This is a genomic window from Mucilaginibacter dorajii (assembly GCF_024808255.1).
Lineage (GTDB): Bacteria > Bacteroidota > Bacteroidia > Sphingobacteriales > Sphingobacteriaceae > Mucilaginibacter > Mucilaginibacter dorajii.
On record NZ_JANTYS010000006.1, the window covers coordinates 115,344 to 173,014 of the forward strand.

Below are 57,671 nucleotides of genomic sequence, written 5' to 3' on the forward strand. Positions count from 1 at the left end.
GCTCCACGGGCATACTTAGCTGTGGTAGTATCTGTGGCTGAAAGATCATTAACAATCAATTGCGCCTTTGAAGAGCTTAGGTTAATAGGCGCGGTGTCATGATTTTTAGTAAGGGAATTAAGAAATGCGTTAGCATTTTGATCAAAAAGTTCCTCATTGGCTGTAAACTCCGAAAAGTAAAGTAAATCGCCATTGTTGATGTAAATACGGTTCCTCTTTTTTTGATCCGAATCCTTTTTCTTCGATAAAAATTCCCTGCCGCTTATACCATTTGTGTTGACACTATCTGTTTTTAATAGCGTATCGCTATATCCAACAAATTTATGGATCATATGCTTATACAATGAATCGACATTTTTTGTCCTGTAGTATTTACTTACGTACGCGTGCTCAAAATTGAAGGAGCCCCCTGATACCGGATTGAGTAAAAAAACAGTAGAAGCTGACGTTAAAAATGAGTTATAGGTATCTACGGTATCTTTAATTGTTTTTATCTCGGGGAATACCATGCACTTGAAAGTTCCGTCATCAATTGTATAAGGGATGAGTTTAGCAGGCAAATAAGGGGTAAATGTAAACGAATCAAAGAAATCATCTGTCGATTTTTCGGTAGAGCCTTCCTGTAGGTCTTGTGCTAATAGCATTACAGACCGGTTACCCCTTGCAAATATTTGAATGGTACAATTGTATTTGCCGGCCAGCATAATCTTTAATTCCCGTCCTTCATAACCATCTTTAAATATTTTCCTCGGCTCTTCCACTATTTTACCTCTCGATTTAAATTCGTTTACAGCCGCTGTAAATCCTTTTTCTTTATCTGCAAGATAGTTCTGAATCGGAAAATCGTTATACCTTACCAGGTAGTTTCGCATGTTGAGGCTATCTATGGCCATGTAGATCTTAATTTTGATCGTTCCGGTTTTAGTGCCCGCCGGGTTTGCCAATTCTTTTTCTATCAATTTGGGCTGTGTTGGTAAATGCACCGAAAATGCGCCGGTATCGTTCTTAAATGTTATCCAGTTTGAAGCCGGTTTTTCCGCAACTTTGAAACTTTTAAATGAATCAAAAAAACGGTTGGCGTAGGCAGAGTTAACGCTTTCTAAATCATTACCGGCGTAAAGACAATACAGAAAATTGTTGCTGATGATTAGCCTGATCCGGAAAAGTTCGGCGTCGGTTTTCATGGTAATATCCGTTCCCTTAAATCCATTTACGATGATGGGCTTTTTACTCAAAATATGGTTTCGTTCGTTCGCTTTAAAATTATTGATGGTTTTTTGAATGATATCGTCGTCTGTTACCGGCCGGGTAGTTGACCCTTCCCTAATAGCGTAGGCCCCAAAGAAAACGTCATTGGCAATATCGGGGTAAATGATACTGCTTAAGCCGTAAAGCAGGTCTGTTTTCATCGGCATAAATGGCAAATCAAGTGAATATCCCTGCTCATTATCCGTAAAAGTTTGCCACTTTAATTTGCTTACATCGGTAGTGTATTTTGCTGCGATACCGGTAAAGTTGGCCGTAACAGGTGTTACAGTATAGCCTGCGTTTCTTAACAGCGAGATCAGTCCATTATCGCCGGGGAGATGAGCAACGCCCACTGCCGAAAATATAGGCGCTGTTGCCAGGTGTGATAAAATGCTGTTAAACATTACTTTATTGCGGGCTACCATAATATCGCTATTGAGTTCGTCGTCGCCCAATAAACTTAAAATATGTTCAAGATTGGCCTTGCTATAGGCATCTATCAGTTTTTCCCGGTTATCCAGTTTGTTGTTATCTTTTTCGCCGTCCTCATCTACAAGGTCTGCAATCCGCCTTTTCAACTGCTCGGATTTTGATCCGAAATATTCATCGAACTGCTCAGAAGCATTTTCCAAGCCATAAACGTTTTTGTTTAAGGTACGGGCTATACCAAACAGGTAAGCATCAACAAAAGATTTTTTATCGTCGGGCCTTTTCTTTTCGGGCTCCATCATCGATTCTACCCGTAACGGATCAAGGTTACCCATTGGATATCCGTTTTTTTCTTTAAATCGTTTGGCCAGTTTTTGATATTCTGCATCTGTAAGCCATTTGCGCAAACTGCGTGTACTATCGCGTTCGCGGGCTGTAATGAACATTTTTTTCATCAGCGTATCCGGGTGTACTTCAAGCGCGAATGATGGGCAGCTTTGAATAGCCAGCATCACTGAATCGCTGAACCCAAAGGCTCGCTTGTCTTTAACATGCATAGTGCCAAACAGGTACGATGGCCTGGTTAGGCCTTTACCAGATATTTTCCAAAGTAAATTATAAGGAAGCTTTTGCTGGGCAACGGTTGTTAACGGGATTAAACTACATAGGATAAGTAAAACGGTTGCGTTAAAATAATTTACAAACGATTTTAAAGGGTGGAATTGTGACAAATAAGGTTTGGTCATAAAAAGTATTGCAGGTGGTAAAAATAAAATCCCACTAATATAAAGGATATTATGTTGCCTGCGATGGTGCTAAGGAGATATTTTGCCCGCAAAGCCTGCTTATTACAAAACGAAGGAGCGTAATTGCTTCAACATAATATTATTATGCTACATTGGTAAACCAGTTGACACTTTTGTTGTTACACCTTAACAAGTACGTAACATCAATTATAAATGAAGCAAATAGCAAGCTTTTTATTGGGTTTAATTACCCTTATTTCGGTTCAATCGTGCCAGAGTAACAAACGCGCCAATAATTATAATGATAAAGCCCTGGTGGACGATAGCGGCCTGATGTTTCTTAAAAACGGGATGGAAGGCAGCCTAATCACTATAAAAGCTTCAGGCCTGGCTATTTCAAATTCCAAAAATCAGCAGGTTATCCAGTTTGCTAAGGCGATGATAGATGATCATACTTTGCTGGCGGATAATCTTAAAAAATTGGAAACCGATAATTTCGTAAGTGCCGAGGATACTATTAGCCCGGCAAATTTGCAGCTAATTACCGATCTTGAGCAAAAAAAAGCTGCCGAGTTTGATAAGGCTTATATGGGGATGGTGGTAAGCCAGCATGAGCAGGATTTAACCCTTTTTAAAGCTGCCGCACAGAATAAAAGCCCTAACCTGTCTGATTTTGCCCGAAAAGCAATGCCATCGTTACAGGCCCACCTTGATTCGGCCAGGATGATCAGTACTACTTTATATAAAGTCTATTAAATAATTTCACACAAAACTCCTGAATGAGTATTGCAAATCAGAATCTTAGCTTTAAGCTTTGTGCATTTTGCTTTTAGCTTCTATTTAAAATAACTTTAATTGTTGTTGCGTTGGCGGCATTGCTTTGCCCACTACCGTACGACCGCCATATTTCCAGGAATCTTCACGCTCTTTAGCTATTACCTTATCGAAATTTGCGTTGGGGGTAAAGTCCTTTTCGGCATTCTCGGCTATTTTATGCAGCCGTTTGATGGCTTCATTCTTTTCCGATTCGCCAATTTGGGCTTTGTGTAAAGCGTTTTGTAAGGTGTTGATGGTTTCGTCATAAACTTTGGTAGGCACAGGGAAAGGGTGCCCATCCTTACCACCATGGGCAAATGAAAACCGCGCCGGATCTTTAAACCGGGAGGGAGTACCATGAATCACCTCGCTTACCAGGGCCAGCGATTGCAATGTGCGCGGACCTAAGCCCTGTAACATCAGCAGACCCTCAAAATCGGCGGGTTGCTTTTCATGGGCCAGCCACAAAACCGCGCCAAGACGTTTAAGGTCGATATCTTTTGCCTTTACCTCGTGGTGGTTGGGCATCACCAGCTTGCTGATCTCCCTGGTCATAATTTCTGGGTTTTCACTGGCTATTTGCATCACGCCGTCTCTTGAGGTTTGGGCCTGACTATCTGCCATATTCAGGATCAATCCGTTGTTTTGCCCGTAGATGGAGGTATGCGGATCATTCACAAAAGAACTTAGCTGCTCTGAATGCCAGTGATAGCGCCGGGCGGTGCTGCTTGCATCACTCATGCCTTGCTGCACCACGGCCCATTTACCGGTATCGCTTAAAATAAAGTTGTGGGTATATAGTTGAAAGCCGTCCTGTATAGCGGTATTATCTACCTTGGCACTTAGCTTGCTGCATTTTACCAGGTAATCGCCATCAAGACCGGTAAGCTCGCCAATCTTCATCAACTCGGCCGGGGTTTGCTTAGAGTGTCTGCCTTTGCCACCGCAAATGTAAATGCCCAATTCGCGACTGCGCGGATTAACAGATCGTTTTAATGCACCCATTACAGAGGTTGTAATGCCCGAGGAATGCCAATCCATGCCCATCACAGCCCCAAGGCTCTGAAACCAAAACGGATCGCTCAGGCGGCGTAAAACTTCGTCTTTACCATAATCTAACACAATGTTTTCAACCACGGCAAGCCCCAGCTTAGCCATCCGCTCGGCAAGCCAGGTGGGTACGTAGCCATAATGTAAGGGTAAGTCAGCACTGCCAGATCGCTTCATGCTAACAAAGTTAGTAAAATTGATTGTTGATTGGAGGATTATGCCGATTTTTTCTGAACCGGGATTATGCCGATTTATCAGATTTGACTTGCATGGGTAAACCTATCCTGATAATCCTTTAATCCTATAAATCGTGGTTCAGGCAAAATCATTTTCAAATTCTCAAATCTTCAAATCAAAAATTAGTCCGCTTCCACTTCGCCCACGTACATTTCGTCAATATCGGCGGCGTATTTCTTTTCAATTACCTTCCGTTTAGCTTTCATGGTTGGGGTTATTTCGCCTTCTTCCATGCTGAAGGGGTTACGCTTTACTTTGAATGCTTTGATACGCTCAAACTTGGCCAGCTCATTGCTGAATTTGCGGATATCCTGGCTAATCCAGTCTACAATCTCTTTATCGTCAATAAATATTTCGGGCTTTTCAAAAAACTCGTTATTCAAGCCGAATGTTTCCTGCAAACCTTCTTTGCCTGGTACTATAATAGCGGTTATGTATTCCCGTTTATCGCCCAATAAAAATACCTGTTCAATTTTAGGGCTTTTAAGGTAGGTGTTCTCAACAGGGGTAGGGTAAATATTTTTACCGTAAGCATTAACCAGCATGTTTTTAAGCCTGTCGGTAATTTGCAGGTTACCACGGAAAAATCTGCCTATATCGCCGGTATGGAACCATCCATCGGCATCAATAACAGTAGCGGTTTCCTCGGGTTTGTGCCAGTAGCCCTTCATTACGCAATGGCCACGCACAATGATCTCGCCTTCTTCGGTCTCCGTATTTTCTTTAAAGTTATCGTGAGTTTGTATCGAGTAGATCTCTTTAGTTTCTACATTTTGAATGGCCACTTCAATGCCAGGTATAATACGGCCTACAGTACCGTAAATTACCCGGTGGCGTTCGGTAACAGCCATAACTGGTGATGTTTCTGTCAATCCAAAACCTTCTAATATCACAATACCCAGGTCGCCGAAAAATTCACCGATATTTTTAGGTAACGCGCCACCGCCCGATACCATGAACTGTAGCTTACCACCTGTTTTTTCTTTGATCTTACTGAATACCAGTTTTTCGGCTATGCTATGTTTGGCTTTTAATATCACTCCCGGGGATTTACCCACCTCTTGTGCATGACGTACTTTTTTACCTACCTCAAACGCCCATAAAAAGATCTTTGTTTTGATGCCGCCCGCTGATGTGCCACTTTTAATAGCCTTATCATGAATGCGTTCTAACAAACGTGGCACACAACACAGGATGGTAGGCTGAGTTTCGGCCATATTTTTGGCTAATAACTCCAGGCTTTGGGCAAAGGCTATTTGTGAGCCTTTTAAAATAGCAATATGGTAAATGGTACGCTCAAAAACATGTGATAATGGCAGGAATGACAAAAAACGGTCGTTTTTGGTTACGTACGGAATCTGGATTACACTATTGTGGGCATTTTCGGTAAGGTTATGATGGGTAAGCATTACACCTTTAGGGATGCCGGTAGTGCCAGACGTATAGATAAGGCACGATAGATCTGTTGGCAAAATGGCCTCCCTTGCGGCATTGATGGCCGGGCGGTATTGGTCAATAACGTGCAGGCCTTCTTTAATCACCTGGTCAAAGCCCACTACACCAGCGTTAAGTGAAATCTTATCGCTAAATTTTTCAAAATCGTCAAATGCCGGGATAATGCGGATGAGGTCCGGGCAGTTATTGGCAATCTTCAATACCTTGCGAAACAGGAACGGGTTACCGGCAATGATGGTTTTGGCACCGGAGTCATTGAGGATATACTCTATCTCGTTTTCGGTAAGGGTGGGATATATAGATGTATTGATGGCTCCGATCTGTTGCAGGGCCTGATCGTAATAAACATAATTGGGCCCGTTCTCAATGATCAGCGAAAGCCTGTCGCCCTTTTGGATGCCCAATTCAAGCAGCCAGGCCGATATGGCATCTATTTTGGTCAAAGCCTCGGCATAGCTAATTTCCAACCAGGTATCCTTAACCTTGTGGATCATGAAAGTATGACTTTCGGGATGGATATGGGTTACCGCATTGCGTATAAATGATGGTACGGTTGAAAGTGCTTTTGCCTTGCTCATTAAGTGTATCAATTGGTTTTTACAGCATCAAACTTATGTTTTTTAACCTAAAAACTAAAATGAAATAATGAAGTGCAGGTATTGTTACTTAATAGATCCCCTAAGGGCTATTTAACACCGGGTATTGGGGCTGCCAGGTATTCGTTAAGCATCGCCACAAATAGTTCTGGTATTTTACTATTTGGGTTTGGTGCCATAATTTCCCCTATAAACTCGCCGTGGGTGCCGGGCATAATAGCCAACCGGCCGTGTGGCAATAAACGCGACATTTCAATAGCGTGCTCAGGCGTTACCACATCCTGGTCACTCACAATCACCAGGGTAGGGGCCTGTATTGATTTGATCTGCTCGTCTGGCCAATCCTTAAAACTCACCATTCTTTGCGCGTCTTTATCATGCATGTTTTGTAAACCGGCCTGGGTATTGCCCGGAATAGCTAAATAAACATCTTTATAAATTTGAGGCATATTTGCCAATGTCGGATTTTTCATCATATCCCAAAGCCAGGGGAACATACCGTTTCTTTTATATACAGCCGAAATAGCGATCAGCTTATGCACCAATTCGGGATGCCTGATCCCTAATTGCAGCGTGGTACTGCCGCCATTGCTAAAGCCAACAACATTGGCACCGGTAATATTTAATTGGGTAAGCAATGTGGCCACATCGTCGGCATCCTCTTCAAAAGTTTCAGGGATATCCCTGGCCGATGTACGCCCATGGTTTTGCAGATCAATACCGATCACCATATGGGTTTTGGCTAATTCGGGCATAATTTTATCAAATGATGTATGCATGGTTGAACCACCACCATGAATGAGTACTAAGGGGTGCCCGGTACCATGAATTTCATAATACATTTTAATGCCGTTTACTTGTGCATATTTACCGGGCGACTGCGCATGGCTTTTAATGGTTGTGCTCATAATTGATAAAGTAAAAATACCTGTTTTGATGATCTGCCTAAACAAACTTTGCATATAACAAATTTAAGCCGATCCTTCATACTTGCAAATGGCTGTATCCGACATTTAAAATTCTGTTTGCGACAACAAATAAATCGATTTAAAATACCCCGTAACAATTCGCTTACAAAACAAACAGACGGTAAAATAAGTGTGTATTTATTACACAATCAATGCCTAAAACGCTAATATTGTTTAACCAATTAATTGTCCTGTACTTTTTTGTCTTAACCTGATATGTTTTTATCACCATTGATTTGCCCTCATTTTTATGGGCGATTTTTTGGCGGCATGGTGCAAAAAATACCGGATGTGTTAACAGGAACATCAACTAAATCTCTCAACTCATGTCATTAAAATTAAAACTCACCTGTATTTTATTGATCGGGCTCAGCTTTGGGCTTTACTCTTTTAAAAAGCCCGTGACTGCGCAGCATGTACTGGTATTTTCCAAAACCTTGGGCTGGCACCATTCCTGTATCCCCTTTGGTGTGGCGGCTATTCAAAAGCTGGGTAAAGAAAATAATTTTGAGGCAGATACAACTACCAATGCCGAGGCCTTTACCGATGAGAATTTAAAAAAATACGATGCTGTCATATTTATGTGTACCACAGGAAATGTGCTCAACGCGGTTCAACAGGCTGCTTTTGAACGGTATATACAGGCCGGCGGCGGTTATGCGGGTTTCCACTCCGCTGCCGATACCGAGTATGATTGGCCGTGGTACGGCAAACTGGTTGGGGCTTATTTTTCAAGCCATCCTAATAACTCCAATATTCGTAAGGCTACTATTGATGTAACCGATAGAACCAATCCCATCACCGCCGGTTTGCCTGCCCGGTGGGAGCGTACCGACGAATGGTATAACTATAAATCAATTTACAGCGGCATCCATGTTTTGGCCAGTTTAGATGAAAATACTTATGACGGCGGTACCAACGGCGCAAACCATCCCATAACCTGGTTTCATGAGTTTGATGGCGGCCGCTCGTTTTATACCGGTTGCGGCCATACTGATGAAAGTTATAGCGATCCCTTATTTTTAGGACAGATGCTTGGCGGTATCAAATATGCCATGGGCAATGGCAAATCATTGGATTACAGTAAAGCCTACTCTAAGGTAGCGCCAGATCAAACCCGGTTTTTAAAAACGGTATTGGTAAGCAACATCGCATCGCCTATGGAGCTGGCTTGCGCTAAAGATGGCAGGGTGTTTTTTACGCAACTGATGGGCAACTTTTCGGTTTATAATACCAAAACAAAGCAGTTTAAGGTGATCCATAAATTCCCTATCACCTATGAAGGTGGCACGGGAGTAATAGGCTTAACACTCGATCCTAAGTTTGAAAGCAACCAGTTTGTTTACATTTATTACATGCCGGCCGGGCAAACTACCGAGCCGCTAAACTTTCAGCTATCGAGGTTTAAGTTAAGTACCGATAACGTGCTCGACCTGAAATCGGAAAAAGTATTTTTTAAAGTACCGGTACAAAAGGTAAGCGGCGCGCACCATGGTGGCTCCCTGGCCTGGGATAAAGATGGTAACTTGTACCTTTCTACAGGCGATAGTTCAAGTCCCTTCCCATCTGATGGTTATGCGCCCTTAGATGAGCGCCCAGGTCAGGAACATTACAGTCTGGATGCACAACGCAGCGCGGGCAATACCAATGATTTGAAAGGTAAAATATTAAGGATTCACCCCGAGGCTGATGGTACTTACACCATCCCCGAAGGAAACTTGTTCCCTAAAGGCACTGCCAAAACCAGGCCCGAAATTTATGTGATGGGCTGCCGTAATCCATACCGGATAGCGGTAAATCCTAAAACTTCCGTATTGTATTGGGGCGAAATAGGCCCTGATGCGGGTAACGATTCACCCCGTGGCCCGCGTGGGTACGATGAGTTTAACCAGGCCCGTAAGGCCGGTAATTTTGGCTGGCCGTATTTTGTGGGTAATAACTATCCATACTCGCACTGGGATTTTGTGAATGCTGCACCTGGGCCAATGTTTGACCCTAAAAGGCCGGTAAATAATTCGCCCAATAATACCGGCTTAAATGTATTGCCTCCGGCTATGCCCGCCATGATCTGGTATCCGTACGCGGCATCTGATGAGTTTCCTGAATTGGGTTTGGGGGGCAGATGCGCAATTGGCGGCGATTTTTACGAGTACGACGCCAATGTTAAAAATCCAAACAAATTCCCCGAATACTATGACGGAACACTGTTTGTTGCCGATTGGATGCGTAACTGGGTTATCGGGTTGAAATTCGATCAAAATGAAAATTACCTGCGCAACGAAGCCTTCATGCCTGCCAATGGCGATTTCAGGCGGCCGATTGATATGCAGTTTGGTCCCGATGGTGCTTTGTATATGCTGGAGTATGGATCTGTTTACGGTGCCCAAAATGAAGATGCCCGCCTGGTAAAAATAGAATACAATACCGGTAACCGCGCGCCTATAGCCAAAGCGTCGATAATTGATACGGCTATACAATCCTACTATCAGCATACCAAATTTTTAACTGCCGAATTGAAAGAACAACCTGCCAAAAAAGAAATAAGCGGACAGGCACCATTAGTTGTTAGCTTTAGCAGCCAAAACAGTAAGGATCTTGATGATGATGACAAGATAACATATCAGTGGTTGTTTGATGGCAAAACAATTGGCGCAACCACTGCATCAGCAAGTTATACATTTACCAAGCCCGGCGTTTATAAAACCATATTAAAGGTTACCGATAAAGGCGGCCTTATTGGCCGGGATACGGCGATGGTACACGTGGGTAACACCCGGCCGATAGTAACCATCGCCAGTGTTGATAATGAGTCGTTTATATGGAAAGGCAAGCCTTTTAAATACCGTGTGGTGGTTAAAGACCAGGAAGATAAAGTAATCACCCCTGCTAAAGTGAAGCTGTTTTATATTTATAATCCGCAGCCATCTACGGATGGTAAAGCGGTGCAAAGTTTGGCTGCTTTATCTGCAAATGAGATCAGTTACCCTGGTAAGGCATTAATGGCGGCCAGCGATTGCAAATCGTGCCATACCGTTAATAAATTAGCTGTTGGACCAAGCTTTATAGCGATAGCCAACCGTTACAAAACACAAAAAGGATCGGTTGATAAATTATCAAAAAAGATCATAGCAGGCGGTGCGGGCAGTTGGGGAACCGAGCATGTGATGAGCGCTCATCCGCAACTTTCGACCGCCGATACCAAAGAGATTGTTAAATACATTTTCTCCTTAACCGATGCCAAAAGCAAGGTCACACCGTTACCATCAAAAGGCAACTTAAACCTTAAATTCAGCGATGCCGAACCGCGTGGGCAATACACATTGTTGGCCTCTTATACAGATAAAGGCGGTAAATTGGTTGGTCCGCTTACAGGTACCGATGTAGTTACCTTACGCAATGCAGATGTTAAAGCCGTTTATGCCGATGAATTGAATGGTTTCAATCGTTTTAAGGATGATTTGTCGCTTGGTAACCATAAATCTTTTATCCTGTACCGCGATCTTGATTTAACTAATATTAAAAAACTGAGTTTTCAATACGCTTCAAAAGGTATTGATGGTGAGATAGAGGTAAGGATGGATTCGCAGGCAGGCCCCGTAATTTGCTCAACTGTTTACGGTGATACCGGTAGCTGGGATAAACTGGCCTGGCTAAGCGGCGATGTACAAAAGCCCATTACCGGCAAACATAATGTATTCATTTTTGCTATTAAACGTACCAAACCAAACGATGGTATCCTCAAATTAAGCGGTATTCGTTTTGAAGAATAATTAAACATCAATAATAACATACAAATGAAAAGATCAATCATATTAACAACCGCGTTAACCGGCTTATTGGCAGGCCAAAGTTTTGCCCAAAGCGGCAAACCGGTTTTTGTTGCGCCTGTTGGCGTACAGGCTTATACTTTTCGCAGCAGTATGCCCAAAGCAACTATCGCGGTATTGGATACCATTAAATCATTCGGCATCACCGAAATTGAGGGACAGGAACCTAAAGGTATGCCGCCCGAAGAATTCAGGAAGCTGTGTAACGAAAGAGGCATCAGCATTCCTTCTATTGGCGCGGGTTATGATGATATTGTGAAAAGCCCCGGCGATGTGATTAAACAAGCAAAAATATTGGGTGCTAAATATGTGATGGTAGCATGGATTCCGCATGGTAAGGAATTTACTTTGGATGATGCTAAAAAAGCGGTGACCGATTTTAACCGGGTAGGGCAGATCCTGGCCGAAGCCGGGCTTACTTTCTGCTACCATAACCATGGCTATGAGTTTGGTAAGTATGAGGATGGTACCCTGTTTGATTATATCGCCAAAAATACCAACCCCAAATATGTTTCTTTTGAGATTGATCTGCTTTGGTCGTTCCATGGCGGGCAGGATCCGGCGGCGCTGATCAACAAATATCCAACCCGGATAAAACTGATGCATTTAAAAGACATCCGCAAAGGAGTAGCTAATGACCTTACCGGTGGCACTGATACAAAAAATGACGTGGCCTTAGGAACCGGGCAGATCAATATTCCTGAGGTATTGAAAGCAGCCCGTAAAGCTGGGGTAAAACATTATTTTATTGAAGATGAAAGTCCGTCATATGCCACCCAGATTCCGGTGACCATCGCTTACATTAAAGGTTTAAAATACTAAGCTATGGTAGGGGATTTTAACAGGAGACAAATGCTCAAAACTACGGCTATTGCTGCCGGTACTGCTGTTTTAGGTGGCCCGGCAGCAGTGGCGGCTATTAAGGTAGATAAAAAGGATTCCGGTTTTGTTTATTCGCTTAATATGAGCACCATTCGTGGGCAAAACCTGGGTTTTATAAAGGAGTTGGAAGTAGCAGCCAAAGCGGGCTTTACATCGGTAGAGATTTGGCTGGATACTTTGCAAACCTACCTGCAAAGCGGTGGTTCGTTAACTGAGGCCAAAAAGATCATCAATGGCCTGGGATTAAAAGTTGAAAACGCCATCGGTTTTGCTCAATGGATTGTGGATGATGATGCCACCCGTCAAAAAGCGCTTACGCAACTACAGGGCGAAATGGATATGCTGGCCAAAATTGATTGCCACCGGATAGCCGCTCCGCCGGCAGGCGCTATCAAATTACCGCTGATAGGTTTAAATACTATTGCCGAACGATACAGCACTATTTTTAAAATGGGTAAACAAAGTGGTGTGATACCTCAATTGGAAATGTGGGGCGGATCGGTAAATCTGAAACAGGTGAGCCAGGTGCTTTATGTAGTCGCGGCCTGCGGTGATGCTGATGCCCGTATTTTGCTGGATGTATTCCATGTGTACAAAGGCCAGTCGCCGGTTGAAGGTTTGGCTTTTGTGGGCGATGGCGCTTTGGAGATCTTCCACGTAAATGATTACCCGGCAGGTATCAGTCCCGAAAAGATCTCGGAACCTGATCGGGTTTATCCCGGCGATGGGATAGCTCCTATAAAACAGATTTTGAAACGGGCAAAGCATCCAGATAAGCCATTGATCATCTCATGCGAGGTGTTTAATAAGGGTTACTATGCGCAGGATGCCTTGGTTGTGGCTAAAACGGCCTTGGCGAAAATGAAGGCTGTTGCGGGTTAAGGTTATTGTAATTTGGTTACCGAGATCGTCGGTTACCTAAACGCGGGCCACAAGGCGGAGCCCTGCGGCAGCGAATAACACTGAAAAATTACCATACGAACCGCAAGCCTCTGGCTTGTGGTTCGTATGGTAATAAAGTAGTAATATTTAATCGCCGGCGTATTCCCAGGCGCTTTGGTAGCCGCCAAGCTGTTCGGTATAATCAATAAAATCGGTATAAAATTTTAAGCGGGTTAGGGTAGCGCTATCGCCAATAACCACCAGCTTTTTACGGGCACGGGTCATGGCTACGTTCATACGGCGGATATCTGCTAAAAAGCCTATGTCGCCATCGGCATTGCTGCGGGCAAGACTTATGTATACCACATCCCGTTCCTGTCCCTGGAAACTATCTATCGTGTTTACGGTGATATCAGCTGCATGGGCCATTAACGTTTCATTGGCCAATAACAATTCGTTCAGCGTTCTGATCTGTTCTTTATAGGGCGATATTACCGCGATGGAGGGGAACTTGGTTGTAGGATCTATTTCGCTTATCCGTCGGTTCAAATGTTTAAATAGCAACACTGCTTCATCTGGATTGTAGGTACTGGTGCCTGCCTGCTGCTCTTCAAAGCCGCAGCCTGCGGTGTCAATAAAGCTTACCGGGATATCGCCATTAAACAGCAGTCGGTTTGCTACGGATGTATGCGCCTTTAATTTGCTGCCATAAAACTCGCGCGATGAAAAGCCCATGATAGCCTCGTTCATCCGGTATTGTTCTTCTAATAAAACTACCGCTTCGGGATGCAGGGCCACGCATTTTTCGAGCAGGGTAGTACTCAAGCCGGCACGGGCAGCTTCGTTTGATTTAATGGTAGGTGGCAGTTGAAGGTGATCGCCTGCCAGGATCACTTTTTGTGCTTTCAGTATCGGGATCCAACAGGCGGGTTCTAAAGCCTGGCCGGCTTCGTCAATTACTACGGTATCAAATAGTACCTCGCGAATGGTGTAGTGGTTTGAACCTACCAAGGTTGCGGTCACTACCTGCGCTTTGCTCACCAGGTCGTCAATAATGTGCTGCTCGGTTAGGGCAACATCCTTCATGATCTTGTGGGCCTCGTTAAATAGGGCCTTACGCTGGTCGCGTTCCGATTTGCCGAAGCTGCGCTTATACTTATGCGCCATATCCTTGTAAGCACTCGCCTGCTTTTTTAAGGTGCGGATAAGTTTATTATCCGCGTGCTCGGCCATTTTGCTATCCAGTGTAAGCGACACCAGTTTGTCTGATACCCGGTTAGGGTTGCCTATGCGCAACACATTAAGACCCTCGTCCGTTAATTTTTCGCTTAATAAGTCAACAGCGGTATTGCTGGGTGCAACCACCAGGATCTGTTTACGGGTTTGTTTGGCCAATAAACAAATGGCCTGTACCAGCGTAGTGGTTTTACCCGTTCCCGGTGGCCCATGCACTATAGCAAGGTCCTGCGCTAATACAATTTTATTTACCGCCGCCAGTTGCGAAGTGTTTAAACGTGAGATAGGTAAAGGGGTAATACTTTCAGCAAATGCAGGCGATGTTTTGCCGGTGAGGATATTGATAAGCCGACCTTCTTTCGGTTTTTCGCTTAATGCTGATGCCTGTTTAATGGCTTTCAGCATTTCGTCATAGCTGTTGTTATCAAACAGCAAGTCGATGCCTAATTTGCCGTCACGTGCCCAATCGGGTAGCTCATCGGTATATAAGGTGATCTTTAGGCGGTTGCCGCCCTGGTAGGTGATAATGCCTTCTACACGGTCCTTTTTAGGATTGTGGTTGCTGAATAATGCTGCAGGCACACCAAACCTAAGCTGATGCGATAAGTCCTGGTGTGTGGTACGCTCAACCTCCACATTGATATAATCGCCACGGCCCGGTTCGGTATTGCGGATAGCAATAGGATACCAGCTAAGGCCCTGTGCCCGCCTGTCGGCGGCGGATGTGTTTTCTGTTTGTTTAAGATATGCGCTGCGATCTTCTTCTTTTTCCTGATTAAGCAGATCAAGCAGCTTTTTGAAATAAGTCATTTGTTGGAGTAAGGATTTTTGGACAAAGGAGCAAGGATTTTTTGGAGTAAGGATTGTTGGATTAAAGAATAAGGACTGGAATTTTTTTATTTGACAATCGTGTTAATCCTTCAATCTTATAAATCCCGGTTCAGATAAATTGCGTTAGTGATGGCAGTGGATACCGGCCCGTGATTAAGGCCATGTGCGCGTATGAACGAACAGCACGGCCCAAAGGGAACGCTCCAAAAACAAACCTGCTATTCAAAAAACTCCCCCTTCAGGGGGCTGGGGGGCTCTGCTCTCTACAACTCCCTCCTTAACCTTGCTACCGGGATGTTCATTTGTTCGCGGTATTTGGCTACGGTGCGGCGGGCTATGTTATAGCCGGCATCTTTAAGGATATCGGTCAGTTTTTCATCGGCCAGCGGATGGTGTTTGTCTTCTTTGCCAATGTGTTCTTCCAATATCTTTTTAACCTCTTTGTTTGATACTTCTTCACCACTTTCGGTTTGGATAGCTTCAGAGAAGAAGGACTTTAACAGGAAGGTACCAAATTCGGTTTGTACATATTTAGAGTTGGCCACGCGCGATACGGTACTGATATCCATACCAATCCTGTCGGCTATGTCCTTCAGGATCATTGGCTTCAGGTTTTTGTCATCGCCGGTAAGGAAAAACTCGTACTGGTACTGCATAATGGCATTCATGGTTTTAAGCAGCGTTTGCTGGCGCTGTTTAATAGCATCAATAAACCATTTTGCCGAATCGAGTTTTTGTTTTACAAATTGTACCGCCTCTTTTAATTTTTTATCCTTTTGTGCCGCCTTATCATAATGCTGAAACATTTCCTGGTAAGAGCGGCTTACTTTTAACTCCGGTGCATTCTTGGAGTTTAAAGTAAGGATAAGCGCACCATCATTATTGGAAATATGAAAATCGGGGATCACCTGCATTTGCTTGGTGTTGATCTCGTTACTATCGCCCGGTTTGGGGTTAAGCTTCAGGATCTCATTAACAACACCACGCAACTCATTTGAATCCATGTTGAGTTGTTTTTCAAGCTTATCGTAATGTTTACGGGTAAACTCGTCAAGATATTGCTCAACAACAACAATGGCTTTCTTTATAATAGGATCGTTAGGGTCTTTTTTGCGTAATTGGATGAGCAGGCATTCCTGCAAACTGCGGGCGCCCACCCCGGCCGGATCAAAGCTTTGAATTACCTTCAGCATATCTTCAACCTCTTCGTCTTCGGCCATTACGTTTTGTGAAAAGGCCAGATCGTCGGTAAGTGACATAATAGGTCTACGCAAGTAACCATCATCATCTAAACTGCCTATAATCTGTTTACCAATCCTGAAATCTTTATCGCTTAGCGGTAGCAGATCGAGCTGTAGCTGCAGGCTTTCAAAAAATGAACTTTGTACGGCAATAGGGATCTCCTTGCGCTCGTCCTCATCGTCGCCGTTTTGGTCATAGCGCGATCCGTAATCATTTACGCTATCATCCTGCAGGTAATCATCAATATTAAATTCATCCATCTCGCCCTTTTCTTCGTCGCCGTTATAGGTATCCTCATCAGGGTCGCGGTCTGGGTATTCTTCAACAGGCTCATTTAAGTTAGTTAAACTCAGGTCTTCAAGTGCCGGATTTTCTTCCAGTTCCTCTTTAATGCGGGTGTCAAGAGATACGGTAGGTACCTGCAGCAGTTTTATAAACTGTATTTGCTGCGGCGAGAGCTTTTGTAAAAGTTTTTGTTGAAGATTTTGTTTAAGCATAATAAGATGTGTCAAAAATACATCAATTACTTTTAACTTTAAAATAACTTATAGTAAATGGAATAATGACTATAAAGGCCAGTTTGAAATTTTTGTTTGGATAGCCCGGAAATTTATTCGTTAATTAGATAAACTAAAAATCTATACTATGGCTGTAATAAAAGAGTTTAAGGAATTTGCCATGCGCGGCAACGTTGTTGACCTTGCCGTGGGCGTTATTATTGGTGCCGCTTTTGGTAAAATAGTTACCTCATTAGTGGCTGATATTATTATGCCGCCAATAGGCATGCTTACCGGGGGGATTGATTTTAAGGACCTCAAGTATGTGCTTAAACCGGGAGTAGGCAAAACACCGGAAACGGCTATCAACTACGGTTTATTTATTAATAATGTGATCGACTTTCTGATCGTAGCGTTCTGTATCTTCCTGATTGTTAAAGGAATAAATACCCTTAAAAAGAAAGAAGAAGCTGCTCCTGCTGCCCCGGCAGAACCAACAAAAGAAGAAGTTTTATTGACCGAGATAAGGGATTTATTGGCTAAGAAAGCATAATGTTCATAGTTGATGGTTCATAGATCATGGCCGGAAGTTAAAGGAATCTGCGATATACCGCACTACATTACCATGATCTATGAACTAAAAACTCCTCGGTAATTTCGGATCTGTTATAATAACATAATCGGCCAGTTGGGTAAATTTGCTCCAGTCGGGGTTGTCAAAGCTGTCATCGGCATAGGCGGCAACGGTGAGTACTTTAACGTTGGGCGCGTACTTTTTAAGCTGGGCGACTGCGCCCAGCTTTTCTTCGCTGTGAAAACCACCGTTTAGTTGCATGATCTTATATTCGGTGTGGTTTTTATAAAATTTGGCTATCGACCATCCCATGGTTGCATCCCAAAGGTTTTGCGACTGGTAAATTTGCATGCCAGCCATGGCGCTATGTCCTCCCATAATCTTTACAAATTTATCGTAATAAGCGCCTGTAGCCGTATCAATGGGTAGGGGAGCAAGGTATGCTTTAGCTTCGGCATCTAAAGCCTGTAAGCTGCCCAAACCGCCACGGGTAACCATGTTGGTATAGCGCGATGGTGCATTAGCCGCAATGACAGGTGTTTGATTTTGTCTGGCTAACTCAACCAGCGGACGGTAATCTTTATAGTTGGGCCAGGTACGGGCATCGCTGATCAGGTTTTTTTCGCGGATGAGGCTGGCAAGGTATTCGTTGAGCACCAATTGACAATCGGTGGTGAACATTTCCATAGAAAGCGCCGTTTTATGCGGATATTTTTGATCGAGTTGTTTAAAAATTTCCAACTCCAGTAAATGCCCGGTGGAGTCGTTATGCTCTTCGCCAAAGAATAACACGTCGGCTTTGGCCATATTATTCACAATATCTGTAACAGCAGCAACTTTTTTAGTGCTGGTGTTATATATTTTATAATGAGGGGCTTCGGTGTTTTGGGCCAACGTTATAAAAGGTAAACAAGTGAAAAGCAATAGGATAGATAATTTCATTTTATGGTTTTAAAACGCTTAATTTACACCAACAAAAATAGAATGACAAATAAGAAAAATAGTGTTTGAAAAGTTTCAAAATATTACTACATTTGCGCTCTTGTTTTTAAAACGACGAATAGAATAAAATAGCCATGAAAAGAACGTTTCAGCCTTCTCAAAGAAAAAGAAGAAATAAACACGGATTCCGTGAACGCATGTCAACTGCTAACGGTAGGAGAATATTAGCAGCCAGAAGAGCAAAAGGCAGAAAAAGATTATCAGTTTCTGACGAGGGTCGTCACAAAGCATAAACCGGTTGCTATGGTATGCCTTTAGGGGTATACTGATGGATACCGTATCTGCTAATATCCCGGTTCCAATTAGACAACTATGTATACTTTTAAAAAAGAAGAACGGTTATGTAATAAAAGGCTTATTGATAAGCTTTTTCATAGCGGCTCTTCTTTTTTGTGTTACCCCTTTAAAGCCTCGTGGTTGTATCATACAGAACCACAGCAATACCCTGCCCAAATATTATTTTCGGTTTCCAAGAAGCGTTATAAACATGCTGTTGACCGTAATTTAATAAAACGCTGTATGCGTGAAAGCTACAGGTTACACAAACAACAACATTTATACAGTTTGCTGCAAAATGCCGATAAAACTATTGTATTATCGGTAGGTTACATTGGTAAGGAGATTGCGCGGTACAGCCTGATAGAAAAGAAAATGCTGAAGATGCTTTCGCAACTTGGGGAGCAATTAACAGCAGGTAGTAATGTAAAGATATGAATGCGCTGATAAACCTGTTTAAAACAGTTATTGGCGGCGTGTTTATCTTGCTGATCAGGATATACCAGTACTTTATATCACCGATGACGGGTGCTTCATGCAGGTATACGCCAACATGTTCGCAATACGGGGTAGAGGCTATAAAAAAGCATGGTGCCTTTAAAGGTGGATGGCTTACAATAAAGCGCATAGCCAGCTGTAACCCCTGGGGGGGCCATGGGCACGATCCTGTACCTTGATATTAGTTTTAAGTTTTGAGTGATGGGTTTTGAGTTTTGCTTGCTGCCTGCTACTTAAAAGGTTTGATTTTTTGTATTGTAAGTGATGAATGTGCTTTTGAATTTTCAAACTCACAACTCACAACTCACAACTCACAACTCACAAATGAGCCTCATTTTACAAATAGAAACCGCGACTACATCCTGCTCGGTAGCTTTGGCTGCCGATGGAAAGGTTTTGGCCTTTAAACAGGTAAATGAGCGCAATAAACACGCCGAGGTGATCACCCTGTTCACCGAAGAGTTGATAACAGGTAACGGTTATACTTACCAGGATCTGGATGCTATAGCTGTAAGCTGTGGCCCTGGTTCATATACAGGTTTACGGATAGGCGTATCTACCGCTAAAGGGCTTTGTTTTGCCTTGGATAAGCCGCTTATCGCCATTGAAACCCTGGAAGCAATGGCCTATGGTGTCATTAACAATAATGCTATTAAAATAGAAGAAGGCACGCTTTTGTGCCCCATGATTGACGCCCGCCGCATGGAGGTTTACTGCGCCGTTTTTAATAGCAACGGAGAAAAACTAAGAGCAACATCTGCTGATATCATTGATGAAAATGGCTTTGCCAATTTATTAAAAGATCATAAAATACTGTTTTTTGGCGATGGCGCCGACAAATGTGAAGCTGTTTTAGGATCAAACGCCAACGCGTCATTTTTACTTAATTTCGAAAATTCAGCCACCTATCTTACCCAAAAAGCCATAGAAAAATTTTCCGAAAAAGATTTTGAAGATGTGGCTTACTTTGAGCCATATTATTTAAAGGACTTTATAGCAGGAGTTTCTAAAAAGAGCTAAGAGTCAAGAATCAAGAGTTAAGACTTTTTTGCCTGGTTGTATTTGGCATCCCGAAAGGCCTCGTATCTGGAATTTTATAGGTAGGTGGGAGGGTAATTCGACCGTAAGAGTCCAGTAAATAAATCCGAAATCGAAATTCCCAAATCCGAAATCAAAAGGTCTTAATTCCTGACTCTAATCTCCTGACTCTTTTACCCCGCTATTTGTCTGTTTTAAACAAGCGGTTCCATAAGCGACCGAAAAAGCCTTTTTCGCCCATTGGAATAAAGCTCGCGTTCATAGGGTGTTCTACTGGTCCTCCAAATTTTAAGGAAAATCCCATATATAAGTCCATGCCGGTGTATGTGCCAACATGATCAATTTGTGTTTGATTACCCAGGGCCGCAAACGCTAAGCGCCCGGTGTTGATCAGTCTGTCGGTACCCATAAAAAACTCAATATTGGGTGTTTTATACATGAACTGTAAACCGGCATTAAACAGTTTTAAGTCGTCGTAAGTGAAGGTAACTGTTCCGGTATAGTTTTTATATTGTATATGGTTAACCAGACCAGCGGTAAAGCCCGTATACCATATCTCTTTTGATCCAATAAGTGTTGGAATATATTTAATATCGTTATCGTAATCCAGCCAGTATGTTTTAGATGCGCTCAATTCGGCCCTGGCGTTGGTTTTAGTGGTAAACGATCTGGGGGCTCCGCCTCCAGATCGAAATACTTGTATGGCACTATTATATATGCTGTCTTCGCGATGTGTACCAGAAATATCCTTAATAGTCGCTACCCCGTCAAAGTTGCCGACCAACGAGCGGCTGCTCCAATGAATAAAACCCAGATCTTTAATATTAGCTTGCAGGGTTATTTTGTCGTTAGTTAAATAAGATGTACCTAAGTTTATCGAAGCACCGGGGTTACGAAAAGTTGGTAAGTAGTCATGACTTGTAAAGTGGCCGGGTACATAGCTTGAATAATATTTACCACGCATGGCAAGTGTAGCCTCGTCATTCACATTATCAAAAGCTATGTGTGATTCGTCGATGTTGAATTTAGAATATTTTATACCCAACAAAGCACTTAATTTAAAACCGATGGCAAACTGCTTATTAATGCGCTCGCGGTAAGAGAAGCCTATCTGGTTATAAAGTTGCATCTGAAAACTGTTGTTGAAAATATTATCATAAGCACCGTTAGGGAAGTTTTTGGGCGCGTTTCCGTCAAATAGCAACAAAGTTTCGTCTGTTACCAACCCTCGCGATTCGCCCCTGATCTGGTAGGATAAACCCATTTCCACATCGCCATTAAGGCTGGTAAATGCCTTCAACATTAACAAATAGGTATTAACATTGGCATTAAGATGATTAAGCTTATTGAAACCCGTTTTTAACGCGTCAGACTGATATGAAGGACTTTTAGCAAATAACCTGTTTTTTAAACTGCCCTGTATATCGCCGGTAATATAAGCGTTAGCGTTAAAATTGGGTATCAAAAAGTTAAAAGAGTACTCTCTGCTTGAATCGGGGATAAACGACCGCACTGAGGTATTTTCAAAAGATTCGTATGTTGTACCGGTATTATATTGAGAGAATTGCTGCGCAGAAACTGAGAAAGAAATGAGTAGAAAGCAAATAACAATGTAAATCTTATTCATAAATATAAACCTCACCGGCACTTAGTTATTCCGTTTGGAGTTTTTAAATAAAAAATCAAAAACGATCATCCTTATAAAAAGTATAAGGTTAATTGTTGTTTTAAACGTATTTTGAGGTTTAGGGTTGTGTATTGGGGGCAAATAATTTACTTTTTTGCCGTTAGGGTATCAACGTTATTTAAACGCATGCAAAAATTGGTATAAAAATTTTTATCAGACGCGGTAAATTGGTAGGCCGCTCCGTAAAAGTTTCGCCAACCGGGCTGGTTGTTTTCAAAAGCATCGTAAAATGAATCTTTAAGGTCGCGTTTTAATATTTGCTGCGAATTTTTAAAGTTGATGAAGTAGGCCACGTTGCTGCGTTCGGCCAACAGCCCATCAAACTGGTTGTATTGATCCGTTTTGCTGATGAATTTGCGGTTGATATAGGTATCTGTGTAGCTTTTAAGTTCAGATGTGGTAGCTGCCAGTACCAGGTAGTTATCAATGATCATAAAATAAGGCTTTCTGAAAATGCTAAAAGCATCGCCCAATAAAAGGAACGGCAGTTTTTCGTAGTTAAATTGCCCAATGTTGTCAGCAGTCATCGTGCTGATATTGGTCATTAACGGTAGTAACTTTGAGCCATCCTTAACAGAAACAATAGCAAATTTTTCCTGGTAGCGGGTGGTTACAACGGCAAACTCGTTGCTTAACAAATGCTCAAACTCCGTTTTCAAAAACATGCCCGTTTCCTGCCTTATTTTGGCGAATAGCGCGTCTTTTTCTTTATTGATGCCGGCTTTAATATGCCATTGAGCCAGATCGGTAAAGAATTTCTGCGGATCAGATACCGCGAAATTAATACTGTAAGCTGTTGTGGCCGGGAAAATATCTTTCAGGTGATTAACTACCGGCTGTTGATTTGCAAACAGGTTTAAATAGCTGTACGTATGACTGTTTAAGGTGGTAAGTCCGTTAAACATCAGCGCATCATTCTTGAAATTCAAACTAAGTGCCGCAACGGCAGGCAGCAGCCTGAAGCTTTTAAAAATATCGGTGTTTTTATTTTTGAACAATTGCTCAAACATGGGCGATAGCTGCCCGTAGTTGATGTACAAATTAGCCAGGGAGTTGGAGTTTTGCTGATCGGGCAGGGGGACAAATACATTTTTGCCTCTATCGCTTTTGTAAAGTATAGTTTGATCTATCAATGCTTTTGAAAAACTGCCTTCAAAAATATTGTCCTCTTTTTTAATGATGTAAAAGTGTTTGTTTATGGCTTTTACTAAAATATCGTATACCGTGCCAACCGCGTTGTGAACAGTAGCCACGCTAAGAGCCCCTTGTGATTGTGTCGCTATTTTGGCAAATGCATCCGGCTCAAAACCTTTGCTTGCTGTGGTAGTCACCAATAAACTTAAATTATCAGCATCGGTAGGATGAACGGAGATAAACACATTTTGGCCAGAGAAAAACAAATCAGACAGGGAAGAGGATAGCAGCAGCTTGCGTAAGGTATCCAGGTCGTTCAGCTTTTCCTGGCCGGCAACCGCTTTTAACAGCGTATTTCCTTTGAAAATATCATAAAACCCTTTCTCGTTATTGTACTCAAATACAGCCACGGCATTATCGGGGATGCTATGCATCACCTGGTTATTACGTACGCCGGGCGGGCTCAAATTTTTAAAATACAAAACCGTTATGGATACGGTAGCAGCCAGTAAAATTAAGGTAATAACTATCAGTCGTTTCATAGCGGGTTGCTTTACAAAGATAGAATTTTACCCTGCGGCATTAAAGTAATACTTTCATTTGGTTAACTTAGCTTTTTATATCTGCATGAACAAACAAATAATCATCACGGCTTCGGTTTTAGGCATGCTTGCGGTTATTACCGGTGCGTTTGGCGCACACGGCCTGAAAGCGGTATTACCCGCTACCCAGCTTGACGTATGGCACACCGCAGTGCAATACAACTTTTATCATGTATTTGCTTTGCTTTTTCTTTCAACAATTAAGAATGCAAAAAGTAAACTGATCAGCGCTGCGTACTATCTTTTTACCTTCGGCATCCTGTTTTTCTCTGGCTCGTTATACCTGTTAAGCTGCCGGAGCATTATAGGCTGGGATTGGCTTATTTATATGGGGCCGATAACACCGTTGGGTGGCCTCTTGTTTATTTTAGGCTGGCTGATGCTGGCTATATGGGCTTTTAGGGATAAAGGATTTTTGGATTAGGGGACTTTGGGACTATTAGACTGTTGGACAAAAGATAAAGGACTTTTTGGATGAAGGACTTTTGGATAAAGGATAAAAGACTTTACCCTTTGGGTATGTCATTAATACGATAATCATAAAATGAAAATAGAAGCTGCGTTAATTTTTGTCTTGCCTCTTGATTCTTAACTCTTGATTCTACACCACCATGTTTGAGTTTACCGAAAATGAGTTTGCCGATCGTAAAACACTTTTTGTTGAGGTGATTTTACCTTTGGCTATCTCAAAAAATTATACTTACCGTGTTCCTTTTGAAATGAATGATGCCGTGGCTATTGGCAAAAGGGTGGTGGTGCAATTTGGTAAAAGCAAACTCTATACAGCCATTATAAGGGAAATTAGTCAGCTGGCCCCCGAAAAATACGAGGCCAAATATATCATCGAGGTTTTAGATGATCGGCCGGTGGTTGTCCCGCATCAATTGCACTTTTGGCAATGGATAGCCGATTATTACATGTGTACCATCGGCGAGGTGATGAATGCATCGTTACCTGCCGCCCTTAAACTGGCCAGCGAAACGCGTATTGTTTTAAATACCGATTACGAGATAAATAAAGCAAGCCTGCATGATAAAGAATTTTTAATTGTAGAGGCGCTTGAAATTCAGCCGGAACTCACCATAAGTGATATTGCCAAACTGCTTGGGCAAAAAACGGTGATGCCAATTTTAAAGCTGATGTTTGAGAAGAACATCATCCACATCAGCGAAGAAGTAAGCGAACGGTATAAGCCCCGCAAACGTACTTTTATTACGCTTAACCCGGTTTATAATAATCCTGAAAACTTACGGGAGCTATTTCCCATCCTGGAAAAACGTGCCCCTAAACAAGCCGACGCGCTTTTGGCTTATATCAAACTTTCAAGGACTCAAACCAAGATCTCCAAAAATGAACTGATAGAAGAAAGCGGAGCGGGGGAATCGAGTATTAAATCGCTCATAGAAAAAGAGATTTTATTTGCCGAAGAAAAGAATGTTAGTCGCCTGCAGTTTGAGGAAGATGTAAATGCAATTACCAATTTTGAGTTAAGCGAACAGCAAACCGAGGTGTTGCAAAGCATCCGCAGCCAGTTTAAAGAGAAAGATGTAACGTTATTGCATGGTGTAACGTCATCAGGCAAAACGCAGTTGTACATCAGGCTGATAGAAGAAATGATGCGCAACGATAGGCAAGTGCTTTATTTGCTGCCCGAGATTGCGCTTACTACTCATATTATTGAACGCCTGCGCATTTATTTTGGTGCTGATATCGGCATTTATCATTCCCGCTTTAATGATAACGAAAGGGTGGAGGTTTGGCAAAAGGTACTTAATAACGACTATAAAGTAATTCTGGGCGCGCGCTCATCGGTGTTTCTTCCTTTTAATGATTTAGGGTTGATCATTGTTGATGAGGAACACGAAACTTCCTATAAACAATATGATCCCGCTCCACGCTACAATGCGCGTGATGCCGCTATCTTTTTAGCCAATATGCACCAGGGAAAGGTTTTGCTGGGTTCTGCCACACCATCTTTTGAGAGTTATTATAATGCCCAAATGCATAAATATGGCTTTGCCGAGTTAACCGAACGTTTTGGCGGTGTGCAACTGCCCGAGGTGGAGGTGATTAGCATCGCCACGGAAATTAAGCAGAAAACTATCCAATCGCATTTTACCAGTGTGCTGATGACCGGGATAGCCGAGGCGCTGGCCAATAAAGAGCAGGTGATCCTGTTTCAAAACCGGCGCGGTTACGCGCCAATTTTGATGTGTAAAATTTGCGCTTATACGCCCAAATGTATCAATTGCGATGTAAGCCTTACTTACCATAAAAGCAGCGGCAAACTACATTGCCATTATTGTGGTTATAAAGAGGATTCGCCATCTATTTGTCCGGCTTGTGGTTCAACTCATTTAGAATATAAAGGTTTTGGTACCGAGAAGATTGAGGATGAACTAAGCCTGCTGTTACCCGGAGCCCGCATAGCCCGGATGGATCTGGATACTACCCGATCCCGTAATTCGCTGCAAACCATATTGAATAACCTGGAGGAAAAGAAAATAGATATACTGGTTGGTACGCAAATGGTAGCCAAGGGTCTTGATTTTAGCGATGTTACCCTCATAGGTATCATCAATGCCGACAGCCTGCTTAAATTCCCGGATTACCGTGCCAATGAGCGCAGTTTTCAAATGTTGGCCCAGGTAAGCGGCAGGGCTGGGCGCAGGGGGAAACAGGGCAAGGTGGTGATCCAAACTTATGACCCGTTTCACCGGGTGATAAAGCAGGTAATTGCAAATGATTATAATGATCTGTACAGCACAGAAATGGCAGAGCGTAAAAACTTTAAATATCCGCCGTTCTATCGCATTATTAACCTGGATATTAAACACCAAAACCCTGAGGTGTTATATAATCAAGCGGTTTATCTCGGTAACGAGCTCCGTAAACATTTCGGTGATAGGGTTATCGGTCCCGAAACACCACTCATCAGCAGGATCAGGAATTATTATATCAAATCTATCATGCTTAAGTTTGAAAAGGATGGCATTTCTATCGTAAAAGCTAAAGCGATATTGAAAGATGTAATTGTGCAGTTTCAGACTACCAAGCTGAGTAAGGGGAGTATTGTGGTGCCCGATGTAGATCCTTATTAAACACGATTTAAGGATTTTGCAGGATTTACAGGATTGTCTTGTCTAAGAAAAATCACCTCAATAAAATATAAGTACCGCAATAAACACGCAATCAAAAAATCCTGTAAATTTTGCTAAATCCCTAAATCCTGTTAATAAAATACCAACCTAACCCTTAACCAATTACCTAAACCTATCAAATCCGGCTGTTCAAATCCCCTAAATCCTGCTAACTTTACGTTGTAATGGCTCAGAAGTATATAGATAATTATCGCGAAAAAGGTGCACGTAAAAGATTGGTTGACCTGTTGGAGAAAAAGGGAATACAGGATAAGGAAGTGTTAAAAGCAATAGGTACCGTGCCCCGTCATTATTTTTTTGCCGAAACTTTCTGGAATCAGGCCTACAAAGACATCGCTTTCCCGATAGGCGAGGGACAAACCATTTCGCAGCCTTACACTGTAGCTTATCAAACGGAGTTGCTGCACATCCGCAAAGGCGATAAAGTATTGGAGATAGGTACCGGTTCCGGCTACCAAACCTGTGTATTGCTTGAAATGGGTGCAACTGTTTACACCATTGAACGCCAGGAAAAGCTTTACGAAAAAACAAAATATGTACTGCCCGAAAAAATGGGTTATAAAGCCCACTTCTTTTGCGGCGATGGCTCTATCGGCATAGCCCAACACGCGCCGTACGACAAGATCATTGTAACAGCCGGCGCGCCAACCGTTCCCGAAATACTGTTGAAACAACTGCGCATTGGCGGCATTTTAGTGATCCCTGTAGGCGATGAAGAAACCCAAAAGATGGTTACCATCCTTAAAGTTGCCGAGCATGATTATGAAAAGATTGTGTTGGATACCTTCAGGTTTGTGCCGTTGGTAGGGGATAAGGCTTGGTAGATGTGCCCCCTAACCCCCTGAAGGGGGAACTTTTTGATTTGCCAGGTTATAAAAAAAGAGGAATGAGTTTAATTAAACCCATTCCTCTTTTTTTATATTATTTTTTTTCACTCCCCCTTTAGGGGGCCCGGGGGGCTTACCTTTTCATCACCCTATCCATCTCAATTTTTGTATCTCTTTCCTTCATGGTTTCGCGTTTGTCAAAAGTCTTTTTACCCTGGGCTAAGCCTATTTCAAGTTTGGCAAAGCCGCGTTCGCTGATGAACAGGGCAAGGGGAATAATGGTCAATCCTTTTTCTTCACCGCGGGTGAGGAGTTTTTTGAGTTCCTTTTTGTTAAGTAACAGCACGCGGTCGCGTTTGGCTTCGTGGTTGTAGAACGATCCGTACGAGTATTCGGATATGTGCAGGTTACGCACATAAAGCTGGTTGCTGATGAATGTGCAGAAGGCATCATTAATATTGGCCTTCCCTTCACGTATGGATTTAATTTCGGTGCCCAGCAATTTGATGCCGGCCGTGTATTTATCCAGTACGTGGTATTCAAAGTAAGCTTTTTTATTTTTGATGTATATTTTATCCTCGGCCATTTTATCCTGATGTAAAGCTTGCAAACTTACGGAAAATTCTTTTCAGGCGGATCATTACACAACGCCCAGGTGACCTATATCACCATGTCATTGCGAGGAACGAAGCAATCGCACGCTTTACAAAGCGGATTTGCATAGTTCGCGATTGCTTCGTTCCTCGCAATGACATGAGGTTTATTGTCAATAATCACATTTTTTAGGTGAAGCTTCTACCCCCTTTGCGGTTTCACAATCAACACCGGCACATTAACCATATGCCTCACTGAGTTTACCGTAGTGCCGAAAATCAAATCTTTTAAAGCCCGGTGGCCGTGCGATCCCATTACAATAAAGTCTACCCCGTTTTTATTTACAATCTCGGCAATGGCAGCCGCGGGGCTGCCGTAACCAATTTCGGCTTCGGCTTTGTAACCCAGTTTTTGCATGGCTTGTACGTATTTATCCAGGTTATCGGCATCGCTTTGGGTTTCGCTGTCCATTACCTGGCCGCCGTAGTAACGGGCGCCGGCGGTTTCAACCACGTGGATCAGTGTATAATGGGCATGTTTACCGCCCTGCATAATGGCGTGCCGAAGGCAGTCATTATCATTCTTTGAAAAATCGATGGTAATGGCCAGGTGCTTGTAGGTAACGGCATCTAACTCGGTAATGGCGCCTGCTATACCGTGTGGTACATATGCTTTCTGGTCGGCATGTTTAAAGAGCCATGGCCTGAATAATACGTACAACAGGAGTAGAGCTATACCAATCACTATCGGCACAACAAAAATGTAAATGTATACATCGGCATGCCGGCTCTCTTTTAGCCAGTCGCCAATCTGGTCGTACACCAGTTTGGCATTCAGGCCTACAATAAGTATTGCGCTTGCCCAGGCCAATATTTTTACTTTTAAGCTAATGGCAAAATTTCCCATCCGCTTTTTATCAGATGTAAAATGGATGAGCGGAATCACCGCGAAGCCTAACTGCAGGCTCAACACTACCTGGCTTAATATAATGAGGCTGCCTAAAGCGTCTTCGCCAAAGTAAATAATGGTGAATACGGCCGGAACGATAGCCAGCACCCTTGTTAGTAACCGCCTTAGCCACGGCTCAATACGCAGGTTAATGTGGCCTTCCATAATAATTTGCCCGGCAAGCGTGCCTGTAATGGTTGAGCTTTGGCCCGATGCGATCAAAGCGATAGCAAACAACGCCGGCGCTATTTTGCCAAAGATGTGTTCCAGTAATTTATAAGCATCCTGGATTTCGGCAACTTTAAAATAGCCATTCTTAAAAAAAGCGGTGGCAGCCAATATCAGGATGGCTGCGTTTACAAAAAATGCAAGATTGAGTGCGATTACTGTATCAAACAAATTGAATTTAATGGCCGATTTAAGGCCTTCATCGGTACGGGTAATTTTTCGGGTTTGCACCAGCGATGAATGCAGGTAAAGGTTATGCGGCATTACTGTTGCACCTATAATGCCTATGGCGATGTATAGCATTTGCTGGCTTATCGCATCGCTTTTAAAAAGGTTGCTGGGGATAAATCCTTTGGCTACGTCCATTACATCGGGCCCAACAATAAACATCTCGACCAGGAATGAAACGCCGATGATAAAAATCATAGATATAATGAAGCCTTCCAGCTTACGCATGCCTCTGTTCATTAACCAAAGCATCAATACGGTATCGGTTATAGTGAGCGATACACCCCAGATGAGTGGCAGGTGGAATAGCAGCTTTAAACCAATGGCCATGCCAATGATCTCGGCAAGGTCACAGGCTATGATCGCTATCTGTGCCAATATGTACAGCCAAAAGTTCACAAAACGGGGGTAGGCGTTTTTAGAGGCCTGTGCCAGATCGAGCCCGCGAACGATGCCAAGCCTTGCGGCTAATGATTGCAATAGTAAGGCGATAAGGTTTGATGCAAACAGGATCCAGATCAGTTTATAACCAAATGCACTGCCGCCCGCAATATCTGTTGCCCAATTGCCAGGATCCATATAGCCCACGCTAATGAGGTAGGCCGGACCCAAAAATGCCATTAGTTTTTTCCACCCTGTAAGATTCTCGGGATTTACAGAGCCATGTACGTTACCTAAAGAATGGTTATCGTTTGCTTGGGTTTTGCTCATAGGGCTATCAGTAAGTTGTTGGCAACCTCGCGGCTGATGTGTATTTCTTTATCTGTTTCAATTTTTAGGGCTACTGAGTGATCGTACTCAATAATATCGGTAATGGTGATCTTTTTGCCAATGGTGAGCTGCTGTTTTTCGAGGTATTGTAAAAATGGTGAAGTATGGTCACGCACCCCCGAAATTACGCCGCACTGATTAACAACCAATGTTGATAGTGGGATTAGCTCTGGTGTTTTAAAGCGGCCGTTACAATCGGGGATGGGATCGCCATGTGGGTCGTGTTTTGGGAAGCCCATAAACTCGTCCAGGCGGTCAACCAATTCCTGCGATGAGATGTGCTCCATTTCTTCGGCCATGTCATGTACCTGGTCCCATTTAAAGTTTAGCTTCTCTACCAAAAAATATTCCCACAGGCGGTGCTTGCGAATGATGCCTACGGCAATCTTTTCGCCGGCCTGGGTAAGCGTTACGCCTTGGTAACGGGTGTAGTTTATTAAAGCCTTATCAGCCAGTTTTTTAAGCATATCGGTAACCGATGATGCCTTGGTGTTTAATGATGCTGCTATCTGATTGGTGCTCACTATTGCTGCATCAATCCCCAGGTGATAAATGCATTTTAAATAGTTTTCCTCGGCTAATGTATTCATTTATACAAATCTAATAAAAAATTTAGACTTATCTAAAATATGAAGACTTGTGAAATATATTTTTGTTTTAGTCGTTTTAGGTGAAATTTAATTTCGTGAAATGCGGAAAATATTATATTTGCACATACTATGGGAGCCGAATTAGATAAAATAGACCTACAGATACTCAAGATTTTACAGGAAAACGGAAGGATAACCAACCTTCAGTTATCAAACGAAATAGGGCTTTCGCCTGCGCCAACACTTGAACGTGTGCGCAAATTGGAGAACGCAGAATACATAAAAAGCTACCACGCCCTGGTAGACGAAGAGAAGCTGGGATTGGGTATCAAAACCTTCATCCAGATCTCGCTGGATTTTCATCAGAAGAACACAATTCAAACTTTTTTGGATGAAATTAAAAACATCAAAGAGGTTACCGAGTGCCATCACGTAACCGGGCAGTGCGACTTTTTACTAAAATGCTACGTGCGCGATATTAAATCATACGAGCAACTGATCATGGAAAAGATTAGCCGTATTACGGTAGTAAAAACCTTCCAAACCATGATGATCATGTCCACCAGTAAAAAGGAGCCGATAGTGCCGCTGGAATATTGAGCCCCCCGGCCCCCTAAAGGGGGAGTGAAAATAAAAAAGCGGATGAAGTTTATATAACTCATTCGCTTTTTTATAATCTGGTAAATCAAAAAGTTCCCCCTTTAGGGGGTTAGGGGGCTATCTGCCAATCAATCTCTTCCTTTCCTTCTTTCCTCAAAATTTCATTTGTTTTTGAAAACGGTTTGCTGCCGAAGAAACCCCTATCGGCAGAAAATGGTGAGGGATGGGGCGATTTGATGATGAAGTGTTTCTTATCGTCTATCAGCGCCGCTTTTGATTGTGCAAAGGCTCCCCAAAGGATAAATACAATGCCTTCTTTTTTATCGGATATGGTTTTGATCACCTCGTCTGTAAATTCTTCCCAACCGCGTTTCTGGTGCGATCCGGGTGTGCTGGCCCTAACGGTTAGTGTAGCGTTTAGCAGTAGTACGCCTTGTTTGGCCCAATCTTCCAGGTTACCATGTGTTGGTGTTTTAAAGCCAGGTATATCGGTGGAGAGTTCTTTATAGATGTTACTGAGCGATCGGGGAATGGCGATGCCCTTTTGTACCGAAAATGACAATCCATGAGCCTGGTGGGCTCCGTGGTAAGGATCCTGCCCCAGGATCACCACTTTAACATCATCAAAATGCGTGGTGTTAAAGGCGTTAAAAATATCGGCATTTTTGGGGTAAACTATTTGACCCGCTTCTTTCTCCTGTAATAAAAATTGTTTAAGTTTTACCATGTAGGGTTTGCCAAATTCGTCCTGTAAAACTGCCTGCCATGATGGGTGTAATGCGTTAGCCATAAATATTTATATAGATGTTGGTTTACCGTACAAATAAACAGATATTTGCGGTATATATAGTATCGTAAATTATGTCAAATATTGTTCGCTTAGTTGTAGCGTGTGTATTCTTTGGTGCAGCTGTTGCACTTTCTGCTTTTGGCTTTTGGGGCTGGGGTATTTTAGTACTGTTGTTGGGCGGCATTTTATTGCTTAGCTTCTTTTTTAATGAAAACATGATCTTAGCGCAATACTTTTTGCGCAAAGAAAACTCAGAGAAAGCCGAAGAGTGGTTGATGAAGATAACCGATTACGAAAAACAATTACACAAAAATCAGCATGGTTATTACAACCTGCTAATCGGTTTGATTGAATCGCGCAAGGCACCAATGAAATCTGAAAAATATTTTAAGAAAGCTTTACAGTTGGGTATGAAAATGTCGCACAATACGGCTTTGGCTAAATTGAGCCTTGCAGGTATCTCTATGGCAAAACGTAACAAACGCGAAGCACAAATGTATTTGTCTGAAGCGTCAAAAGATGACAAGAATAAATTACTTACCGACCAGATTAAAATGATGAAAGGCCAGCTGGCCCAAATGGATAAGCAGGTAGTAAGGGGGGGATATCGCCAGTTTTAAGGAGCAAAGACTTTTGGATAAAGGAACAAGGACTTTGCTTTGTGATAAAGAATAAAAGGCTTGCGGACAAAGGTCTTTTGGACAAGAGAATACCTTTACAGAAATGAGAAAAGAAAATAAGAAATAAAAAAATAAAAGGGACCCAAAGCGGGTCCCTTTTATTTTTCGTCGATGGCGCTAAAGTAATCGGCAGTTGCAGAGTGATTTTGGTAGGGGTGTACTACCTGGCGGTCGCTATAAGTATAATCGCTTTCTTCACTTGGGTTGGCCACTTCAACCATCTTTAATAAACTCCTGATAAACGACAGGTTAAAGTTGCTCCTGTTTAGTTTTATCAGGTATTCGCTTTCGGTGATCTCCAGAATTGAATTGGTCATGATATTTGTATATTATTGTTTATTGCAATTATACCCAACAAAACTATAACCAAAGTTTTTTTTGCTTTAAGCTTTCATTAACAAATTGTTATGGTCAGGTATGATCAAATTGCGGCCAAATAGTAAATAACTATTATAGGTATCATAAAAAAACAGCCCGGGGGTTACTCCCCGGGCTGTTTCAGATCTACTTAAGTGACCGTTTTATTTCTTCATCACCTTGTTTACAATATCGTTTCCAAAAACAAATACCATCAGTGTAACTAAAATTACAAAGCCAACAATCTGGGCACGTTCCAGGAATTTATCGCTTAGCGGTTTACCTTTAATCATTTCAATGATCAGGAATACCGCATGGCCGCCATCAAGGGCGGGGATGGGTAACAGGTTCATCAGCGCCAATACCATTGATAAAAAGCCTACCAGGGTCCAAAAATGTATCCAATCAATGGTGCCGCCAAAAAGGTTGGCAATCGCCACGGGGCCGCTTACCGCTTTGTTAAACTTAACATCGCCTTTGGCAATTTTACCAAGGCCTTTGGCATTATCGGTAAAGGTGCTTATAGCTCTTGACGCTCCAATTGGTAAAGACGCAAAGAAACCGTATTTGATGGTTTTAATCTCCGGAAAATCTTTTTTAGAGCGGGCAAAGCCGATGGTGCCATCTGCATTTACCTGTGTTTTTAAGGGTATTGTGGCGGTATCGCGTTTGATACTTAAAACAACCTGTTTGCTTTTGTTGGCTAACAATTGTGTTTGCAGCTCATCCCAAAAAGCAACAGGGGCGCCGTTTACAGCTACCACACTATCTCCCTTTTTTAAACCGGCTTTTTGCGCATTGCCATAAACCGAATCGACCATGAATTTGGTGCGCGGTACACGGCTTATAAAGCTTTCAATATCATGGTCAGATATGTCGTTCAGGATGGTACGGGGTACCGGGATCTTTAAAGTTTCGGCCCCACGGTGAACAGTGAAAACGGTATTTTCAAGTAATACTTTAGGGCTTGTCAAATCGTCAAAACGCTTAAAGGATTTACCATTAATGGCGGTGATTTTATCGCCTGCCAGCAAGCCAATCTTTTTACCTACCGCACCGGGTACAATGCCGTATTTAGCGCTTGCATTAGGGATATAGCTTTCGCCCATTTTAATGGTTAAAACCCAAAATATCAGGATACCCAGGATGATATTCACCGTAACACCACCAAGCATTACAATTAAGCGCTGCCAGGCTGGTTTTGAACGAAATTCCCATGGTTGCGGCGGACCGGCCATTTGATCGGTATCCATTGATTCGTCTATCATGCCGGCAATTTTTACATAGCCACCCAGGGGTAACCAACCGATGCCATATTCAACACCTTTAAAATTAAATTTAAACAGGCTTATATTCCATGCATCAAAAAACAGGTAAAATTTTTCTACTTTGATCCCAAAAGCCCTGGCTGCCAAAAAGTGACCCAGCTCATGCAGGATTATTAAAATTGAAAGGCCCAGTACCAACTGGCCCACCATTATCACTATACTCATTCGTTATTTTGTCTATTAATAGTGTATCGCCTTTGACGGCAGTTTTTGTATAAAATTTTGCGCAAAGATGCGTGTTTCTTTGTCAGTATTCAAATAGTCGTTCAGCGAGGGCTGCTCAATGAAATTTATATGTTGCATGCACTCCTCTATCAGGTTGCTCATGGCTAAAAAGCCAATGCTGTTATTTAAAAAACCGGCCACCGCTATTTCATTCGCGGCATTTATAATGCAGGGCATGTTACCTCCCTGCTTTAATGCAACGTATGCCAAATTAAGATTACGGAAAGTATCCAGATCTGGTTTTTCAAATGTTAGGTTAGGGTAGGCTGCAAAATTAAATCGTTTAAAATCGTTTTGGATCCTATTGGGATAGGTAAGCGCGTATTGAATGGGCAACTTCATATCCGGCAGGCCCATCTGCGCTTTGATAGATCCATCCCGGAATTGTACCATAGAATGAATAATAGATTGTGGATGAACAATTACCTCAATCTGATCGGCATCTACATCAAATAGCCATTTGGCTTCTATTACTTCCAACCCCTTGTTCATCAACGAGGCCGAATCAATAGTGATTTTGGCACCCATTATCCAGTTGGGATGCTTAAGCGCGTCCCGGGGGGTTACATTGGCTAAAAAAGCCACATTACGACCGCGGAATGGTCCGCCGGATGCGGTAATGATCAGTTTCTCTATCGGGTTGTTTTCCTCGCCGGCAAGGCACTGAAATATTGCTGAATGTTCCGAATCGACAGGGAGGATCGTCACACCATGTTGTTTGGCCAAAGCAGTAACTATTTCGCCTGCAACAACCAGGGTTTCCTTGTTTGCTAACGCAATGTCCTTACCTGCTTTAATGGCAGCAATGGTAGGCTCCAAACCTGCAAAACCAACCATAGCAGTAAGCACAACTGCAATATCAGGATGTGTAACTGTGTCAATAATGGCCTTGTGACCTGCCAGTACCTGGATAGGCAAATGGGCCAGAGCCTCTTTCACCTGCAAATATTTGGTGGTATCGCAAATGATGGCATATTGGGGCACAAACTCCATAGCCTGGCTTATCAGCAGGTCGGCATTAGAATGCGCGGTAAGCAAAAATGCCCTAAATAGGTTGCTGTTTCCCTTAATTACATCGAGGGTTTGGGTACCTATACTACCTGTTGAGCCTAAAATGGCTACGTTTTTTATTGAACTACTCAATTATAATTTTTTAAATCTGTTAACCTATCAAGTCTCCCCTTTAGGGGAGATTTAGAGGGGCTATATATATTCCTTCAATCCATTAGCTATCTTCCTGTCGTTTGATAGCCTCGGTACTTTATTTTGTCCGCCCAGTTTCCCTTCAGATCGCATGTAATTGATGAACGCGTCTTTTTTTAGGCTTTGGATGATCAAAGGTTGTAAAATGTTACCTTCAATGAGGTCAAAATAGTAAATATTTTTCTTTTGCAGGGCTTTATCTACTTTTATGGCAAAAGCCTGTAAATCTGCCGGTGCTGTGCCAAATTCTACAAACCACTCATGGTAAGGTAGTTGCCCTGCCTTGGGGTTTACCTGTGGTGCAACGGTGAACTCAACTACATCAATACCTTCTTCTTTGGCTATGCTCATCAGCGCGTACTCAACTTCTTCACCAATCACATGTTCGCCAAAGGCCGATATGTAATGTTTGATACGGCCGGTAACTACAATTTTATAAGGGTTTTTGGAGATAAATTTAATCGTATCGCCTAAGCTGTATCCCCATAAGCCCGCACTGGTATTCATAATGAGGGCGTAGTTTTTATTTAGCTCCACATCTTTAATGTTGATGCGGGTAGGGTTGACGTTAAAATATTCTTCGGATGGGATAAACTCGTAAAATATCCCGGAATTAACCAGTAATAAAAGCCCTTTTTCCTTTTGCGAGTCCTGGAAAGCTATGAATCCTTCTGATGCCGGGTACGTTTCGATAGAATCGATATCGAAGCCGATACTTTCTTCCATACGGGCGCGGTAAGGTTCGTAATTTACGCCACCGTGTACGTACAATTTAAAATTAGGGAAGATATCTTTAATTTTTTTGCCGCCTGCCTTGGTTGATAACCTGTCAAAATACATCTGGCACCAGGGCGGTATGCCCGAGATGAGGCGCATATCCTGGTTATAGGTTTCATTTACAATGGCATCAACCTTTTGTTCCCAGTCTTCAATACAATTGATCTCATAGCTTGGCAAGCGGTTTTTTTGCAGGTAAGCAGGCACGTGATGCGCCACAATACCTGAAAGACGACCGACGGAAACACCATTCTTTTCGGCTAACACAGGGCTGCCTTGCAAAAATATCAGTTTACCATCTACAAAGTTGGCGTTACCGGTTTCGTGAATATAGCTTAACAAAGCGTTTCGTGCCGCTTTGATGTGCTGCGGCATGCTTTCTTTAGATATGGGGATGTATTTAACGCCCGATGTAGTGCCCGATGTTTTAGCTAAATATTGAGGCTTACCCGGCCATAGTACGTTCTCTTCACCGGCCACAACTCTATCGATATAAGGACGGAGATCTTCATAGTCATGAACGGGAACGTTCTTTTTAAAATCTTCGTAATTGTTGATCTGCGCGAAACCGTGCTCCTTACCAAATGCCGTGTCCTTAGCCTGGTAAACAAGATTGCTAAAAGTTTGCTGTTGCAGGCCGATGGCGTTTTTACGCAGGTGGTTGAGCTCCCTGTTTACCAGGGCCGCAAATACTTTGCTCAGTGCAGCTTTTAACCCCATTTGTTAATTGGTTTCGGCGATATCATCGTCTACATCTTTGTGGCTGTAAACTAATTTACGGTAAGTAACCATAATAATAACCTGTATGAAAGGAAAAGTTAAAATGAACCAGCAATAAAATGCCAGCCGGAATACAAAGCCGCCTTTTGCATCAAGTCCGGTTAGGTTGATGAGTAAGAAAACCGGGATAAGGGCTATTATAAGGATTACAATAATAATGAAGAAGATCCCAAGAGTTTTAAAGAAATTATCCTTCGTTATTTCAAAGCTTTGTTTTAGTGATTCTATGGGTGATGAGTCGTCATCAACAATAAAACAGATGCAAAAAATACTACGCAGACTGATATAAAGAATAAATATTAGCTCGATGCCCTTAAGAAGGCTTTCGTAACCTAAGTTACGTTGAGCCAATACATAAAAGAAAACCAGCACAGCCACAAGTACCCCGGTTAATAAGCCAATAACCACAAAATTGAAGGTCATTTTAAATGATGGCAGAATGTCTTTAAACTCAAATTCGTAATATTCCCTATCCATGAGGGTTAATATCAGTTTATAAAAACTAAGCCCGATATAGCATTGAACTACCAGTTGAATAAAAATGAAAATAAACTGAGTTGCTATATCATCTTCTATCAGTATAAAAGCCTTAATAAAATCTACTGCCTCGTAAATAAACAAGGAAATAACCGAGTATACTACCAGTGGAACAAAATTTCTCTTCAATACATTCCATGCAGTTTTAATGGTTTCTGCAACAGAAAAGGCGTGGTACATAGGTTATTATGATCTGTTTAAAATTATCCGTTTCCAAAAATCCTGCATAAATCCTATTCCGTAGGCCGTAAGTTGGGTAAAAGCAGCTATAATGCTCAAAAATGCAATTTTTGCCGATTTATTTTTCCACCAGGCATGAAAAAATATCAACAAAATAAAAATGACCAGTATACCATTCGCTAAAATAGCTATTTGCCATTGCAGCAGGTTAAATATAATGGCCAAAATAACACCCAGGGTAAACACCGCCGGGAAAAAATGTACGGCCTTTAACTCTTTAGGAAAAAATTTAGATATGTTGATGCGAGCCCTGCCAAAAAAATGAAGCTGCTTAAAAAACTGCACAAAATTGGTACGGCGTTTATGATAAACAATAGCGTCGGGAATAAGGCCGATTTTGAATCCTGCAGTGTGTATGCGGATGCTGTATTCAATATCCTCGCCCAGGCGGGTAATAATAAAGCCGCCTACCTTTTCAACAACCTGCCTTGATACACCCATATTAAAACTGCGCGGATGAAATTGCCCAATTCCTTTTTTATTACCGCGGATACCACCAGTAGTAAAAGGAGAGGTCATGCTATAGCTGATAGCTTTTTGGGTTGGCGTAAATGAAGTGTGCGCGCCATCCGGGCCACCATAAGCATCAAGGTAATTAGTGGCAAGGGAATTATTAACTATATCCAGGTAATCAACCGGGATCAAACAATCCGAATCAAATATGATAAAGTAATCACCTTTTGCGTGCTGAAAACCAAAGTTGCGGGTAAAGCCCTGGCCTTCGTTAACCTTTTTAAAGTAACGCAGGTTTAGCTTATCCATAAAAGATGCAACAATCTGTTCAGCATCATTTACAGAACCATCCTCAATCACCAAAACCTCAAAATTACGGTACGTTTGCAATACCAGGGTTTCCAACAGTTCTTTGATTTCCTGCGGGCGGTTATATAAGGGTATGATGATGGAAAAAAACATTCTTTTAGATGTGCAGATTTTAGATTTCAGATGTGCAGATGAACTTGCATACCTATACATTTTTAGATTTCTTTTCCTTTTTCGTTACAGTGTTGTATTGTGCTACCAGTTTCTCATTTGCATATCTGCACATTTGAAATCTGCGCATTAAATTGTCTCTTCTACCTGGTAATTATTACGGTCGCTTGAACTGCGTGAAACCAGCTCGGCAACAAAGCCGGTCAGAAACAGTTGCGAACCCAAAATTATAGCAACCATCGCTCCATAAAACCATGGATTATCTGTTGGCTGGCGTACAGGCAAATTATGCGCCAGGTTGTAAAGTTTTTCGCTGGTAAGCCATATGGCAATTACTAATCCCGCAAAAAAGCTTAATGTACCCATGGTGCCAAAAAAGTGCATGGGGCGTTTACCAAATTTGCCTACAAAAAAAATCGAAAGCAGATCAAGAAAGCCGTTTACAAAGCGGCTCATGCCGAATTTGGTTTTGCCGTATTTGCGTGCACGGTGTTCAACTACCTGCTCGCCAATTTTACTGAAGCCGGCCCATTTTGCTAATACCGGGATGTAACGGTGCATTTCGCCATAGATCTCAATGTTTTTTACCACAGCACTACGGTAAGCTTTTAATCCGCAGTTAAAATCGTGCAGGTTATCAATGCCACTCATTTTGCGGGTGGCTGCATTAAACAACTTGGTTGGTATGGTTTTGCTGAGCGGATCATACCGCTTAGCTTTCCAGCCCGATATCAGGTCGTATTTTTCCTCTACAATGCGACGGTAAAGTTCAGGGATCTCATCCGGGCTGTCCTGTAAATCGGCATCCATAGTAATCACTACATTGCCGCGCGTAGCTGCAAAACCGGTATTTAAAGCAGCCGATTTGCCGTAATTACGCCTGAATTTGATGCCTTTGATGAAGGGGTTATCCTGACTTAGTTTCCTGATCATTTCCCAGGAACCATCCTTACTGCCATCGTCAACCAAAATCACCTCGTAAGTAAAGCGGTTTTCGTCCATTACACGGCCTATCCATGAGGTAAGCTCGGGTAATGATTCTATTTCGTCATAAAGCGGTACTACAACTGATATATCCATTTATAAGGAATGCGTTGCCGGACTAAAAATTTTGCCCGCAATCAACCGCAAAAATATAAAAAATAGGGATTGGTTTGTGTACCGATTTTGATAGAACGGAATTAGGAAGGGCGGCAAGCAGACAAACTGTAAGAAACGTGAACTAAATCAGGGCAAACGCATCTGAATAGTAAACGGCATAGGCTTATGGCGTGGGGAAGATATAAGCATCAAACGATACCTTGTTTTGCCTGCTTCTGGTTAAATGAGCCAGGTATAGCAGTGACTTGTATCGGCCAGCAACAGGTACAAATATTGGGATGTCCTTACATTGCGCGGTGCATCATTTTTGTGTTAACCATGTAAAAATATAAAGTATTGATTATGAGGTAATTGATATGTATTTTATCTGAAATATGTTAAGTTATGTTAACCCTGGTTAGCTGCGTTTGCCCGGTAGCGCAAATTAAAATGTAAAGTTAAAACATTCGTGAAATTCGATTAAATTGTAACCGGGTCGGCGGGCATTCGTGTCTAACAAAAAAGGGTGCCTTAAGATAACACGAATTCATTACTTGTGGGTAAAAGCCATTTCCCTGGCCTGGTATCAACTGTTAATTATTGTTAAAGCAGTTTTATGCCATACTATGTAACTCATGTATTACGTTCAACACACTTGAAATTATTGTGTTAACTTGCCTGTCGCTATAAATACCTTCTTCATGAAACTTTATAAAATACTTTCGGTCGCCCTATTGTGTGTTTACACGCTTACCGGTTATGCTCAAACAGGCGATCAACAGGGACCTAAATACGATCAACATAAAGTTTTCAGTCCGTTGTTTTATCCCGAAAAGGGCAATGAGTTCAGGAATGCAGGGGGCGCACCCGGTTCAAAGTACTGGCAAAACCGGGCCGATTATAAAATTGATGTTACACTTGATACCTTAAAACATCACATAGACGGCACGGCATTAATAACTTATACCAATAACAGCCCAGATGCGCTCGCGTTTTTGTGGTTACAGGACGATCAGAACATTTATCGCCAGGATTCCCGTGCAGAGGCGACTACAGCTGTTACCGGTGGGCGTTTTGCAAACCGCACCTATACCAAAGGCGACGAGATAAAAGCTATCTACATTATTAAAAATGGCAAAACCCAAAAGGCCGACTACCTGGTAACTGATACACGCCTGCAAATAAAATTAAAAGACTCGTTGAAAGCGGTGGGGGGCAAACTGCAAATAAAAATTGAATATGGTTTCGAGATCCCCAAATATGGTACCGATAGGATGGGACGCCAGCAAACAAAAAACGGCTGGATCTATGAAATTGCCCAGTGGTACCCGCGAATGGAAGTTTATGACGATGTAAGCGGTTGGAACACATTGCCATATCTTGGTGCAGGTGAGTTTTACCTGGAGTATGGCAATTTTGATTACACTATCACAGCGCCGTCAAGCCTCATAATCACCGGATCGGGCGAGTTACTTAACCCGGCTGAGGTTTATACAGCATCTACCATAGCCAAATTAGCCGCAGCCGCCAAAAGTGATAAAACGGTAACGATACGCGACGAAGCAGATATTTTGAAAGGGACAGATCATCCTGCAAAAGCAAGCCTTACCTGGCACTTTGCCTGCAAAAACGCGCGCGACGTGGCTTGGACGGCTTCTAAGGCATTTATCTGGGATGCCGCGCGTATTAATCTGCCCAGCGGCAAAAAGGCGCTGGCGCAATCGGTATACCCTGCAGAGGTTAAAGGTAATGATGCCTGGAGCCGGTCGACCGAGTATGTAAAAGCAGCTATTGAGCTTTATTCTAATCAATGGTTTGAGTATACCTATCCGGTGGCAACCAATGTGGCCGGTACGGTAGGGGGGATGGAATACCCCGGTATAGTTTTCTGCGGATCTGAAAATAAAACGGGCAGCCTCTGGGATGTAACCAACCATGAGTTTGGGCATAACTGGTTCCCGATGATTGTAGGCTCAAATGAACGCAAGTATGCCTGGATGGACGAGGGTTTTAATACCTTTTTAAATGATGTTGATACCCGTGTATTTAACAAAGGCGAATACTTTACACCTGTTGATGAGCAAAAGGCTGCATCAGGCTTATTTAGCGCCGATGCAGAACCTATCATGACCATCCCCGATGTAATACAGGAGAATTTTTTAGGTGTTGCCGCTTATGAAAAGCCAGCCCTTGGCTTAACCATTTTGCGTGAGCAGATCCTGGGCGAACAACGCTTTGACTATGCTTTTCGCACCTATATCAAACGCTGGGCTTTTAAACATCCTACTCCGTGGGATTTTTTCCATACTATGGATAACGCCGCGGGCGAAGACCTGAGCTGGTTTTGGAATGAGTGGTTTTTGACAACCTGGAAGCTTGACCAGGCCATAACCGGTATCAATTACCAAGATGGCGATGAATCAAAAGGCGCGCTGATCACCATCGAAAACCTGGAGGAAATGGCCTTGCCGGTTACTATCAGCATCAAAGAAGAAAATGGCAAAACGGGCATCGTAAAACTACCTGCCGAGGTTTGGCAGCGTGGTGGGGTATGGACTTTTCCTTATAAATCTACCTCGAAAATAATTATGGCTACTATTGATCCCGATCATAAGCTGCCGGATGTAAACCCAGAAAATAATTCATTCAGCGGTCTGCCGGTGCCTAAGGGCGTTACCGCGCTTTCTGTAATTAAAAATTACCTTGATGCTATTGGAGGTACTGATAAATTAAAAAATGTAAAAGATTTACAGGTGTCATCGGCCGCCAGTGTACAGGGATCAGAGGTGCAAATGGTGAGCCGTTACCGTACCCCCGGAATGTTTTATCAGCAAATTACTGTGCCATCGTACAATAACCTGGTGTTAACACATATTTTGGTTAATGGCGATAATATTAACGTGCAGCAGGTAAACCACCAAATGCCTTTGGATGATGTGGCCAAAAAGTTGCTGAAAGAAAAAAGCAAGCCTTTTCCCGAATTGGATTACGAAAAGAATCCGAATAACATGATGTTGGATTCTACTTTTAAAGTAGTGAACGGCGAAATGGTTTACGAGGTTGACATCAACATAACTGATGGGGCTGTGATCAAAAACTTCTATAGTCAAAAAACAGGATTAAAAGTTAAGCAGATCATAGATGGTCCTGTAGATTCAACTGTAGAATGGGGTAATTATGAAGGCATCAATGGAGGGATTAAAATTCCGTTTTTGATAAAAACTGTGGTGCTTGGTCACCCTGCCGATTTTAAGGTGAAGGAAACTGCTGTGAATAGTAATATGCCTGCGGTATCGTTTCAATAGCAACCACGCTATCGCAAGGCTCTGCCTTGTGGTAGCGTGGCAAAGTCTATGATATGGAAATTAAGCCAACCCCAACGCCTTACTCGTACGTTCCCTTGTAGCCTCACTCAAAGCAGTATCATTAGCTAATGATTGTCCATACGATGGGATCATTTGTTTTAATTTTTCCTGCCAGCCGGTTGATTTTACATGATCTTTAAAACAACGCTCAATGAGGTGAATCATGATAGGTACAGATGTAGATGCACCCGGTGAAGCGCCTAACAAAGCTGAAATTGAGCCATCTGCAGATGTTACCACTTCAGTACCAAACTCCAATACACCTGTATGTTTGGCATCTTTTTTAATTACCTGTACACGCTGGCCGGCAATATCAAGGTCCCATTCTTCGGCTTTGGCAGTGGGCAGGTACTCCTGCAGGGCCTTAAGCCTGTCTGTAGGCGATTGCATTACCTGGCTAATGAGATACTTGGTTAATGGCCAGTTATCGCGGCCTACAGCAAGCAGGGGTAGTATATTGTTAAGTTTGATTGATCCAAACAGGTCAAGTAATGAACCCTTCTTCAAAAAACGGGTAGAGAAACCAGCATATGGGCCAAATAATAGTTCGCGCTTGCCATCTATCATCCGGGTATCCAGGTGGGGTACCGACATTGGCGGCGAACCTACCGACGCTTTACCATAAACTTTAGCCTCATGTTGTTTAACCACATCGGGGTTATTACAAACCAGCCATTGCCCGCTTACCGGGAAACCGCCAAAGCCTTTGCTTTCCTGTATGCCCGATTTTTGCAGCAGGGGCAAAGCGCCACCACCGGCACCCACAAATACAAATTTTGTGGTTACTTTTCTTTTGTTACCGGTGGTTTTATCTTTTACGGTAACCAGCCAGCTGCCATCCTTGTTGCGTTTAAGGTTGGTAACATCATGATTAATATGAAGGTTAACGCCGCTTTGTTGTTTTAGTTTACCTAATAAGCCGCTGGTTAAGCTGCCAAAGTTTACATCGGTACCCAAATCCATAAACGTGGCCGAAACTTTTTCGTTTTCATCGCGACCTTCCATTACCAATGGGATCCATTTTTTGATTTGGGCTTTATCTTCGCTGTATTCCATCCCTTTAAAAAAGTGATGTTTGGTAAGCGCCTGCTGACGTTTTTTAAGATAATTCACATTATCGGCGCCCCACACAAAACTCATGTGTGGTACCTTGCGGATAAAGCTTTGCGGCGATGCGATATATTTTTGATCGATAAGGTAAGTCCAGAATTCTTTGCTGATTTCAAATTGTTCGGCAATTTTGATCGCTTTTTTGATCTCAACAGTACCGTCCGGAAGCTCGGGGGTATAGTTTAATTCGCAAAATGCGGAGTGACCAGTGCCGGCATTGTTCATCGGGGCCGAACTTTCGGCGGCAATGACATCAAGGCGTTCAAAAATTTCAATAGTTAAATCGGGCTGTAGCTCTTTAAGCATTACCCCCAATGTAGCGCTCATGATACCCGCGCCTATTAAAACCACATCAACTGCCGAACCTGAAACTTTATCGCTATTAGTCATCTTAGTATGATCCCTTATAAAAGGTATCCGAAATTAAATTACCAGTATAACCCGGTTTTGTAAAAAATGTTACGCAAATCTAAGGCTGTTTTGCAGCTTTAGATGAGGGAAAAATAAAACAGACAATTTTAAGGATTTTTTAAAGAAGATTTGTCGCTAACCATTCAAAAAATGCAATAAAAACCACGTTTAAATTTAAGCAAACATGCTTTTGTACAATTTACCGAAACTGTATTCATGATATATTAACACAAAATGAACATTGGACTGTATATATTAGGCACCCAATTGTAAAACAAACATGAGTCTGTCAAAGTCCCAAAATACATTATTGATACTGGTAATAACCATAATTTCGGTATCATGCAGTCAACCAGAAAAGAAACCAGTGCCTTTGTCAAAAGATATTTCCAAAACCACGGTGCAGGTTGCCGGCAAAAAGGATAGCGTAATCAACAACCCGCAAAAGAATTATGGTAGCGCTACGGTTGCAGATCCTTGTGTGAAATGCCTGCTGCAGGTTATCCAGGAAAGTAAAAGTTATAAAGAGAGCACCGCCAGCTTGTCGTCGCAGGATATCAATTTTACAGTTAATTGGGTTAAAGCAAGCGATCCCGCCTTAACACCGGATACCAGCAACAAAACCAATGGGGTAAGGGTTGATGTTAAAAAGATTGAAGATGGGGAGGATAAAAAGCTTTGTTCCTATGTTTATAACAATATTAATGGTACTATGTATCTCATCAATAATCAAAATAAGCTGGAACATGCCGTATCAAGTATTACGCCCGAACTGTTAAAGAAAATTCGCAGCAGTTGTTATTGGGGAGTAGCCTCGGGCAAGTAAAATATCAGGCATTTAATACCAATAATGCTACCTGTACAATATCCTCTAACGTTTGCTTATCAGCGCCCGCCCGTGCTGATACTCTAAGCCCACTAATGGTGCTAAAAACAAAGTGTGCCAATGCCCTTGCATCTTTCGCTTTGGTAAACTGTCCGTGTGCCTGACCTTTTTCAATGGTACGGGCAAAAGCATCTTCCACACTCTGGTTGTTTTCGGTCACTAAAGCGCCAATCTCTTTGTCGTGACTGGATAATTCTACAGCGGTGTTTACCATAAAACATCCTTTGGCAAGCGTATCTTCTTCACTTTCTTTGATCACTCCGTGCAGGATCTGTGAGATAGCCTCCCGGGCATCCACTATGTTTTTTAACATCGAGAGTACCGCGTTGGTGTTTTTTGCCTGGTACTGCCTTAGTGATTTTGTAAACAGTGTTCGTTTATCGGTATAGGTATTATAAAGACTTGAACGGTTAATACCAAGCCCATCAACCAAATCCTGGGCCGATGTGGCATGATATCCCTTATCCCAAAACAAAGCGACTGCTTTATCAAGCAGCTGGTCTTCATCAAATTCTTTTTTCCTGGCCATCTTTGTAGTTTGCAATTTATGGTTAGCAGTTTGCACATCCATAATATACGAACAAAATTACCGATTTGAAACATTCGTTCCAAATCGGTATAAAAAATTTAAATTTTATGGTGATTAATAGATCAGGGCATTTACGGTTAAGCCGCCATCAGCAACCAATTCGGTACCGGTAATAAATGAAGCATCGTCAGAAGCTAAAAATCTTACTGTATTGGCAATTTCTTCTGCCTGGCCAAAACGGTTTAACAAAATTCTTTGGCTTAAAATGTTCCCAAAGCCAGCAACTTGTTCATCAGTTAAACCAAGTTTACCATAAAGCGGGGTAGCAATCGGACCCGGAGATACAGTGTTTACGCGTATTTTGCGTGGGGCAAGCTCACGTGCCAATACTTTAGTAAATGATAAAAGCGCGGCTTTGCTTGCGGCATATACACTGCTATCGGGTGCACCTAAAGTGGCATTTACAGATCCGTTAAATATAATTGAAGCGCCATCATTAAGGATGGGGATAAATTTTTGAACGGTAAAGAAAACACCTTTAACATTCAAATTCATCATAGTGTCATATTGCTCTTCGGTCATAGCCTCTGCTGAATTAAACAGAGCCACGCCGGCGTTCAGGAACAGGATATCAACTTTACCGTATTGGTCTTTCACTTCGGTTACCAGGCTATCTATCTGGCTTAATTTTGCCTGGTCAGATACTATCCCCGTTACGCCCAATTCTTCGGCTGCTTTGCTTACAGCTTTTGCGTTACGACCGGTTATTACTACTTTAGCGCCTTTTGCTGCTAATTCTTTTGCAGTTGCATATCCAATACCGCTGTTACCACCTGTAATTACGGCTACTTTGTTGGTGAGATTACTCATTGTTTTATTTTTTAATGTTGTTGTTGTTATTTGATGCCCCAAAGATAATAAAATTGGAATGATCGTTTCAAATAAATCTTTCAATTTTTACGATCGTGACATTGGCTTTACAAAATCCTGGATTTTTGAAGTTTTTATGCACGAAATTCGAAATCTATCCGGTAATATGGTTGGTTTTAGTTTAAAAAGATAACCTGTTTGTGTCTCCATTAAACATGGCGAAACAAACAGGTTATTATATTATTCCCTTTGCGGAAAGCATAGTTGGCAAAAAAGCAGTTGTCAATTTGTAAACTCGCAAACCTTTAACTGATTGGTTTTTATAGTATCCATACTGTAAATTGTTTACTGCTGTGCCGGTAAAACAAACCAAAAGGTGCTACCTATATCTACATAGCTTTCTACACCTATGTGGCCGTAATGACTTTCAATGATATGGGCGGCTGTTTTAAGACCTGTTTCCTGGCGGTTTTCCTGTTTGTTAAACTCAAACAGGCTTCTTAGCAACTGTGGCGGTATGCCAATACCATGGTCGCTTACACTTACCTTAATACTGCCGTTTTCTGCGCTTGTGCGCACCTCAATTTTTTTTGCTTTGGGAGAATATCTGATAGCATTTTTTACGAAGTGAAGGATTACCTGGCTAATCTTTTCTTCGTCGCCGCTAACTAACTTAATGAGTGGATCAAACAAACAAATTATTCTGCGGTTGCTGGTATCATTTTGAATAAGACTCAGGCAATTGCGAATACTGTTGTTGATATTGAACAAAGCAGCAAGGCTCCTAAGTTCTTCGGATTGAGGTTTAGGGGGATTAAGCATGTTTTTCAAGTTTAAGTAAAATATCCTTTTTAGTGAATACCAGCATTAGCGGTATTGTGTTACTACTTAACTATAGGTAATGTTTTCTGCATTATAAGATGTACACACAAATTTAAGCATAAACCACTCATTATAAACTGCGTATTAATACGCAAATTGTGTGTGCCTTATACTTAATTTTAAACTATGGGGTAATTTATTCCTTTTTCGGGTAACACTACAGATTATTGAATAGTTGGTGGCAGTAAGTTCGTAGTTGATGGTTCACGGATAATAGCCGGAAGTTAGGTACAGAGTTTATGGAATGGTCGAAATTTATAAATTTAAAATTGAGCCCTTCAGCCTATCCGAGGGCATACAAAGGCTTCTTTTGCATCGCCAAAAACGACGAACCTTGATCTCATAATTGTCTGCCAAATTGAAATTATAGTGCATTTGTCTGGCAAACCGTCCATGTAAATATCAGCCCGACTACTGAGCTCTTAATTGTGGCAGTAGTAGGAGGGAGTGTAGGTTGCATTTGTCGATAAGGATAAAAAATAAGATATCTACCTTTCACAAATTAGCTTTATTAGGTTAGTTAATCTGTTTAAGTTTATTTTATAAAAAATTCATTACCAATGTTATAATGTAATATTTTAAAGTTTTAAGTAAAGCAGGATTAATATTGCTATCGTTATTTGTGCTGATGGTATGTTCAGTTTAAGTCGTCGGTGGTATCATCCAAATAGTTGTCAAAGTTGTTGGTGTCATTGTGAATCAATATGCGTTGATGCTAACCCTATTTATACGTTATAACATCTTAGGTCGCAAAATGAAATAGATGATGTAGATCACTTACTGTCAATATCTTCGTAACTAAAAGAATGTATCCCTGGTAAGGTCAAAGCTTTATATTTATCTGAGGCTGGTTATGTTGGAGCTAAACAGGTAGGTGTTTTAAAAGCGGTTGTTCAGTTAATGCATGGCGTTGCTCATATGCATATACAATGCCTTTTCTCAGATTTTTGGATGTGGTTAGTTTATAGCTTTTTCTGGCTTATAAACAGCTGTTAATCTTGTTTTTGCTTTGATTGTATAAGTACTTGGTGTAAGCCTTTTTAGAGGAACTTTTTATTTAACCGTTAGCAAGGAGGCGATACATCGCCTCCTTGCTAACGGTGTTTTATCGCGACTGTATCTTTTGCCATATATTCCTGGTTAAACAAGTGCAAGTATCCCCAGCTAATTCTCGTCATAACGGCAGTATGTGCATGGTATCTGATAATCCTTCAGTAGCTTCTTTGATGCCACCCGCGAAATTTGCTGAACCCCTGAGGCGGTTTAAATAAACTTATGGTATTTAAACAAGGTTAGCTGTCTGGAAAAAATCATAAAAGTAATTGTTATTATAAAGTGTATAAATATTTGTATATAAAATATTTATACACTTTTTGCTTTGTTGAAAAGCTCGTTTTTTTTTAAGGATTTTTACTTGAATAAATACTAATACATTAATTGCAAGTTGAACGGAGCTGGGCCAAAATGTTTGGAAACATAATGGCCGGGGTTGAACCCGGACGAATGAGTTGGTCACCTGCGTCTATATATGATTGTAGTAATGGCCTTCAATGCGGCATAGTCTTAACAGTTAAATATCTCCTTCAGTATGGTTAATAATACAGCAATATGGAGTGGATTTACGAATCAGCAAACTCTCGCCTTTCAAATGCTACATATTGAGTGGGGTATAAATTTCTGTAGTTAACAGATTTAGGCGTAACTTTTTTGTTGCATTAATGCAATCGATAATTCATTTTTTATTGATTATATGGTACTATAAAGGCTTTTTATTTGATTATTTATACCTTTTATAGTTAGGGAAATTTTTAAATCACGAAAATTGAATAAAATTTGTGCAATCGATTGTATAAATGATTTTTTGTTTATAATTTTATCGCTGTAATACCAATTATACCGAATAATACCTGATTGAATTTGTGTGGGCCTGGCGGAACAGGAAAAAGAAAGGATAAGTCTGATATTTTTCACAATCGATTGCGTAGTGATTTTAACTGTTTATGATACTCGCAGTTTTTATAATTAAACGGCTTTTAAGGAAGGAGGGCAAGAATTTTATCAAATTAATTTTTAAGTCATGATGATTATCAATCACACGTGGCAGCGCTTGGTCCGGTGGGGGAAATGTATGCCATTTTCAGATGAAGAACGCCGGATTGCGAAAGCGTAAAAACAACGAACCAATAAATTAAAAACCAATCAAATAAACCATTATGGCAAAATGTTTACGAATAGTACTGCTATTCATGTCCTTGTTTATAAGTGCTGCAGTCAGCGCTCAAAACCAGGGAGCAATAATAAAAGGTACCGTTACCGATGAAAAAGGTGTTACGCTTCCCGGCGTATCTATCCTGGTTAAAGGTACCAACAGGAGCACGGTATCTGATGTTAACGGTAATTATAGTATCACTATTCCGGCCGGAGGAAAGATACTTTTATTCTCCTTTATCGGGATGCAAACCAAAGAGATCGTAGTGGGCGATAAGCTATTGATCAGCCTAAGCCTGCAATCTACGGCCACTGCACTATCGGATGTAGTAGTTATCGGCTACGGTACTCAAAAAAGGCAGGATGTGAACGGTGCAATCTCTTCTGTTACGGCCAAAGATATTGCCGATATCCCGCAGGTAAGTGTCGATCAGCTGTTACAGGGTAAGGCCTCGGGTGTAACCATTACGCAAAATGCTGGTGGCCCCGGAAGCTCTACCTCGGTACATATCCGTGGTATTACATCGTTAAGCCTTTCAAACGAACCGCTTTATGTGATAGATGGAGTTGCCATTTCTGGCGATGCTACTAACCAGTCAACCAGTGGCAGGTCGCAAGGAATCGCGGCAAACAATGGTGAAAACGCGCCAAGCCCGCTTACTTTTTTAAACCCGGCCGATATTGAAAGTATAGATGTATTAAAAGATGCATCAGCAACGGCTATCTACGGGAGCAGGGGATCGAACGGCGTAATTATCATCACCACCAAACGTGGTAAAAGCGGCGCCATGAAAATTGGCTACACCGGCGATTATGGTTTTCAGCAGCAAGGCAAATTTTTGCCAATGATGAACCTGAAGCAATATGCTACCCTTGAAAACGCGCTTGCCGATAATAGTGGTCAAAACAGGAGAGGGGAGTTTGCCAATCCGGATTTACTGCCCGAAGGTACTAACTGGCAGAAGGCGATCTTCAGGACAGCCCCAACCCAAAGCCATCAGCTATCCTTTTCGGGAGCTAAGGATGGTAACGATTATTATATTTCTGCCGGATACGTAAAGCAAAAAGGTACGGTATTAGGAAATGATTTTGACAGGTATACCATCCGCGCCAACGTAAATTCACAGGTTAAAGAATGGTTTAGGGTAGGTACAAATCTATCCGGTGCCCGTAGCTTTCAAAATACTTCTTTAAGTAACAATACCGGGATCATCTATACAGCTTTATTAAGCGCGCCAGATCAGGCTATTTATAATGCTGATGGTTCTTTTGCTGGTCCGCAGGCAGGGCAAATTGGCGCGCAGATTAACCCTGTTGCGCAGGCTTTGTCTATCGCCAATAACCTGGCGAGGGATAATTTCAATGGCAATTTATACGCCGATCTGCGTTTTTTTAAAGATCTTACGCTCCATTCTGAAGTAGGTGGCGATATAAACTACACAACTGCCAATTTCTTTACACCTACCTATAATTACGGGCCGCTGTATACTAATCCTACGGCCACATTGCAGGAATATTACACCAATTCAACCTACTGGGGTTGGAAGGAGTATCTTACCTATACGCACACATTTGCTAAAAAACATAATTTAACTGTTTTAGCGGCTCATGAGTTGATCAACTCGGTTTATCATAGTAATAGCGCTGGTGTTAACGGATTTTTATCCAATGACTTACCGGCATTAGGTTTAGGTACAGCTTCAACTGCCACTATAGATGAATATATTGGCAATAATGATATTTTAGAATCGGCATTTGCGCGTGCTATTTACACGTTTGATAATAAATACAGCTTAACTGCTACTTATCGTGCAGATAGGTCCTCAAAATTTGCACAAGGCCATCAAACAGGTTATTTCCCATCATTCGCGGTTTCCTGGAGATTATCTGATGAGGCTTTTATGGCAGGTGTGAAACAGGTAGCCGATAATATCAAGATCCGTGCAAGCTATGGTGAAACGGGTAACCAAAATATCCCCGCTTACCGTTACGGCTCAGCGCTTAACTCGGTTAAAACAGGCTTGGGAACAGGTTTTGCTATTGATAAAGTCCCCAACCCCAACCTTACCTGGGAAACAGCTTTGCAGTTTGACGCCGGTGTAGATTTTAGTCTGTTTGGAAACAGGGTCGACGGTACTTTTGATTATTTTGATAAAAGCGCTAAAAATTTCCTGTTCCAGGCTTCTTTACCAGCGTTCCTGCTTGGGCAAACTGCCGAATACTCAGGTACAGGCGTAATCAGCGCGCCGTTTGAAAACGGAGGCAAATTATCTGCTAAAGGTTTCGAGTTCTCGCTTACCAGCAAAAACCTTGTTTCGGGCAGCTTTAAGTGGAATACTACGCTGATTTTCAGTCATTACACTAACAAGGTTATTTCCCTGTATAATGGTACGCCATATATCAGTGCAAACGTAACAACCAGTTTCCTGAATTTACCGGTAACCCGTACCCAGCCAGGTACAGCGGTTGGTGAGTTTTTTGGCTATAAAGCGATAGGCATTTTTAAAACCGACGCGCAGTTAAGAAACGCACCGCCACAATTTGCACCGCGGCCGGTAAGTAATTCATCGGGCGGTACCTGGTTAGGGGATGTTCAGTATGAGGATGTTAACCACGATGGTAAAATCGACATTAATGATCAAACCGATTTGGGTAACCCTAATCCTAAATTCACCTATGGCATCACCAACACCTTTAACTATAAAGGCTTTGATATGAGTATTTTCCTGAACGGATCATACGGTGCTAAAATCTTCAACGTATTGAATTACCAGATTGCCAGTTTGGGAAGTTTATACCAAAATCAATTGGCATCGGTGGCAAATTTCTGGACACCAGCCAATCCAAACTCTAACATCCCGCGGCCATCTGCCGGTGATAATCCTAACCTGTACAACTCAGATCGTTTTATTGAAAGCGGCTCATTCCTGAGGTTGCAAAACGTAACAGTTGGCTACAACCTGCCTGCGTCTATTGTCGGGAAAATTAAACTTTCAAGGTTAAGGGTATATGCCAGCGGGCAAAATTTGTGTGTGTTTACTCCATACAAAGGTTTGGATCCGGAAATAGGCTCAAACAATCAAAATGTGTTTTTAACAGGTGTTGATCTGGGTAGGTATCCCCAGGCGCGTACCATTACGTTTGGCGTAAACGCAGAGTTTTAACCGATATAATCAAATGAAAAAATCAAAATATTTTATAGGAATAGCTGTCATGACCAGTGTTGTGGCAACAAGCTGCAAAAAAGATTATTTTAGCCGTGCACCTAAAAGCCAGATCACCGTTGATAACTTTTATCAAACGGCCGATCAGGTGGCCGCCAGCACCAACGTTTTATACAGCGCGCCATGGTTTGGCTGGAGCGGTAAAGCAGGCTGGTCAATTGCTGATTTAAGCAGTGGCAACGCAAGGACGTACTCCAGTGATATCATCAACTTTCAGGATTATACCGTTACCGGTACCAATTTTGAAATCTCTGCCGCCTGGAACTCGCTGTATATCGAGGTAGCGCAGGCCAACGGTATCATCAACAACCTTCCTTCAAAGGTTCCTGCATCTGTAGATAAATCTATTGTAAACAACGCTCTTGGCGAAGCACACCTATGGCGCGCGTTGGCCTATTTTCATTTGGTGCGGGTTTTTGGCCCGGTACCTATTATTGAAAATACATCCGACTATGTAACCAATTACCAGGTGCCCAGAAATCCGGTTGCCGATGTTTATAAATTCATTGTAAACGATTTGAAATTTGCTGAAGCAAACCTGAAAACTAATGTAAGGAGCGGTGTCGGTTCGGCAAACGCGCGCGTATCCAGTGGATCGGCCTCTGGTATGCTGGCAAAAGTGTACCTGTATATGCAGGACTATGCTAATGCCAGGGCCGAAGCGGAGAAGGTAATTCAAAGCGGCGAGTTTAAACTTTACGGAGTAGACGTGCAAGGCAAAGCATTTGCCGATTTGTTCCTTACGGCTAATAACAACAACGAGGAATCAATGATAGCCCTGCAATGGGCCACCAGCGGGCAGTATGGCTTGGGCAACCCATTCCAGGCGGCTGTAGCTTTTAACAGTGTTATTACGGGTACAGGCGATGGTTACGGGCAGGCGGGGCCAACCTTTGATTTACAAGATCAATATGATCCGGCTGATTTACGTAGAAAAGCAACTATTATGCTGCCCGGCGATAAATATCCGGAGATTAACCAGGCCAATGGCGGTTACACTTTACCCGCTGATGCCAGTAGCCAGGGAACACATGCCCAGGTAAAAAAATACGTTGTTGGCTCACCGGCAGATAATGGCGGCGTAGGCGGCAGGCAGGCATCTGCCAATAATACTTACATGCTGCGTTATGCCGATATGTACTTGATTGATGCGGAAGCCATCATGGCCGGCGCAACTACCAGTACAGATCCGGCAGCATTGGCGGCTATCAACACCATCCGCAAACGGGCTGGTTTAGGTAACCTGTTATCTATTAAACGCTGGTATACTGTGCCTAACGCCAATATTGGCAAATATGGCCCTACTCCCAACGGTAATGTACCAACCACTCTCATTAAAGATGATATCCTGGACGAACGCAGGCGGGAGTTTGCTTTTGAAGACGATTTCTTTTTCGATTTGATGCGACTTGATGGCTTTGATAAAACAAGTCACCCTAAAGCAATCGCTTATATGAAACAACAGGACAGGGGCACATCTGATAACAGTAATCCACCGGTGCGTTACGGAAACCAGTTTTTAACGGTAACTGATGCCAATCTGGTGTTCCCTATCCCGGCAACAGAAATTGCGGCCGATCCTAAACTTGCCGATCCTCCTGTTCCATACGTGTTTAAATAAAAACTTAAAAAGATGAAAAGAAATTTTAGAATTTTATATCTCTTGTTGCCGGTATTGGCAATTATGGGCTTTGCATCCTGCAAAAAGGATGATGCGGGTGGTAAAGGTGCGCCTACTGTAACCAGGGTGCGCTATTTAAGCAAATCTGATACCATCAAGGATGTTGTTCACCGGGTAAACCTCGATTCGAGCCAGGTTTATGACGATCACCGGATTGTACCGTTTGATTCAACTGCTACCCAAGGACGCTTGGGCACGCAATATGCTATCCTGGGTACCAACCTGCTTACGGCCATGTCGGTATCGTTTAACGGAGTAGCCGTATATTTTAACCCGGCGTTGGTTACTGATAACAGTATTATTGTAAGTATCCCATCTAATACCTCTACCGTACAGGTGCCGTTTGGACCTACGCAGAGTAACAAGATCACTGTTGTAACCAAATATGGCAAAGTCGATTTTAATTTCAGCATAGCGCAGCCACCTGCGGTTATCAGTAGCTTTTCGCCCCTGTTTGGTGGCGAGGGCGATATTGTTACCATTACGGGAACCATATTCAACTCAGTTTCCGGGGTGAAATTTGATGATACCCCTGCCCAGATTGTAGGCACGCCAACGCCAACTTCTATCCAGGTGAAAGTACCTGCCGGTGTTGCATCGGCACACATCTTTGTGACTACGCCTGGCGGAACGGCAAAATCTGCCGCGTCATTCGGGTTTAAATACACAGTTTATGATGATGTATTGGCAACAGGATGGGGCGGTCAGGGCAGCGGCGGCTATGATGGTTACAACAGTAACAGGAATTACAAAGATGGAACACACCCCAAACGCGGTACGGCGGATATTGCTGTTGAATATACCAACGCATATGGCGCCCTTCAATTAGGTTACGGTGGTGCTACGGTATTAGATGTTAAAAAGCTTGGTTTTACCAGTCTTAAGTTCTCCGTATACGGCGGTGCGGGTGTGGCAGCCGGTGCAAGGTTACAGGTGGTTATCAATGGCTCTTATGGTACAGCCAGCCTGGTTACTATTACTCCGGGCGCGTATGGCGACTTTACAATCCCATTAAGCTCACTCGGAAATCCTGCTACCATATCAGAAATTGTAATTCAGAGCTATGGTGGTACAGACACCATCTATGTAGATGATATCGGGTTTATTTAATAGCCTGGTTTATACAATTGATTTTGGAATACAAGCGCCGCCGCGAGGGGGGCGCTTGTTTTTTACCTTCTGTTTAAAATTCCGGTCAACCAGTCCAATTGTACTTTTAATACTACCATTCAATGAATAACAAAGTACTTACACAGGTGGCAGTCGCTGTTTTTGCAGCGCTTGCTTTAGCTGTATCTTCCTGTAAAAAAGACGCTGTACCGCACATAAACAATCCGGATACGGTAAAAAATATTTCGACTAAGCCCGATACCACCGGGACCCTTATCGGTAACACCGGGGCGGCTTTTCCAAACATGGGCCTTGCCGTACTTTATGGAACCATGTCATCTAACCCTGCTTACGTGGCTATCGTAAAGCGCGAAGCTAATTATGTCACTTTCGGTAACGAACTGAAAAATGCATCCATTGTAAAAAACGATGGTAGCTTTGATTATACAACAGCAGATGCGTTATTGACCATTTGTACTAATAACGGACTAAGCGTATTCGGCCATACGCTATGTTGGTATTCGCAGCAAAACGCTGTTTATTTAAACGGCTTGATATCGGCACTAAACAAACCGGTTACAGGGGCACCAAAGCCGGCAAACCTGCTTAGTAACGGCGATTTTGAAGGAGGCACGGGATTGTCATTCACTGGCTGGACTAACCTTACAGGCGGCAGTGCAACCGGATCTTTTAACTCAGTTATTGATGATAACGATGGCGGCTCCAGGGCTATGCAGGTAGCGGTCACTATGCCTGGCGCTAATG

Annotated in this window: 44 protein-coding genes (2 of these 44 cut by a window edge); 20 read left to right on the forward strand and 24 right to left on the reverse strand. The window is 42.4% G+C overall.

All coding sequences use genetic code 11. The features are described from left to right. Window positions 1-2,423, reverse strand: the 5' portion of a protein-coding gene (locus tag FHS10_RS10100) for a TraB/GumN family protein (protein WP_259089991.1). 1,135 nt of this gene lie to the left of the window's left edge; 2,423 of the gene's 3,558 nt are visible here — the first part of the coding sequence; its start codon is at window positions 2,421-2,423; its stop codon lies off the left edge, out of view. A gap of 213 nt (window positions 2,424-2,636) precedes the next feature. Here FHS10_RS10100 and FHS10_RS10105 point away from each other — a divergent pair, with 213 nt between their 5' ends. Beyond that, window positions 2,637-3,179, forward strand: coding sequence for a DUF4142 domain-containing protein (locus FHS10_RS10105; protein WP_259089993.1), 543 nt, complete (start codon window positions 2,637-2,639; stop codon window positions 3,177-3,179). Window positions 3,180-3,263: 84 nt separating this feature from the next. Here the strand turns inward: FHS10_RS10105 and FHS10_RS10110 are convergent, their stop codons facing one another. The 3 genes from FHS10_RS10110 to FHS10_RS10120 form a co-directional block, all read right to left on the reverse strand. Further along, the gene (locus FHS10_RS10110; RefSeq protein WP_259089994.1) at window positions 3,264-4,466 is read right to left on the reverse strand and encodes a DUF763 domain-containing protein; all 1,203 of its coding nucleotides are present in this window, start codon (window positions 4,464-4,466) and stop codon (window positions 3,264-3,266) included. 182 nt (window positions 4,467-4,648) lie between these two features. Beyond that, complete coding sequence (locus tag FHS10_RS10115; RefSeq protein WP_259089995.1) at window positions 4,649-6,559, reverse strand: AMP-dependent synthetase/ligase; 1,911 nt, start codon at window positions 6,557-6,559, stop codon at window positions 4,649-4,651. A 107-nt stretch (window positions 6,560-6,666) separates the two neighbouring features. Beyond that, the gene (locus tag FHS10_RS10120) at window positions 6,667-7,539 is read right to left on the reverse strand and encodes an alpha/beta fold hydrolase (protein WP_259089996.1); all 873 of its coding nucleotides are present in this window, start codon (window positions 7,537-7,539) and stop codon (window positions 6,667-6,669) included. A 332-nt stretch (window positions 7,540-7,871) separates the two neighbouring features. Here FHS10_RS10120 and FHS10_RS10125 point away from each other — a divergent pair, with 332 nt between their 5' ends. Genes FHS10_RS10125 through FHS10_RS10135 form a run of 3 tightly spaced genes read left to right on the forward strand, consistent with a single transcriptional unit; the run spans window position 7,872 to window position 13,136 of the window. Then, window positions 7,872-11,315, forward strand: coding sequence for a ThuA domain-containing protein (locus FHS10_RS10125; RefSeq protein ID WP_259089998.1), 3,444 nt, complete (start codon window positions 7,872-7,874; stop codon window positions 11,313-11,315). Between the two features lie 24 nt (window positions 11,316-11,339). Then, window positions 11,340-12,194 (forward strand): sugar phosphate isomerase/epimerase family protein, encoded by an 855-nt coding sequence (locus tag FHS10_RS10130; RefSeq protein WP_259089999.1) that lies wholly within the window; start codon window positions 11,340-11,342, stop codon window positions 12,192-12,194. A 30-nt stretch (window positions 12,195-12,224) separates the two neighbouring features. Beyond that, window positions 12,225-13,136 carry a sugar phosphate isomerase/epimerase family protein gene (locus FHS10_RS10135; protein WP_344757799.1) on the forward strand — a complete coding sequence of 304 codons (912 nt, stop codon included), beginning with the start codon at window positions 12,225-12,227 and terminating at the stop codon, window positions 13,134-13,136. Window positions 13,137-13,283: 147 nt separating this feature from the next. Here the strand turns inward: FHS10_RS10135 and FHS10_RS10140 are convergent, their stop codons facing one another. Together FHS10_RS10140 and rpoN are read right to left on the reverse strand one after the other, a co-directional pair. Further along, window positions 13,284-15,182 carry an AAA domain-containing protein gene (locus tag FHS10_RS10140; RefSeq protein ID WP_259090002.1) on the reverse strand — a complete coding sequence of 633 codons (1,899 nt, stop codon included), beginning with the start codon at window positions 15,180-15,182 and terminating at the stop codon, window positions 13,284-13,286. Between the two features lie 284 nt (window positions 15,183-15,466). Beyond that, a complete protein-coding gene (gene rpoN / locus FHS10_RS10145; protein WP_259090003.1) occupies window positions 15,467-16,942 on the reverse strand; it encodes an RNA polymerase factor sigma-54 in 1,476 nt (491 codons plus the stop codon). 148 nt (window positions 16,943-17,090) lie between these two features. On the opposite strand from rpoN, the gene mscL reads away from it, so the two are divergent. Further along, window positions 17,091-17,495, forward strand: a complete 405-nt coding sequence (gene mscL, locus FHS10_RS10150) for a large-conductance mechanosensitive channel protein MscL (RefSeq protein WP_259090004.1) — start codon at window positions 17,091-17,093, stop codon at window positions 17,493-17,495. Between the two features lie 84 nt (window positions 17,496-17,579). Here mscL and FHS10_RS10155 read toward each other — a convergent pair whose 3' ends face one another. Further along, window positions 17,580-18,458, reverse strand: a complete 879-nt coding sequence (locus FHS10_RS10155; protein WP_259090005.1) for a ChaN family lipoprotein — start codon at window positions 18,456-18,458, stop codon at window positions 17,580-17,582. A gap of 134 nt (window positions 18,459-18,592) precedes the next feature. On the opposite strand from FHS10_RS10155, the gene rpmH reads away from it, so the two are divergent. The 4 genes from rpmH (at window position 18,593) to tsaB (ending at window position 20,312) form a co-directional block, all read left to right on the forward strand. Continuing rightward, on the forward strand, window positions 18,593-18,751 hold the full coding sequence (gene rpmH / locus FHS10_RS10160) for a 50S ribosomal protein L34 (RefSeq protein ID WP_076375290.1): 159 nt from the start codon (window positions 18,593-18,595) through the stop codon (window positions 18,749-18,751). Window positions 18,752-18,830: 79 nt separating this feature from the next. Next, window positions 18,831-19,232, forward strand: a complete 402-nt coding sequence (gene rnpA / locus FHS10_RS10165; RefSeq protein ID WP_259090010.1) for a ribonuclease P protein component — start codon at window positions 18,831-18,833, stop codon at window positions 19,230-19,232. Continuing rightward, window positions 19,229-19,471, forward strand: a complete 243-nt coding sequence (gene yidD, locus FHS10_RS10170) for a membrane protein insertion efficiency factor YidD (RefSeq protein WP_259090011.1) — start codon at window positions 19,229-19,231, stop codon at window positions 19,469-19,471. Before rnpA ends, yidD begins: the two co-directional genes overlap by 4 nt. A gap of 145 nt (window positions 19,472-19,616) precedes the next feature. Further along, window positions 19,617-20,312, forward strand: coding sequence for a tRNA (adenosine(37)-N6)-threonylcarbamoyltransferase complex dimerization subunit type 1 TsaB (gene tsaB / locus FHS10_RS10175; RefSeq protein ID WP_259090012.1), 696 nt, complete (start codon window positions 19,617-19,619; stop codon window positions 20,310-20,312). Between the two features lie 199 nt (window positions 20,313-20,511). On the opposite strand, the gene FHS10_RS10180 is transcribed toward tsaB, so the two are convergent. Continuing rightward, window positions 20,512-21,957 (reverse strand): DUF5723 family protein, encoded by a 1,446-nt coding sequence (locus FHS10_RS10180; protein ID WP_259090013.1) that lies wholly within the window; start codon window positions 21,955-21,957, stop codon window positions 20,512-20,514. A gap of 146 nt (window positions 21,958-22,103) precedes the next feature. Continuing rightward, window positions 22,104-23,693 (reverse strand): hypothetical protein, encoded by a 1,590-nt coding sequence (locus FHS10_RS10185; protein ID WP_259090014.1) that lies wholly within the window; start codon window positions 23,691-23,693, stop codon window positions 22,104-22,106. 85 nt (window positions 23,694-23,778) lie between these two features. Between FHS10_RS10185 and FHS10_RS10190 the strand changes: the two genes are divergently transcribed. From FHS10_RS10190 to FHS10_RS10200, 3 genes are all read left to right on the forward strand, one after another. Further along, window positions 23,779-24,177 (forward strand): DUF423 domain-containing protein, encoded by a 399-nt coding sequence (locus tag FHS10_RS10190; RefSeq protein WP_259090015.1) that lies wholly within the window; start codon window positions 23,779-23,781, stop codon window positions 24,175-24,177. A gap of 187 nt (window positions 24,178-24,364) precedes the next feature. Further along, a complete protein-coding gene (gene priA, locus FHS10_RS10195; protein WP_259090016.1) occupies window positions 24,365-26,854 on the forward strand; it encodes a replication restart helicase PriA in 2,490 nt (829 codons plus the stop codon). A 224-nt stretch (window positions 26,855-27,078) separates the two neighbouring features. Next, window positions 27,079-27,738, forward strand: a complete 660-nt coding sequence (locus tag FHS10_RS10200) for a protein-L-isoaspartate(D-aspartate) O-methyltransferase (protein WP_259090017.1) — start codon at window positions 27,079-27,081, stop codon at window positions 27,736-27,738. A gap of 136 nt (window positions 27,739-27,874) precedes the next feature. Here the strand turns inward: FHS10_RS10200 and smpB are convergent, their stop codons facing one another. From smpB to FHS10_RS10215, 3 genes are all read right to left on the reverse strand, one after another. Continuing rightward, entirely contained in the window at window positions 27,875-28,327 is a 453-nt protein-coding gene (gene smpB, locus FHS10_RS10205; RefSeq protein ID WP_259090021.1) for an SsrA-binding protein SmpB, read from the reverse strand. A gap of 209 nt (window positions 28,328-28,536) precedes the next feature. Then, window positions 28,537-30,450, reverse strand: coding sequence for an Nramp family divalent metal transporter (locus FHS10_RS10210; protein ID WP_259090026.1), 1,914 nt, complete (start codon window positions 30,448-30,450; stop codon window positions 28,537-28,539). Then, window positions 30,447-31,100 carry a metal-dependent transcriptional regulator gene (locus FHS10_RS10215; protein WP_259090027.1) on the reverse strand — a complete coding sequence of 218 codons (654 nt, stop codon included), beginning with the start codon at window positions 31,098-31,100 and terminating at the stop codon, window positions 30,447-30,449. The genes FHS10_RS10210 and FHS10_RS10215 overlap by 4 nt, the downstream gene beginning before the upstream one ends. Window positions 31,101-31,229: 129 nt before the next feature. Here FHS10_RS10215 and FHS10_RS10220 point away from each other — a divergent pair, with 129 nt between their 5' ends. Next, window positions 31,230-31,700, forward strand: a complete 471-nt coding sequence (locus FHS10_RS10220; RefSeq protein WP_090649916.1) for an Lrp/AsnC family transcriptional regulator — start codon at window positions 31,230-31,232, stop codon at window positions 31,698-31,700. A 109-nt stretch (window positions 31,701-31,809) separates the two neighbouring features. On the opposite strand, the gene ung is transcribed toward FHS10_RS10220, so the two are convergent. Then, a complete protein-coding gene (ung, locus tag FHS10_RS10225; RefSeq protein ID WP_259090029.1) occupies window positions 31,810-32,490 on the reverse strand; it encodes a uracil-DNA glycosylase in 681 nt (226 codons plus the stop codon). A 71-nt stretch (window positions 32,491-32,561) separates the two neighbouring features. On the opposite strand from ung, the gene FHS10_RS10230 reads away from it, so the two are divergent. Next, window positions 32,562-33,110, forward strand: coding sequence for a DUF2892 domain-containing protein (locus tag FHS10_RS10230; protein ID WP_259090030.1), 549 nt, complete (start codon window positions 32,562-32,564; stop codon window positions 33,108-33,110). A gap of 158 nt (window positions 33,111-33,268) precedes the next feature. Here the strand turns inward: FHS10_RS10230 and FHS10_RS10235 are convergent, their stop codons facing one another. The 7 genes from FHS10_RS10235 to FHS10_RS10265 form a co-directional block, all read right to left on the reverse strand. Next, the gene (locus tag FHS10_RS10235; protein ID WP_259090031.1) at window positions 33,269-33,487 is read right to left on the reverse strand and encodes a hypothetical protein; all 219 of its coding nucleotides are present in this window, start codon (window positions 33,485-33,487) and stop codon (window positions 33,269-33,271) included. A gap of 204 nt (window positions 33,488-33,691) precedes the next feature. Further along, window positions 33,692-35,020 (reverse strand): RIP metalloprotease RseP, encoded by a 1,329-nt coding sequence (rseP, locus tag FHS10_RS10240; RefSeq protein ID WP_259090033.1) that lies wholly within the window; start codon window positions 35,018-35,020, stop codon window positions 33,692-33,694. A gap of 15 nt (window positions 35,021-35,035) precedes the next feature. Next, window positions 35,036-36,223 carry a 1-deoxy-D-xylulose-5-phosphate reductoisomerase gene (locus FHS10_RS10245; RefSeq protein ID WP_259090035.1) on the reverse strand — a complete coding sequence of 396 codons (1,188 nt, stop codon included), beginning with the start codon at window positions 36,221-36,223 and terminating at the stop codon, window positions 35,036-35,038. 60 nt (window positions 36,224-36,283) lie between these two features. Continuing rightward, window positions 36,284-37,780, reverse strand: a complete 1,497-nt coding sequence (locus FHS10_RS10250; protein ID WP_259090036.1) for a GH3 auxin-responsive promoter family protein — start codon at window positions 37,778-37,780, stop codon at window positions 36,284-36,286. A gap of 3 nt (window positions 37,781-37,783) precedes the next feature. Beyond that, window positions 37,784-38,557 carry a glycerophosphoryl diester phosphodiesterase membrane domain-containing protein gene (locus FHS10_RS10255; protein ID WP_259090037.1) on the reverse strand — a complete coding sequence of 258 codons (774 nt, stop codon included), beginning with the start codon at window positions 38,555-38,557 and terminating at the stop codon, window positions 37,784-37,786. A 6-nt stretch (window positions 38,558-38,563) separates the two neighbouring features. Continuing rightward, window positions 38,564-39,532, reverse strand: coding sequence for a glycosyltransferase family 2 protein (locus FHS10_RS10260; RefSeq protein WP_259090038.1), 969 nt, complete (start codon window positions 39,530-39,532; stop codon window positions 38,564-38,566). Between the two features lie 147 nt (window positions 39,533-39,679). Beyond that, complete coding sequence (locus FHS10_RS10265) at window positions 39,680-40,630, reverse strand: glycosyltransferase family 2 protein (RefSeq protein WP_259090039.1); 951 nt, start codon at window positions 40,628-40,630, stop codon at window positions 39,680-39,682. A gap of 701 nt (window positions 40,631-41,331) precedes the next feature. Between FHS10_RS10265 and FHS10_RS10270 the strand changes: the two genes are divergently transcribed. Further along, entirely contained in the window at window positions 41,332-43,935 is a 2,604-nt protein-coding gene (locus tag FHS10_RS10270; RefSeq protein ID WP_259090041.1) for a M1 family metallopeptidase, read from the forward strand. A gap of 60 nt (window positions 43,936-43,995) precedes the next feature. On the opposite strand, the gene FHS10_RS10275 is transcribed toward FHS10_RS10270, so the two are convergent. Then, on the reverse strand, window positions 43,996-45,495 hold the full coding sequence (locus tag FHS10_RS10275) for a malate:quinone oxidoreductase (protein WP_259090043.1): 1,500 nt from the start codon (window positions 45,493-45,495) through the stop codon (window positions 43,996-43,998). Window positions 45,496-45,796: 301 nt separating this feature from the next. Here FHS10_RS10275 and FHS10_RS10280 point away from each other — a divergent pair, with 301 nt between their 5' ends. Further along, on the forward strand, window positions 45,797-46,342 hold the full coding sequence (locus FHS10_RS10280) for a hypothetical protein (RefSeq protein WP_259090044.1): 546 nt from the start codon (window positions 45,797-45,799) through the stop codon (window positions 46,340-46,342). Between the two features lie 4 nt (window positions 46,343-46,346). On the opposite strand, the gene FHS10_RS10285 is transcribed toward FHS10_RS10280, so the two are convergent. The 3 genes from FHS10_RS10285 to FHS10_RS10295 all read right to left on the reverse strand — a co-directional run bounded on the left by FHS10_RS10285 (window position 46,347) and on the right by FHS10_RS10295 (window position 48,623). After that, entirely contained in the window at window positions 46,347-46,931 is a 585-nt protein-coding gene (locus tag FHS10_RS10285; RefSeq protein WP_259090047.1) for a TetR/AcrR family transcriptional regulator, read from the reverse strand. A gap of 114 nt (window positions 46,932-47,045) precedes the next feature. Then, window positions 47,046-47,801, reverse strand: coding sequence for an SDR family oxidoreductase (locus FHS10_RS10290; protein ID WP_259090049.1), 756 nt, complete (start codon window positions 47,799-47,801; stop codon window positions 47,046-47,048). Between the two features lie 345 nt (window positions 47,802-48,146). After that, entirely contained in the window at window positions 48,147-48,623 is a 477-nt protein-coding gene (locus tag FHS10_RS10295; protein ID WP_259090052.1) for a sensor histidine kinase, read from the reverse strand. Between the two features lie 2,273 nt (window positions 48,624-50,896). On the opposite strand from FHS10_RS10295, the gene FHS10_RS10300 reads away from it, so the two are divergent. The 4 genes from FHS10_RS10300 to FHS10_RS10315 form a co-directional block, all read left to right on the forward strand. Next, on the forward strand, window positions 50,897-54,055 hold the full coding sequence (locus tag FHS10_RS10300) for a SusC/RagA family TonB-linked outer membrane protein (protein WP_259090053.1): 3,159 nt from the start codon (window positions 50,897-50,899) through the stop codon (window positions 54,053-54,055). 13 nt (window positions 54,056-54,068) lie between these two features. Continuing rightward, window positions 54,069-55,736: a RagB/SusD family nutrient uptake outer membrane protein gene (locus FHS10_RS10305; RefSeq protein WP_259090057.1), complete on the forward strand. Its 1,668-nt coding sequence runs from the start codon at window positions 54,069-54,071 to the stop codon at window positions 55,734-55,736. A 12-nt stretch (window positions 55,737-55,748) separates the two neighbouring features. Continuing rightward, window positions 55,749-56,906 (forward strand): IPT/TIG domain-containing protein, encoded by a 1,158-nt coding sequence (locus FHS10_RS10310; RefSeq protein ID WP_259090059.1) that lies wholly within the window; start codon window positions 55,749-55,751, stop codon window positions 56,904-56,906. Window positions 56,907-57,028: 122 nt separating this feature from the next. After that, window positions 57,029-57,671, forward strand: the beginning of a protein-coding gene (locus FHS10_RS10315; RefSeq protein ID WP_259090061.1) for an endo-1,4-beta-xylanase. It continues 1,028 nt past the right edge of the window; only the first 643 of its 1,671 coding nucleotides appear in the window; its start codon is at window positions 57,029-57,031; its stop codon lies off the right edge, out of view.

Excerpts from the sequence above, each read along its gene's own strand:
- FHS10_RS10105 (WP_259089993.1), top strand. The coding sequence starts at position 2,637 with ATGAAGCAAATAGCAAGCTTTTTATTGGGTTTAATTACCCTTATTTCG.
- FHS10_RS10110 (WP_259089994.1), bottom strand. The coding sequence starts at position 4,466 with ATGAAGCGATCTGGCAGTGCTGACTTACCCTTACATTATGGCTACGTA.
- FHS10_RS10115 (WP_259089995.1), bottom strand. The coding sequence starts at position 6,559 with ATGAGCAAGGCAAAAGCACTTTCAACCGTACCATCATTTATACGCAAT.
- FHS10_RS10120 (WP_259089996.1), bottom strand. The coding sequence starts at position 7,539 with ATGCAAAGTTTGTTTAGGCAGATCATCAAAACAGGTATTTTTACTTTA.
- FHS10_RS10125 (WP_259089998.1), top strand. The coding sequence starts at position 7,872 with ATGTCATTAAAATTAAAACTCACCTGTATTTTATTGATCGGGCTCAGC.
- FHS10_RS10130 (WP_259089999.1), top strand. The coding sequence starts at position 11,340 with ATGAAAAGATCAATCATATTAACAACCGCGTTAACCGGCTTATTGGCA.
- FHS10_RS10135 (WP_344757799.1), top strand. The coding sequence starts at position 12,225 with ATGCTCAAAACTACGGCTATTGCTGCCGGTACTGCTGTTTTAGGTGGC.
- FHS10_RS10140 (WP_259090002.1), bottom strand. The coding sequence starts at position 15,182 with ATGACTTATTTCAAAAAGCTGCTTGATCTGCTTAATCAGGAAAAAGAA.
- rpoN (WP_259090003.1), bottom strand. The coding sequence starts at position 16,942 with ATGCTTAAACAAAATCTTCAACAAAAACTTTTACAAAAGCTCTCGCCG.
- mscL (WP_259090004.1), top strand. The coding sequence starts at position 17,091 with ATGGCTGTAATAAAAGAGTTTAAGGAATTTGCCATGCGCGGCAACGTT.
- FHS10_RS10155 (WP_259090005.1), bottom strand. The coding sequence starts at position 18,458 with ATGAAATTATCTATCCTATTGCTTTTCACTTGTTTACCTTTTATAACG.
- rpmH (WP_076375290.1), top strand. The coding sequence starts at position 18,593 with ATGAAAAGAACGTTTCAGCCTTCTCAAAGAAAAAGAAGAAATAAACAC.
- rnpA (WP_259090010.1), top strand. The coding sequence starts at position 18,831 with ATGTATACTTTTAAAAAAGAAGAACGGTTATGTAATAAAAGGCTTATT.
- yidD (WP_259090011.1), top strand. The coding sequence starts at position 19,229 with ATGAATGCGCTGATAAACCTGTTTAAAACAGTTATTGGCGGCGTGTTT.
- tsaB (WP_259090012.1), top strand. The coding sequence starts at position 19,617 with ATGAGCCTCATTTTACAAATAGAAACCGCGACTACATCCTGCTCGGTA.
- FHS10_RS10180 (WP_259090013.1), bottom strand. The coding sequence starts at position 21,957 with ATGAATAAGATTTACATTGTTATTTGCTTTCTACTCATTTCTTTCTCA.
- FHS10_RS10185 (WP_259090014.1), bottom strand. The coding sequence starts at position 23,693 with ATGAAACGACTGATAGTTATTACCTTAATTTTACTGGCTGCTACCGTA.
- FHS10_RS10190 (WP_259090015.1), top strand. The coding sequence starts at position 23,779 with ATGAACAAACAAATAATCATCACGGCTTCGGTTTTAGGCATGCTTGCG.
- priA (WP_259090016.1), top strand. The coding sequence starts at position 24,365 with ATGTTTGAGTTTACCGAAAATGAGTTTGCCGATCGTAAAACACTTTTT.
- FHS10_RS10200 (WP_259090017.1), top strand. The coding sequence starts at position 27,079 with ATGGCTCAGAAGTATATAGATAATTATCGCGAAAAAGGTGCACGTAAA.
- smpB (WP_259090021.1), bottom strand. The coding sequence starts at position 28,327 with ATGGCCGAGGATAAAATATACATCAAAAATAAAAAAGCTTACTTTGAA.
- FHS10_RS10210 (WP_259090026.1), bottom strand. The coding sequence starts at position 30,450 with ATGAGCAAAACCCAAGCAAACGATAACCATTCTTTAGGTAACGTACAT.
- FHS10_RS10215 (WP_259090027.1), bottom strand. The coding sequence starts at position 31,100 with ATGAATACATTAGCCGAGGAAAACTATTTAAAATGCATTTATCACCTG.
- FHS10_RS10220 (WP_090649916.1), top strand. The coding sequence starts at position 31,230 with ATGGGAGCCGAATTAGATAAAATAGACCTACAGATACTCAAGATTTTA.
- ung (WP_259090029.1), bottom strand. The coding sequence starts at position 32,490 with ATGGCTAACGCATTACACCCATCATGGCAGGCAGTTTTACAGGACGAA.
- FHS10_RS10230 (WP_259090030.1), top strand. The coding sequence starts at position 32,562 with ATGTCAAATATTGTTCGCTTAGTTGTAGCGTGTGTATTCTTTGGTGCA.
- FHS10_RS10235 (WP_259090031.1), bottom strand. The coding sequence starts at position 33,487 with ATGACCAATTCAATTCTGGAGATCACCGAAAGCGAATACCTGATAAAA.
- rseP (WP_259090033.1), bottom strand. The coding sequence starts at position 35,020 with ATGAGTATAGTGATAATGGTGGGCCAGTTGGTACTGGGCCTTTCAATT.
- FHS10_RS10250 (WP_259090036.1), bottom strand. The coding sequence starts at position 37,780 with ATGGGGTTAAAAGCTGCACTGAGCAAAGTATTTGCGGCCCTGGTAAAC.
- FHS10_RS10255 (WP_259090037.1), bottom strand. The coding sequence starts at position 38,557 with ATGTACCACGCCTTTTCTGTTGCAGAAACCATTAAAACTGCATGGAAT.
- FHS10_RS10260 (WP_259090038.1), bottom strand. The coding sequence starts at position 39,532 with ATGTTTTTTTCCATCATCATACCCTTATATAACCGCCCGCAGGAAATC.
- FHS10_RS10265 (WP_259090039.1), bottom strand. The coding sequence starts at position 40,630 with ATGGATATATCAGTTGTAGTACCGCTTTATGACGAAATAGAATCATTA.
- FHS10_RS10270 (WP_259090041.1), top strand. The coding sequence starts at position 41,332 with ATGAAACTTTATAAAATACTTTCGGTCGCCCTATTGTGTGTTTACACG.
- FHS10_RS10275 (WP_259090043.1), bottom strand. The coding sequence starts at position 45,495 with ATGACTAATAGCGATAAAGTTTCAGGTTCGGCAGTTGATGTGGTTTTA.
- FHS10_RS10280 (WP_259090044.1), top strand. The coding sequence starts at position 45,797 with ATGAGTCTGTCAAAGTCCCAAAATACATTATTGATACTGGTAATAACC.
- FHS10_RS10285 (WP_259090047.1), bottom strand. The coding sequence starts at position 46,931 with ATGGCCAGGAAAAAAGAATTTGATGAAGACCAGCTGCTTGATAAAGCA.
- FHS10_RS10290 (WP_259090049.1), bottom strand. The coding sequence starts at position 47,801 with ATGAGTAATCTCACCAACAAAGTAGCCGTAATTACAGGTGGTAACAGC.
- FHS10_RS10295 (WP_259090052.1), bottom strand. The coding sequence starts at position 48,623 with ATGCTTAATCCCCCTAAACCTCAATCCGAAGAACTTAGGAGCCTTGCT.
- FHS10_RS10300 (WP_259090053.1), top strand. The coding sequence starts at position 50,897 with ATGGCAAAATGTTTACGAATAGTACTGCTATTCATGTCCTTGTTTATA.
- FHS10_RS10305 (WP_259090057.1), top strand. The coding sequence starts at position 54,069 with ATGAAAAAATCAAAATATTTTATAGGAATAGCTGTCATGACCAGTGTT.
- FHS10_RS10310 (WP_259090059.1), top strand. The coding sequence starts at position 55,749 with ATGAAAAGAAATTTTAGAATTTTATATCTCTTGTTGCCGGTATTGGCA.